Annotated in this window: 48 protein-coding genes (2 of these 48 running past the window's edge); 27 read left to right on the forward strand and 21 right to left on the reverse strand. The window is 70.5% G+C overall.

What is annotated here, in order from left to right; all coding sequences use genetic code 11:
• The 7 genes from ABD793_RS11260 to ABD793_RS11290 all read right to left on the reverse strand — a co-directional run.
• Nucleotides 1-1043: the 5' portion of a serine/threonine-protein kinase gene (locus ABD793_RS11260; protein ID WP_344858472.1), read on the reverse strand. The gene continues 169 nt to the left of window position 1, outside the view; 1043 of the gene's 1212 nt are visible here — the first part of the coding sequence; it begins with the start codon at nt 1041-1043; its stop codon lies off the left edge, out of view.
• A gap of 13 nt (nt 1044-1056) precedes the next feature.
• Nucleotides 1057-2685 (reverse strand): serine/threonine-protein kinase, encoded by a 1629-nt coding sequence (locus ABD793_RS11265; protein WP_344858475.1) that lies wholly within the window; start codon nt 2683-2685, stop codon nt 1057-1059.
• Nucleotides 2686-2873: 188 nt separating this feature from the next.
• Nucleotides 2874-3734 (reverse strand): hypothetical protein, encoded by an 861-nt coding sequence (locus ABD793_RS11270; protein WP_344858477.1) that lies wholly within the window; start codon nt 3732-3734, stop codon nt 2874-2876.
• Nucleotides 3735-4009: 275 nt separating this feature from the next.
• Complete coding sequence (locus tag ABD793_RS11275) at nt 4010-5236, reverse strand: hypothetical protein (protein WP_344858479.1); 1227 nt, start codon at nt 5234-5236, stop codon at nt 4010-4012.
• A gap of 1243 nt (nt 5237-6479) precedes the next feature.
• A complete protein-coding gene (locus tag ABD793_RS11280) occupies nt 6480-6785 on the reverse strand; it encodes a hypothetical protein (RefSeq protein WP_344858481.1) in 306 nt (101 codons plus the stop codon).
• Between the two features lie 63 nt (nt 6786-6848).
• Nucleotides 6849-7145: a chorismate mutase gene (locus ABD793_RS11285; protein WP_344858484.1), complete on the reverse strand. Its 297-nt coding sequence runs from the start codon at nt 7143-7145 to the stop codon at nt 6849-6851.
• A 163-nt stretch (nt 7146-7308) separates the two neighbouring features.
• Nucleotides 7309-7743 (reverse strand): DUF1707 SHOCT-like domain-containing protein, encoded by a 435-nt coding sequence (locus tag ABD793_RS11290; protein WP_344858486.1) that lies wholly within the window; start codon nt 7741-7743, stop codon nt 7309-7311.
• 134 nt (nt 7744-7877) lie between these two features.
• Between ABD793_RS11290 and pcrA the strand changes: the two genes are divergently transcribed.
• Nucleotides 7878-10301: a DNA helicase PcrA gene (gene pcrA, locus ABD793_RS11295; RefSeq protein WP_344858488.1), complete on the forward strand. Its 2424-nt coding sequence runs from the start codon at nt 7878-7880 to the stop codon at nt 10299-10301.
• Between the two features lie 123 nt (nt 10302-10424).
• Nucleotides 10425-10763 (forward strand): hypothetical protein, encoded by a 339-nt coding sequence (locus ABD793_RS11300; protein WP_344858490.1) that lies wholly within the window; start codon nt 10425-10427, stop codon nt 10761-10763.
• A gap of 58 nt (nt 10764-10821) precedes the next feature.
• Here the strand turns inward: ABD793_RS11300 and ABD793_RS11305 are convergent, their stop codons facing one another.
• Together ABD793_RS11305 and ABD793_RS11310 are read right to left on the reverse strand one after the other, a co-directional pair.
• Entirely contained in the window at nt 10822-11568 is a 747-nt protein-coding gene (locus ABD793_RS11305) for a hypothetical protein (RefSeq protein WP_344858493.1), read from the reverse strand.
• Nucleotides 11569-12452: 884 nt separating this feature from the next.
• Nucleotides 12453-13139 carry a M23 family metallopeptidase gene (locus tag ABD793_RS11310; RefSeq protein ID WP_344859189.1) on the reverse strand — a complete coding sequence of 229 codons (687 nt, stop codon included), beginning with the start codon at nt 13137-13139 and terminating at the stop codon, nt 12453-12455.
• A 2015-nt stretch (nt 13140-15154) separates the two neighbouring features.
• Between ABD793_RS11310 and ABD793_RS11315 the strand changes: the two genes are divergently transcribed.
• The 8 genes from ABD793_RS11315 to purH all read left to right on the forward strand — a co-directional run bounded on the left by ABD793_RS11315 (nt 15155) and on the right by purH (nt 24249).
• Nucleotides 15155-16849: a hypothetical protein gene (locus ABD793_RS11315; protein ID WP_344858495.1), complete on the forward strand. Its 1695-nt coding sequence runs from the start codon at nt 15155-15157 to the stop codon at nt 16847-16849.
• Nucleotides 16846-17169, forward strand: coding sequence for a hypothetical protein (locus ABD793_RS11320; protein ID WP_344858498.1), 324 nt, complete (start codon nt 16846-16848; stop codon nt 17167-17169). The genes ABD793_RS11315 and ABD793_RS11320 overlap by 4 nt, the downstream gene beginning before the upstream one ends.
• 117 nt (nt 17170-17286) lie before the next feature.
• Nucleotides 17287-18456, forward strand: coding sequence for an ADP-forming succinate--CoA ligase subunit beta (gene sucC / locus ABD793_RS11325; protein ID WP_344858499.1), 1170 nt, complete (start codon nt 17287-17289; stop codon nt 18454-18456).
• Between the two features lies 1 nt (nt 18457).
• Entirely contained in the window at nt 18458-19348 is an 891-nt protein-coding gene (sucD, locus tag ABD793_RS11330) for a succinate--CoA ligase subunit alpha (RefSeq protein ID WP_344858501.1), read from the forward strand.
• Nucleotides 19349-19551: 203 nt separating this feature from the next.
• Nucleotides 19552-20259, forward strand: a complete 708-nt coding sequence (locus ABD793_RS11335; RefSeq protein ID WP_344858503.1) for a DUF5336 domain-containing protein — start codon at nt 19552-19554, stop codon at nt 20257-20259.
• Between the two features lie 140 nt (nt 20260-20399).
• A complete protein-coding gene (locus ABD793_RS11340) occupies nt 20400-21998 on the forward strand; it encodes a cell division protein PerM (RefSeq protein ID WP_344858505.1) in 1599 nt (532 codons plus the stop codon).
• 74 nt (nt 21999-22072) lie between these two features.
• Nucleotides 22073-22690, forward strand: a complete 618-nt coding sequence (gene purN, locus ABD793_RS11345; RefSeq protein ID WP_344858508.1) for a phosphoribosylglycinamide formyltransferase — start codon at nt 22073-22075, stop codon at nt 22688-22690.
• Entirely contained in the window at nt 22687-24249 is a 1563-nt protein-coding gene (purH, locus tag ABD793_RS11350; RefSeq protein ID WP_344858510.1) for a bifunctional phosphoribosylaminoimidazolecarboxamide formyltransferase/IMP cyclohydrolase, read from the forward strand. Before purN ends, purH begins: the two co-directional genes overlap by 4 nt.
• A gap of 6 nt (nt 24250-24255) precedes the next feature.
• Here purH and ABD793_RS11355 read toward each other — a convergent pair whose 3' ends face one another.
• Both ABD793_RS11355 and ABD793_RS11360 read right to left on the reverse strand, forming a co-directional pair.
• On the reverse strand, nt 24256-24786 hold the full coding sequence (locus ABD793_RS11355; RefSeq protein ID WP_344858512.1) for a GNAT family N-acetyltransferase: 531 nt from the start codon (nt 24784-24786) through the stop codon (nt 24256-24258).
• 101 nt (nt 24787-24887) lie between these two features.
• Entirely contained in the window at nt 24888-26366 is a 1479-nt protein-coding gene (locus ABD793_RS11360) for a hypothetical protein (RefSeq protein WP_344858515.1), read from the reverse strand.
• A gap of 1810 nt (nt 26367-28176) precedes the next feature.
• On the opposite strand from ABD793_RS11360, the gene ABD793_RS11365 reads away from it, so the two are divergent.
• From ABD793_RS11365 to ABD793_RS11380, 4 genes are read left to right on the forward strand one after another with little or no spacing between them, the layout of a single operon-like run.
• On the forward strand, nt 28177-28812 hold the full coding sequence (locus ABD793_RS11365) for a hypothetical protein (RefSeq protein ID WP_344858517.1): 636 nt from the start codon (nt 28177-28179) through the stop codon (nt 28810-28812).
• On the forward strand, nt 28809-30398 hold the full coding sequence (locus tag ABD793_RS11370) for a DNA polymerase Y family protein (protein ID WP_344858520.1): 1590 nt from the start codon (nt 28809-28811) through the stop codon (nt 30396-30398). The genes ABD793_RS11365 and ABD793_RS11370 overlap by 4 nt, the downstream gene beginning before the upstream one ends.
• Before the next feature lie 54 nt (nt 30399-30452).
• Nucleotides 30453-33791: an error-prone DNA polymerase gene (locus ABD793_RS11375; protein ID WP_344858522.1), complete on the forward strand. Its 3339-nt coding sequence runs from the start codon at nt 30453-30455 to the stop codon at nt 33789-33791.
• A gap of 53 nt (nt 33792-33844) precedes the next feature.
• The gene (locus ABD793_RS11380) at nt 33845-34444 is read left to right on the forward strand and encodes a pentapeptide repeat-containing protein (RefSeq protein ID WP_344858524.1); all 600 of its coding nucleotides are present in this window, start codon (nt 33845-33847) and stop codon (nt 34442-34444) included.
• Nucleotides 34445-34989: 545 nt separating this feature from the next.
• Here ABD793_RS11380 and ABD793_RS11385 read toward each other — a convergent pair.
• The gene (locus ABD793_RS11385) at nt 34990-37911 is read right to left on the reverse strand and encodes a TNT domain-containing protein (RefSeq protein ID WP_344858526.1); all 2922 of its coding nucleotides are present in this window, start codon (nt 37909-37911) and stop codon (nt 34990-34992) included.
• 263 nt (nt 37912-38174) lie between these two features.
• Here ABD793_RS11385 and ABD793_RS11390 point away from each other — a divergent pair, with 263 nt between their 5' ends.
• Nucleotides 38175-39029, forward strand: coding sequence for a bifunctional methylenetetrahydrofolate dehydrogenase/methenyltetrahydrofolate cyclohydrolase (locus ABD793_RS11390; protein WP_344858529.1), 855 nt, complete (start codon nt 38175-38177; stop codon nt 39027-39029).
• A complete protein-coding gene (locus tag ABD793_RS11395; RefSeq protein ID WP_344858531.1) occupies nt 39029-39340 on the forward strand; it encodes a DUF3017 domain-containing protein in 312 nt (103 codons plus the stop codon). Before ABD793_RS11390 ends, ABD793_RS11395 begins: the two co-directional genes overlap by 1 nt.
• Nucleotides 39341-39361: 21 nt before the next feature.
• Here ABD793_RS11395 and ABD793_RS11400 read toward each other — a convergent pair whose 3' ends face one another.
• Both ABD793_RS11400 and ABD793_RS11405 read right to left on the reverse strand, forming a co-directional pair.
• Nucleotides 39362-40549, reverse strand: coding sequence for an MFS transporter (locus ABD793_RS11400; protein WP_344858533.1), 1188 nt, complete (start codon nt 40547-40549; stop codon nt 39362-39364).
• 195 nt (nt 40550-40744) lie between these two features.
• The gene (locus ABD793_RS11405; protein ID WP_344858536.1) at nt 40745-41068 is read right to left on the reverse strand and encodes an ArsR/SmtB family transcription factor; all 324 of its coding nucleotides are present in this window, start codon (nt 41066-41068) and stop codon (nt 40745-40747) included.
• 110 nt (nt 41069-41178) lie between these two features.
• Here ABD793_RS11405 and ABD793_RS11410 point away from each other — a divergent pair, with 110 nt between their 5' ends.
• Together ABD793_RS11410 and ABD793_RS11415 are read left to right on the forward strand one after the other, a co-directional pair.
• Nucleotides 41179-42372 (forward strand): MFS transporter, encoded by a 1194-nt coding sequence (locus ABD793_RS11410; RefSeq protein ID WP_344858538.1) that lies wholly within the window; start codon nt 41179-41181, stop codon nt 42370-42372.
• Nucleotides 42373-42385: 13 nt separating this feature from the next.
• Nucleotides 42386-43027 carry a spermine/spermidine synthase domain-containing protein gene (locus tag ABD793_RS11415; RefSeq protein WP_344858540.1) on the forward strand — a complete coding sequence of 214 codons (642 nt, stop codon included), beginning with the start codon at nt 42386-42388 and terminating at the stop codon, nt 43025-43027.
• Here the strand turns inward: ABD793_RS11415 and ABD793_RS11420 are convergent.
• Together ABD793_RS11420 and ABD793_RS11425 are read right to left on the reverse strand one after the other, a co-directional pair.
• The gene (locus tag ABD793_RS11420; protein ID WP_344858542.1) at nt 43024-43602 is read right to left on the reverse strand and encodes an HhH-GPD-type base excision DNA repair protein; all 579 of its coding nucleotides are present in this window, start codon (nt 43600-43602) and stop codon (nt 43024-43026) included. The two genes, ABD793_RS11415 and ABD793_RS11420, sit on opposite strands and share 4 nt — an antisense overlap.
• A gap of 42 nt (nt 43603-43644) precedes the next feature.
• Complete coding sequence (locus tag ABD793_RS11425) at nt 43645-44409, reverse strand: AraC family transcriptional regulator (RefSeq protein WP_344858545.1); 765 nt, start codon at nt 44407-44409, stop codon at nt 43645-43647.
• Nucleotides 44410-44459: 50 nt separating this feature from the next.
• On the opposite strand from ABD793_RS11425, the gene ABD793_RS11430 reads away from it, so the two are divergent.
• Nucleotides 44460-44873, forward strand: coding sequence for a DUF2000 family protein (locus ABD793_RS11430; protein ID WP_344858547.1), 414 nt, complete (start codon nt 44460-44462; stop codon nt 44871-44873).
• Here ABD793_RS11430 and ABD793_RS11435 read toward each other — a convergent pair.
• Nucleotides 44870-45469, reverse strand: coding sequence for a class I SAM-dependent methyltransferase (locus ABD793_RS11435; protein WP_344858549.1), 600 nt, complete (start codon nt 45467-45469; stop codon nt 44870-44872). The two genes, ABD793_RS11430 and ABD793_RS11435, sit on opposite strands and share 4 nt — an antisense overlap.
• Before the next feature lie 32 nt (nt 45470-45501).
• Nucleotides 45502-45864: a DUF2203 domain-containing protein gene (locus tag ABD793_RS11440; RefSeq protein WP_344858551.1), complete on the reverse strand. Its 363-nt coding sequence runs from the start codon at nt 45862-45864 to the stop codon at nt 45502-45504.
• 281 nt (nt 45865-46145) lie between these two features.
• Here ABD793_RS11440 and ABD793_RS11445 point away from each other — a divergent pair, with 281 nt between their 5' ends.
• Nucleotides 46146-47369 (forward strand): NADP-dependent isocitrate dehydrogenase, encoded by a 1224-nt coding sequence (locus ABD793_RS11445; protein WP_344858554.1) that lies wholly within the window; start codon nt 46146-46148, stop codon nt 47367-47369.
• A gap of 205 nt (nt 47370-47574) precedes the next feature.
• Complete coding sequence (locus ABD793_RS11450) at nt 47575-47886, forward strand: SH3 domain-containing protein (protein WP_344858556.1); 312 nt, start codon at nt 47575-47577, stop codon at nt 47884-47886.
• Nucleotides 47887-47893: 7 nt separating this feature from the next.
• Here ABD793_RS11450 and ABD793_RS11455 read toward each other — a convergent pair whose 3' ends face one another.
• A complete protein-coding gene (locus ABD793_RS11455) occupies nt 47894-48622 on the reverse strand; it encodes an MBL fold metallo-hydrolase (RefSeq protein ID WP_344858558.1) in 729 nt (242 codons plus the stop codon).
• Nucleotides 48623-48693: 71 nt separating this feature from the next.
• Between ABD793_RS11455 and ABD793_RS11460 the strand changes: the two genes are divergently transcribed.
• A complete protein-coding gene (locus tag ABD793_RS11460) occupies nt 48694-49509 on the forward strand; it encodes an exodeoxyribonuclease III (RefSeq protein WP_344858561.1) in 816 nt (271 codons plus the stop codon).
• Between the two features lie 67 nt (nt 49510-49576).
• On the opposite strand, the gene ABD793_RS11465 is transcribed toward ABD793_RS11460, so the two are convergent.
• A complete protein-coding gene (locus ABD793_RS11465) occupies nt 49577-50290 on the reverse strand; it encodes a chitinase (RefSeq protein ID WP_344858563.1) in 714 nt (237 codons plus the stop codon).
• A gap of 1493 nt (nt 50291-51783) precedes the next feature.
• Between ABD793_RS11465 and ABD793_RS11470 the strand changes: the two genes are divergently transcribed.
• From ABD793_RS11470 to ABD793_RS11480, 3 genes are all read left to right on the forward strand, one after another.
• Nucleotides 51784-52044, forward strand: coding sequence for a hypothetical protein (locus ABD793_RS11470; RefSeq protein ID WP_425548685.1), 261 nt, complete (start codon nt 51784-51786; stop codon nt 52042-52044).
• 37 nt (nt 52045-52081) lie between these two features.
• Nucleotides 52082-53104 (forward strand): tryptophan--tRNA ligase, encoded by a 1023-nt coding sequence (trpS, locus tag ABD793_RS11475; protein ID WP_344858566.1) that lies wholly within the window; start codon nt 52082-52084, stop codon nt 53102-53104.
• A 545-nt stretch (nt 53105-53649) separates the two neighbouring features.
• Nucleotides 53650-54663: a YhjD/YihY/BrkB family envelope integrity protein gene (locus tag ABD793_RS11480; protein WP_344858568.1), complete on the forward strand. Its 1014-nt coding sequence runs from the start codon at nt 53650-53652 to the stop codon at nt 54661-54663.
• A 6-nt stretch (nt 54664-54669) separates the two neighbouring features.
• Here ABD793_RS11480 and ABD793_RS11485 read toward each other — a convergent pair whose 3' ends face one another.
• A complete protein-coding gene (locus tag ABD793_RS11485) occupies nt 54670-55905 on the reverse strand; it encodes a D-alanyl-D-alanine carboxypeptidase family protein (protein ID WP_344858570.1) in 1236 nt (411 codons plus the stop codon).
• 42 nt (nt 55906-55947) lie between these two features.
• Here ABD793_RS11485 and ABD793_RS11490 point away from each other — a divergent pair, with 42 nt between their 5' ends.
• The gene (locus ABD793_RS11490; RefSeq protein WP_344858572.1) at nt 55948-56208 is read left to right on the forward strand and encodes an SCO4848 family membrane protein; all 261 of its coding nucleotides are present in this window, start codon (nt 55948-55950) and stop codon (nt 56206-56208) included.
• Nucleotides 56209-56285: 77 nt separating this feature from the next.
• Nucleotides 56286-57671, forward strand: the 5' portion of a protein-coding gene (locus ABD793_RS11495) for a S8 family peptidase (RefSeq protein ID WP_344858575.1). It continues 3 nt past the right edge of the window; the window shows 1386 of its 1389 coding nt (coding positions 1-1386); its start codon is at nt 56286-56288; the stop codon falls past the right edge of the window.

The raw sequence follows: 57671 nt of genomic DNA on the forward strand, positions 1-57671 counted from the left end.
GTCCGCATCGGCTGCGGTGGCGCGGGAGCCTGCGGGACCTGCTGGACCGGCAGTTGCATGAGCGGTCCGGCCGGCTGCCCGGCCTGCGGGGGCTGCCCGGTCTGCTGGGGTGGTCCGGCTTGCGGAAACGGCCCGGCCTGCTGGGGCGGCCCGGCCTGCTGGGGCGGCCCGGCTTGCGGGGCCTGTCCGGCCTGCAGGGGCTGTCCGGCCTGCGGGGGCCGGCCTGGCCAGGACACCGGCATGGTCGGCATCGCGGGCGCGGTCGGCGGGACGAACGCGGTCTGCTCGCGTCCCTCGGTGATGGCCTTGAGCGCGCGCACCGTGTCGTTCATGGTCGGCCGGATCGTCGGGTCGGCGCGCAGCATCTTGCGCAGTGCCCCGGTCAGCACCCCGGCGTGCTGCGGTGGCCGTTCCGGGGAGTCGCCGTCCTCACCGAACGGCGGCACTCCTTCCACCGCGGTGTACAGCGTCGCGCCGAGCGAGAACACGTCCGCAGCAGGCGAGGGCGGTCCGCCACGAGTGACCTCCGGCGCCCGGTAGGCCGCATGCGGTCCGCCGCCGGTGATGCCGATGTCGGTGAGCTTGACCCCGCCGTCGTCGGCCAGCAGCACGGTGCCCGGTTCCAGCGTGCGGTGCACGATGCCTGCCGCGTGGATGGTCGCCATCGCGTCGCCGAGCAGGATGCCGAGCGACGCGGCCTGCTCCGCGGTGAGCCGTCCGTACTCGGAGAGGAAGATCGACATGCCACGGGACGGGATGTACTCCATCACCAGCCACACGTCCGGGCCTTCGGGCAGCACGTCGTACACCGTGATCGCGCACGGGTGCTCGATCCGGGCCGCGGCCTTGCCCTCCTCCATCGCCATCGCCCGTGCCTGCTCGGCCCGCTCCGGCGGCAGCCCGACCGGCAGGTACATGCGCTTCATGGCGACCGTGCGGAACAGCCGCGTGTCGAACGCGAGCCACACGATGCCTGCGCGCCCGCGGCCGATCGGCTGGTCGAGCCGGTAACGGCCGCCGACGATGGTGCCTTCTGAACTCAACTCTGTTCCTGGGTCATGGATTCGGTGACGAGGTGTCGGGCGGTGAACTCGCCGACGAAGTGGTCTTCGTCGGCTCGTTCGGCTCGCTCGTGTCGGTATTGGAGGTCTTCGTCGACTTCGTGGAGGTGTCCCGCGTTGTGGTCCGCCGGGAGGTGCGGTGAGTCGACGTCGACTCTTCGTCCGAGGTGTCCCGTACCGAAGACGTCGCAGGGGCGCTGCTGGTTGCCTCCGTCGGAGGAAGCGACTCCGAGGTCGGCACGACCGCCGAAGAGGTCGCGGGCGCCGGCGGCTGGGAAGCGTCCGGCGGGTTGTTCGGGGCGAGCAGCCACACGCCCAGCCCGACCAGCGCGACCGCGACGATGCCGCCGATCAGGGCCGGCTTCTTCCAGGCGCCCGGCTTCCGGTCGTCCTCGTCCTCCGGGCCGGTGTGCGTCCGCGGCGGCGGGTCGTAACGGTCGTAGGGGTCGTCGTCGAACCCCTCCGGGACCGGCACCGACCTGGTGGCGGCCAGACCGCCCCTGCTCTGCTCGGCGTAGCGCGTGTCCTGCTGGTACGGGTCCTGGGAGTACTCGTCCTGCGGGTACTGGTAGCCGTCGTAGTCGGTTTCCGGGTAGCCGCTTCCCGCCGGGTAGTCGTCCTCGTAGTACTGCCGGGTCGGTCCCGGTTCCCCGAGCAGCGTGCCGGAGTGCCCCTCCGGCGCCTGGTCGTCGTAGAAGTCACCGGCGGCGGCACCGGCCAGCCCGCCCGCCGCCGCGGCGCCGAGCGTGCCGGAGGACGGCGCGAGCACGGTTTCACCGTCCGGACCGCCGAGCGGGGTCTCCCCGCGGGCGACCGCAGCCAGCAGCTCCTCGCACTCCTCGGCGGTGGGCCGGTGCTGGGTTTCCGGGTGCAGCAGCACGGCGAGCACGCTGGCCAGCGGACCGGACTGCCGCGGCGGGTTGATCTGCCCGGCCGCGACCGCGTGCAGCAGGCTCAGGGTGTTCTCCGACAGGCCGAACGGCGGCTGTCCCTCGCACGCGGCGTACAACGTGGAGCCGAGCGAGAACACGTCCGACTCCGGGCCGGGGTCGGCGCCGATGGCCACTTCGGGCGCCAGGTAGGCGGGGGTGCCCGCGATCATCCCGGTCTTGGTGACCGTGACGTCGTCCTTGGCCCTGGAGATGCCGAAATCGGTGATCTTCACGGTGCCGTTGTCGGCGAGCAGGATGTTGCCCGGCTTGATGTCGCGGTGCACGATCCCGACCGCGTGCGCCTCGCGCAGCGCGGCGGCCACCTGCGCGCCGATCCTGGCGACCTCCAGCGGCGGCAGGGTGCCGCGTTCCTGCAGCATCTGCGCCAGGCTGGTGGACGCGAGGTACTCCATGATCAGGCACGGCTGGCCGTTGTCGTCGGTGACGACGTCGAACACGGTGATCGCGTTCGGGTGGTGCAGGCGTGCCGCGATCCGGCCCTCGCGCATGGTGCGCTGCCGGGCGTCTTCGGCCTCGTGTTCCTCGAGCCCCGGCTGCAGCAGCAGCTGCTTGATCGCGACCGTACGGCCGAGCACGTCGTCGTGTGCCTGCCAGACGGCTCCCATCGCGCCCGCGCCGATCTTGCCGGCGATGCGGTACCGGCCGGCGACCAGACGACCCTCGTCGCTCACGCGACCTCCCTTTGGGGCTCCGACTTCGCGGGGCGGGATCGGACCCGCCGCGGCACCGGAGCGTAGGCACCTGACACGGGCCGCGTGCGCGGTTTACCGAGACCGACCCGTGACAAGGCTAGGCGTTCACTCTGTGCACACGAATCCGGCACACTCCGACTGCCCGCCCGGCGTCCGGTCGTCGCAGGTCAGGCGTACACCGCGGACAGCAGCACGGCCTGGGAGATCACATCCTGCTCGGCGATGTCGAACAGCTGGGTCACGCGGACCAGCGTCCCGTCCGGCTGGTGCACGAGCACCGCGGCGAACACCGAACCGTCGTCCTGGACGTGCAGATCCTGCACGTCGATCGAGTCCGCCTCGCTCCACGCGCGGACCAGCCTGGCGGTCTCACCTGCCGCGGCCTTGGGCGTGAGCAGCGCCAGTGCGTCGTCCGGGCTCCGGTGGATCGACGAGTAGAACTTGCGCACGGCGGAGAGCTTCATCGGGGCGGACGGGGTGGCCACGTCCGCCTGGTCGGCCGACGGCGTGCTGCTCGGCGTCTGCGGAGCACTGGTTTCGGCCACGGAGGTGCCCGGCGTGGTCGCCGAGGTGTCCGTGGCGGTCGTCGACGGGTTGTCCTTCTGCTGTGCGGAGAACGTGCTGTCGGAGTGGTGCTGCCGCGACGCGGGGACGGGCTGACCGCCGAGCGCGGCGGCACCGTTGAACCCGACCGGCACCGTGGTCTCCTCGGCCGACTTGGTGGGCGCGGGGCCGCCGCTGAGCACCGCGGCGGTGACCACTGCACCGGCGACCAGTGCGCCGGCACCCACGAGGCCGACCAGTTTGGCCCGCCGGGCGAAGCTGCCTTCGGGTTCGTCGGCCGGTTCGGCGGCGCGGGCGTCGGCCGCCCGGCGGGATTTCGGCGGCAGGTACTTCTGCGGCTCGCGGAACACCTGCTCGAGGTACTCGCGGTCGGCCTCGTCGACGTCCTCGAGCAGCTCCGGCGGGATGACGTCCTCGACGCGGACCGCGTCGGGCTCCCGCCGGGTGCGCTGCCGTTCAAGCACGGATGTCCTCGCTAGGGGGTCGGGGCGGGACGCGGCCGTTCGGCCCCGCCCGGTTGGCCCGGATGGTCGATTCGTGGTCGGTTCCGGGCCCGTCGTCGCCAGGTAACCCTGCGCCGCCCGGCAGCCGCCAGATCCAGTCGCCGGAATGCCGCCGTCGTACGACGAGCGGCACCTTATGTCACTCACCCGGCGCAGCGCGAACCGTTCACCGCACCGCACGTGCATCGGCATGAGCAGGTGAAACGTCCGGATGGGGACCGGCGATGTCTCTGGATTCAGCGTCCGTCGTCGGTGATCTTGCCGTCGTCGTCGAACGTGAGAGTCTGCTGTTCGGTGCTCTTGCTGCCGTCCTCGTGGGTGACCTCGACGGTGTTCACCGTGGTGTTGTGGTCCGGGTCGATGGTGACCTTCTTCACTTCGAAGTAGGCGACGTCGGAGTAGCGCTTGCGCAGCCCTTGCGGGCCTTGCTGCTCCAGATCGCCGGAAGTGACCGACGAGGCCGCACCGGGGTCGGTGGTGACGGTGTTGAAGAACGTCTCCGAGTTGTCGCCCATCGTCTTGGTGTCGTGCTTGGCGTAGTACACGGACGGCTTGGTTTCCCGCGCCGCGGCCGTGACCGGCGGTTTCTGCGGCGGCTCGCTGGACGAGGGCGATCCGGTGGTGGTCGGCGAGGAGGCCGAGCCGTCGGTCGCCGGGCCGGACGAGCTGCTTTCCCCGGTGGGGCCGGTACTGGATTCGGTGCCGGTGGTGTTCCTGGCCTGGTCCGCGGGGGTGTCTTCGGGCGTGGTCCCGCTGGTGTGGTGGTCCTGGGTGGCGCCGGCCGGCCCGCCCTGTGGCTTGGTCTCCGGGACCAGCGCGCTGAGGTCGGGGTTGCCGCCGTTCTGCCGTCCTGGCCAGCCTCCGTCGAGTGCGTTCGACGAGGTGGCGGGCCCGCCGACGAGGAACGTGCCGGCGAACAGCAGCCCGACGACCACCGCCCCGGACGCACCGGTGGCGAACCACGCCGCCTTGCGCCACGTCTTGGGCGGGGTGACCGACGCGGGCACCGAGCCGAGGTCGAACTTCCCCAGCCCGTCGAGCACCGGCGCGGCGTACACCCGCACTTCTTGCTGTTTGGCCGGTGCCGGTTCGCCCCCGCGCAGCGTGACCCGCTGCCGTTTCGGCGGTTCGCCGTCGGGCGCACTCGAGCTGAGGTCGACGCTGTGCCTGGACTCCTCCGGTGTGCCGGGTACCTGGCTCGCCAGCGTGGCCGCGGTCGCCTCGACGCGCTCACGCCGGGTTCGCCGCGCCTGCCCGGTCGGCTGCGGAAGCCCCTGGCCCGACCGCGCGTCCGGCGGTGCGAAGGCGCGGTGCTCCTCCGGGATCGGCAGGGCACCGAAGACCTGCCCGTCCTGCGGCGGGACGGACGCCCGCGGGCTCCCGCCCTCCCGAGACGGTTGCGGCAGTCCGGCGCCGGGCAACGTCCCCCGCGCGGCGGGAAACGACGACCGCGCCTCGCGCACGTGCTGACGGCTGGGCTGGGGCAGCGATCCGGCGAACCGCGAATCGTCCGGCGAATCGTCCGCGGGCCGGACCGGCGCCCCCGGTTGCGCCCCGGTGACCTGCGGGTCGGCCGGAACACGCGGCTCATCAGCCGGTGCCGGGCCAAGCCGCGATGCACCAGCGGCGGCAGAGAACTGTGCATCGGCCGACGCCGAGCGGCGGGCGTCTGCCGACGTGGAGGCGGAGTGCGCGGCCGGTGCTGGGCCACGTCGGGTATCTGCCGACCCGGGGGTGAACTGCGCCGGTGCCGGGCCAAGCCGCGACGCGGGAGCCACTGGGCGGCGCGGTGCCGCGCCCGGCGCCGGGGCGAACCGTGCGTCGGCCGGTACCGGGCCGAGCCGTGACTCCGCTGACGCCGCAGCAAAGCGCGTCTCGGACGTCGCCGGACGGCGGGGCGCGTCTGCCTGCGCAGGAGTGAACCGTGCGTCGGCTGGCGCCGGACCGCGACGTGTGTCGGCCGGAGCGGCATCGGTGGGCGCCGGGCCACGGCGTGCGTCTGCCGGCGCCGGGGCGAACCGCGCGTTGCCCGGTGTCGGACCGCGACGGGCGTCTGCCTGCGCGGGGGTGAACTGTGCGTCGGCGGGCGTCCGGGCAAACTGTGGCTCGCCCGGCGGACCGGCGAACGGGGAACGACCCGGCGTTACTGCCGGCTGCGACGGGTCCGGGCGGCCGGCGGGCGGCGGGCCGCCCGGCACTCCGGTGCGGTGCCGGTGGTGCCCGGTCCTGCGCGCCGGCACCACGGGCGTCCACGTCCCGTCCCCCCGGACCCGATGCCTGCCGGGGACCGTGACCTCGGCGTCCGACACCGTGTCCGGACGATCCGCGCGTCGCGAACCGCCCATCGTGTTTCCCGTCATGCCCGTCCGACCCCTCCCCGGTGTGGGCGTGACGGCGCCGCCGTCCCGGTCAACCCGAACGGAGCAGGCCAACAAGCGGTGTCTCTTGCGTCCACACGAGCGAACTCCCGAGCATCTGCACGCGCATACGGGGACAAACACGCGGCGCCGCAGCTCCCGCGCGTCCTCCGGGCATGGCCCGGCGCAGCCGCCAGGGTCCTCACCAGCACCACACTAGGAAACGGGCACGCGAAAGTCTTCACCCATCCTGCAACTTGCATTGGTTTCACTCGGTCGGGTTTGACCACCCGAGTGTCACGTTACGCAGCGCAGCGCTACCTCAAGCGTTTTCCCAGGTCGCCGAACTTCATCCGCCGCTGCGGTACTTCGCCTGCGTCGACTGGAGGGCCTTGGTCGCCACTGCGCCGCTACCCACCGCAATGATGATGGCGATGATGTCCAGCGTCGGTCCCCCGGCCGTGCACAGCCACGCCAGCAGCGACGCCGCGGTGGTACCACCGGCAATCGCCCAGCGGCTGCGCACGTACTGGGCGATCGGTGCCCCGCCGGCGCGTTTGCCCGCCGCGTTGCCGAGCATCGCCAGATAGCCGGCGTGCCCGAGGGCAGCCAGCACGCTCGCGATCGCGATGATGACGGCGATGACGTTAATCATGTGTCCAGTCTGCCCTGTTCTGCCTGCGGGTGAATCCGGGATGCCCCCGATGTCCGGCGGCGTTCACCGGCCCAGCCTGCCGCGGCCGAGGTTCAGCAGCGCCATCGCCAGCTGGCGGCCGTCCGGCCCCAGTTCGCGGTAGCGCGCGAGCACGTCCATCTCGCGGTTGTAGACGATCCGGGTGCCCCCGGCGGCCATTCGCGCGGCGCCGACCGTCTTGGACACCTCCACGCGGCGTTTCACCAGCCGGAGGATTTCGGCGTCGAGCCAGTCGATCTCCTTGCGGAGCGCGGAGATGTCCTCGCCCGCCGCGGTGTGTTCGGCAGGCTGTCCGTCGGCGTTCTGCGTCTGCGCGTTCATCGGGACCTCTCTGAAGTCCGGATACCCAGCGGGCCCCTGGCGGCGAAAGCCCCGGGTCCGTGGACTCCGGGGCTGCGGGTGATGGCGGGTGGGGCACTACGCAATCACGGGAGCCGGAGTCCGGGTCCCGTAGAAAAATCGCTCACTGCTGTGCCGCACACCCTCAGTATGGCACAGGTGCGCCCGGTCGCGGCCGGAATGCCCGCACGCGCGCGTGCGCCACGAGACTGATGAACAGCCAGAACATCGGCACCGCCGGCCAGAAAAATCCGGCTCCGCCCACCGTCCACCGCACGATCAGCAGTACCGCAAGTACGGCGACCACGCCAAGGTGCACGCGCAGTGCCGGGTGCTCGCGCAGTGCGGCGCGGGTGAGCGGCCAGCCGGGACGGGACGGCCGGGGCCGCTCCGCCGGCGGGAGGTCGGCGGTGAGCGTGCCGAGTTCGTCGACGTAACGGATGGCGTAGACGGTGCTGAGCCGGTCCTCCACTTCGTCGAGCGTGAGCCGTCCTTCGGAACCGGCGGCCTGGATGGTCGCGGCGACGCGTTCACGGTCGCCGTCGGAAGCCCTCAACCGGGCGGGAATCTTGTCGTCCATGCCGTCTCATGCTCCGCGTGCGAAGCGGTCCGCGCGTCGGGCGCCAGGCGACAACCTTGCGTACGTCGGAAAGCGCAGCACGCCGCCGCGCCAGTCGAATACCTGTCGTACCCCGGGGGTAGCGTGGTCAGGCGATGGACACCCTCTTCGATCTCCCCGCAGACCAGCCCGCGCACGCCCGTGGCGCGCGGCCGGGTACCGCCGACCTGCTCGAGGATCTCAACGCCGCGCAACGTGAGGCGGTGGCGCACGCCGGCGGTCCGTTGCTGGTCGTCGCCGGCGCCGGATCGGGTAAGACCCGCGTGCTCACGCGCCGGATCGCGTACCTGCTCGGGCAGCGGGGCGTGCACCCCGGCGAGATCATGGCGATCACGTTCACCAACAAGGCCGCCGCGGAGATGCGCGAGCGCGTCGCTTCGCTGGTCGGCCGTCGTGCCAACGCCATGTGGGTGTCCACGTTCCACTCGATGTGCGTGCGGATCCTGCGCCGTGAGGCGAAGACGCTCGACATGTCGTCGAACTTCTCCATCTACGACTCCGACGACACGAAGCGGCTCATCACGCTCGTCGCGCGCGACCTCGACGTCGACCCGAAGAAGTACGCCGCGCGGATGCTCGCGGTGCAGATCTCGAACCTCAAGAACGAGCTGGTCGTTCCGGAGACGGCAGCGTCGAACGCGGGGAACGATCTGGAGCGCCGCGTCGCCGAGGTCTACGCCGAGTACCAACGCAGGCTCGAGGCTGCCAACGCATTCGACTTCGACGACCTGATCATGCGTACGGTCTCGCTGCTGCAGGCGTTCCCCGATGTCGCGGAGTACTACCGGCGCCGGTTCCGGCACATCCTGGTCGACGAGTACCAGGACACCAACCATGCGCAGTACACGCTGGTGCGCGAGCTGGCGGGCACGGAAGCCACGGACACCGGCGTCGGCCCGGCGGAGCTGTGCGTGGTGGGCGACGCGGACCAGTCCATTTACGCTTTCCGCGGCGCCACCATTCGCAACATCGAGGAATTCGAGCGCGATTTCCCTGACGCGCACACGATTCTGCTGGAGCAGAACTACCGGTCCACGCAGACGATCCTGTCCGCGGCCAACGCGGTGATCGCGCGCAACCCCAATCGGCGGGCGAAGCGGCTGTGGACCGATTCGGGCGACGGCGAGAAGATCGTCGGCTACGTGTCGGACAACGACCACGACGAGGCCGCCTTCGTCGCGGGGGAGATCGACGCGCTGGCGGAGCAGGGTGAGGCGGACTACTCCGACGTCGCGGTGTTCTACCGCACCAACAACCAGTCGCGGGTGTTCGAGGAGATCTTCATCCGGCTCGGTCTGCCGTACAAGGTCGTCGGCGGGGTGCGGTTCTACGAACGGCGCGAGGTGCGTGACATGGTCGCGTACCTGCGAGTGCTGGCCAACGCCGAGGACACGGTGAGCCTGCGGCGGATTCTCAACGTGCCCAAGCGCGGGATCGGTGACCGCGCGGAAGCTGTGGTGGCGACGCACGCGGAGCGGGAGCGGATCTCGTTCTGGGCCGCGCTTCGGGACGCTGTCGACGGCAAGGTGGCGCTGCTGAACCCGCGGTCGGCGAAGGCGATCACCGGCTTCGTCACGCTGCTCGACGATCTGCGTGAGACGGCGTCGTCCGGCGCCGAGGTGCACGACCTGCTCGAGGCGGTGCTGGAACGCACGGGTTACCGCGCGGAGCTGGAGGAGTCGGACGATCCGCAGGACGCTTCGCGGGTCGAGAACCTCACCGAACTGGTCACGGTGGCGCGCGAGTTCGCCGAGTTCACCGCAGAGGTCACCCAGGACGAGAGCGCAGAGCTGGTCCTCGACGATGGCGTGCCCGCGCCCGGTTCGCTGCCTGCCTTCCTGGAGCGGGTTTCGCTCGTCGCGGACGCCGATTCCATCCCGTCGCCAGATGGTGGCGAGGAGGGCGACGGTGGTGCCGGCGTGGTCACGTTGATGACCGTGCACACCGCGAAGGGCCTCGAGTACCCGGTGGTGTTCTGCACCGGATGGGAAGACGGCGTTTTCCCGCACCTGCGTGCGCTCGGTGATCCGGCCGAGCTGGCGGAGGAGCGGCGGTTGGCGTACGTGGCGATCACGCGGGCGAGGAAACGGCTGTACGTGTCGCGCGCACTCGTGCGTTCGGCATGGGGACAGCCGCAGATGAACCCGGCTTCGCGGTTCCTCGACGAGCTGCCGCCGGATCTGGTCGACTGGCGCCGCCTCGAGCCGTCGTCGTCGGGCTTCGGCAACTTCGGCTCGTCATCGGGCGGGCCTTCGTCCGGCCCCCGAGCGGCGACCACCTGGGGAGGACGGCGGTCGTCCTCGTCCACGTCGTCGAGTTCGCCGTTCGGCAAGGCGTGGAAGGACACCGTGGCGCTGAAGCTGGACGTCGGTGACCGGGTCAGCCACGACAAGTACGGCCTCGGCACGGTGGTTTCCTGCGATGGCGTCGGCCCCCGGGCCACCGCCACGATCGACTTCGGTGCGTCCGGCAAGGTCCGTCTGATGCTGATCGGCAGTGTGCCGATGGTGAAGCTCTGACCTGACCCGGCTGTCCCGTCGTTCGCTGGAACGGGTGATCGCGGCCGTTTTTGTCGGTCCTCCGCAGTAGAGTTTCGAACATGAGTTCGACTCGATCTGCTATGCTGACGGAGGAGCGAGGGGATGGACGCGGTTCTGTTTGGGATTTTCTCGACCGGGGTACAGGAGTACTTGCAGGGCGTCGTGGGGACGGCGAATGCATCGGGGACGGCATCGGCGACGATGCCGGTATCGGTTCGGGGAGCACCAGGGGAAGTCGCGCGGCTGGCCGCGGCTTGGCGTGCGCTGCTGAAGCAGCACGCTCTGGCGGCGGATGGCCGTTGCGTGGTGTGCGGCCGGTCCGGCGCCGGAGGACTGGCGGGGATCAGACGATGGCCGATCCGCCGACGGCCGGGCATGTGCACGGTATGGCAGGTGGCAGTCGCCTACTTCATCCGCCGGCTACCGACCGCAGATCCGTGAGACCCAGCGATCCTGCCCGGCGCAGTCGGACCTGTGCATGCGCGGTCGGCAGGCAGGCTCAGCGACCCCCGATGCACCCTTGGCCGCCCCGAGACCCATCGGCGAGACCATCGGCGAGGCCAGCGCATCCGAGGCCACCGAAGCGGCTGGCGCATCCGTGGCCGCCGGAGAGCTCAGTGCGCCCGAGGTTACCGGAGCGGCTGGCGCGTTTGAGGTTACTGGTGAGGTCGGCGCTCCCACGGCTGCCGGAGAGGTCGGTGTGCCCGCGGCCGCCGGAGAGGTTGGCGCGTCTGAGGTCGCCGGTGAGGTTGGTGTGCCCGAGGTCGCTGGAGTGGCTGGCGCATCCGAGGCTGCCGGAGAGGTTGGTGTGCCCGCGGCCGCCGGAGTGGCTGGCGCATCCGAGGCTGCCGGAGAGGTTGGTGTGCCCGCGGCCGCCGGAGAGGTTGGCGCATCCGAGGTCGCCGGAGAGGTTGGTGTGCCCGCGGCCGCCGGAGAGGTTGGCGCGTTTGAGGTTACTGGTGAAGGCGCCCCCACGGCTGCCGGAGCAATTGGCACGCCCGAGGTCATCGCAGAAGTCGGGCCACCCGCGGCCGCCGGAGAGGCCCCGGGGGCGACCCTCATCGCCGGATTGCATGGTCGGCGCTCCCATTCGCAGCTCATCTACGAAGATCCGGTGCGGACCCGTGAGCGCTTTCATCCGCCGCGACGGGCCGCACGTGATCCAGCTGAGCTGCTCGGACCGTCCGCGGAGTCGTGCGGCGGTTTCGAACGCACGCTCCGCGGACAAGACGACTGTCGCGACCATGCGTGAGCCTCGGATCGTCTGCAGAGGCTTGCACGGGCAGCGTGTCCCGGGGCCGGTTGCGCTTGGCCCTGCCGCGAGCCGTGGGTTGGTTGCGGCGGTCCATAGTCGGGGCTCGGCCCGGTTGCGGCGGGTTTGCGTGGACCGGTGAGCCGTGGAGCGGTCCCGGCCCGGCGCGCGGCTCGGTTGTCGGCGGGCCGTGGGTGAGATTCGGGCTGGCTGCAGTGGGTCTGCGTGGGCCGGCGCGAAATCTCGGGCTGGCTGCGCGAGCCTGACGTGGGCTTCGGGGCGGGCTGGTTGCGGTGAGGCGTCGGCTCCCGGCCGCCTGGCGCGATGGGATCGCTGCGGGCGGTTCTTTGGCTGCCCGTGGTGATGCTGTCGTCGAGTCAACCGAATCGGCGGGAGGTTCTGACATCGTCGCCGTGGATGCGGAGCGGCGAATGCCGGCGGGCGAACCCAGGCAGGTGCTGGCCCATGACTGCGAGCATCCCGCATCGATTGCGAGAACCGGGTAAACCCAAAGGCAAGGGGAGGTCTGGTCAAACGACGCGAGAGACACGGAGGAGGCAAGAGGTACTGCACGCTCCGCGTACAAGAGCCAACGCAAGAGGTTCGGTGGAACGCGAGGGGACACCGAGAACGCGAGGGGACGCCGAGAACGCGACAGGCACGGAGAGCGGGAGGGACACCGAGAGCGGGAGGGACACCGAGAATCGGGCAGATATCTCGAAAAACCTGGCGCAGGGTCTGGGAACCCAGCGCACATATGCCCGGGAATCGCGTGCAGATAGCCGAGAATCCCGCCGAGGGCTCCAGCGTAGGTATCTGGGGATCCGGCGTAGACAGCCGGGAACCCAGCGCAGATCAGGTTGGGCCGGTTGGGCGGATCAGACGTCCACGCCGCGCTCGGCGAGCCACGGGCGCGGGTCGATCTTCTTGCTGCCGTTCTGCCACACCTCGAAGTGCAGGTGCGGGCCGGTGCTCTCACCGCGCTGGCCGATTTCCGCGATTTGCTCGCCGCACTTGACCTTCTGGCCCTCGCTCACCGAGAAGCTGTTCATGTGGCCGTAGACCTGGATCGTGCCGTCGTCGAGCTGGATGCGGACCCACAGGCCGAACCCGTGGGCGGGGCCGGCGTCGATCACGGTGCCGTCGGAGGCGGCGTAGATCGGCGTGCCGATGGAGTTGGCGATGTCGATGCCGAGGTGGCTGGTGCCCCAACGGGCACCGAAGCCGGACGTGAACGTGCCGTGTGCGGGCATGCAGGTCTTCGGACGGGCAGCCTCTTCGGCGGCCTTGCGCGCGGCCTCGGCGTCGGCCTTCTCGCGGGCCTCGGTGATCTTGGCGCTGTCGGCCATCTTCGCGGCCTCGTCGGCGGCGTTCATCGAGTGACCGGCGGGCAGCAGCTCGGGAGCTCCCCCGGAGCCCGCGCTACCGAGGGCGAACGAGGCGCTCGCGTCCTGTGCGTTGGCGAGCGGCGTGACCGCGGCGTCCGAATCGTTGCTGCCTGTGGCCTTGAGGGTCTGGCCGGCGGCGGCTGCGGCGAACGCGCCTGCCGCGACGGCGGCGACCACGACCCGCCCACGCAGGGCGGAAGAGGGCGGAGCGATGCGGTGCTGTCCCCGCACGCGGATGACCGCACCGTCCAGTGCGTCCTTCAGCGCCGGGGAAGGTGCTTGGCCGCCGGGGGAGCGGTGTGAAGCCAAGACAGGGCCTTCCATCGTCGGGGAGCCGGGTGGAAGTGAACTCGGGTCGGGGGAACCCGTGGGCCAACCTCGGGGGGTGGTTTGCCCGGCGTAGCACTTCGTGACCTGACTGTAATGGGGACCGGGCGACAGTAACGAAGCGGCACCGCAGTCGGCAAGGTGCCTCCCTGGTTTCGGCCGAACGAGTGGCCGCCGCTCGCCGTCTAGCTGTGGAAACTACCCAAAGTTAATCAGGAACTACGGCAGTATCTGTGACCTTCCTTACATACCTTCGGATGGCCTAGCCGGGTGATACATCCGTTTTGCCGGTTGAGTGGGCCTTCGTGGGCGAAATATCTGCCGACACTCGAGCGTTGAAGCCGTTTCAGACTCCCGCCTGTGACTCGGCTCACTTGGACGGTGTCGGCAGTCGGCCCCGGCTCTGGGGCACGGTTCGAATCCAAGTCCGCTTCGCCGCAGGTTCACCGCTGGTCAACGCACCGCTAGCCAGGCCGGGCGTGGCCAACATCAGCCCGCGCCAAGTGCCCGGCGATCCGCCTGCGGACGCCGAGCTCCGCGGTATCCATCAGGCCTGCCACCAAGCCAATGGCGGGCGAATTGCGGGTCGCCGCCCGATGACTTGAGCCCACGCGACAACCGGGTGGCTCGAGCTCGTGTGGCGACCGGGTGGCTCGAACCCGTGTGGTGACCGGTGCCTTAAGCCTGTGTGGTGACTGGTGCCCTCGGTGCGTGGGGCGATCTGCTGCCGAGTCGATGTGGTGGCCTGTGGCTTGAACCTATGGGTGATTGGTGCCTGGGCGCGTGTCGCGACCTCTGGTCAAGTCGATGCGGTGGCTTGCAGTCCAAGCCCCAAGCCCCAAGCCCCAAGCCCCAAGCCCCACGCCGTCAGGGGTGGGCCGGTCGTGTCCGGTCCGGCGAGTTCGGCGCGTCGGACCGGTGGGATCGAAGTTGGGTCGGTTTGTCCCGGTCGCTCGTGTTTCCGATCGTTCCGGGTCGGCGATCGGTTCTGGACCGGCGGTGCGTCGTTGTGGTGGTGGGCTCGGTAAGCGTGTCGGTTGGGCTTGGTGGGTCCGTCGGTCTTGGTGTCGAGCCGGGCCCCGTGCTGGTTCGACGTGATCGGTGTGGTCGCGGCTGACTCATGCGGCTTCGGTCGGGTGCCGCGTGGTCGGCCGGCCGGACGGTGCCGGTCCGCCCCGTGGACCGGCACCGTCCGGTTTGTTCCCCTGTGTCCCCGGTCGTGCCTTTTCAGTTGTGCCCCGGTTCGTCCCCACGCCCGGCTTCTGGCTTCGAGACGTCCGGGTGTGGCGGCCCTTACGCGGTTCGCCCGAAAAACTTCTTCGTGCGTCCCTCCCCACAAGGCAAGACGCTCGGGGTGGCCTTCTGGTTCATCCGCGGCGAGACGAATTCCGGCGGCGTCCGGCTCGTCCGTCTCACCTGGGCTGTTCTTGCTAGCGTCGCGAGCGATGACTCCGCCGACCCATGAGCCTTCTGACGGCGACTCCGCCCAGCACCGTCCCGGAGCGCGGCGGCCCAGCCTGGCCGAGCGCAAAGCCGCCGCCCGCGCACGAGCCCGCCGCGAGGCCGGCCGCTCCGCCGCGGAACTACCCGACCGATCTGACGCCGCGGCGGGCCGCAACGACCAGAACCGCGCCACTGAACCCGCCGCCGGTGACCGGTCGGGTCCACAACAGCCAGCCATCGCACGGCAGCCAGCCGACCCGACGCGGCCGACCGCCGCACAGCGATCGACCGACCCGCACGAGCCAGCCGATCCGAAGCAGTCGACCGACCCCCACGAGCCAGCCGATCCGACTCAGCCGTCCGACGCACCGCAGTCGAGCAATCCCCGACAGTTCTCCCGCGTTCCCCGCGGCGAAGACTCGGTGCTCTTCGAGCTCGGTCGTTCGGAGGCTTCTCCGGCGTTGCGGGTCGCGGTCGGGCTGGTGGTGGCCGGAGCCGTTGCCCTTTCCGCGGGGGTCCTGGTGGGGGTTTCGCCGGACGCCGGGGCCGGGTTCCTTTCCTGGCCGCTTCTCGTGGTGCTCGCCGTGGTTCCGGCCGGGGTGATCGTCGCGGCGGCGGGCAGCAGGCGGCACGGGCTGGCGGCGGGCCTGGTCGCCGGGCTCGCCGCGTGCGCGCCGGGGCGGCTCGTGCTCGACGCGCAGTTCCTCGTCAACGGGTCGAAAACCATCCGTCCCGAGCTGTACCTGCCCGATCGGCTGCTGGATCGCAGTGCCGTCGGTGCCGGGTTCTGGCTGCTCATCGCCGGGCATCTGCTGACGCTGGCTGCCGGGATCGTGGCCGCGCGGGTCGCCCGCGAGCTCAACGAAGTCACCGGCAGCGATCCGGGGCGGCGGCGCTGGCGGCTCGTGGTCCCGTTGCTCGCCGTGGTCGCCGCGGTCGGGCTGCTGATGACCCCGGTCCTCTCCGACGACCCGTTCTTACTCGCGCGTTCCGCCTTCGAAGGGCCCGGCGTCGCCCTCGCCGGTTACGTTCTGCTGGCCGGTGCGCTGCCGATCGCCGTCGTGCTCGGATTGTCCGCTGCATCCGACGGAGTGGCCAGGGGGACGCTCGGCGGGGTGGCTGCCGCGGTCTTCGCCATCGCGTTGCCGGGGTTGGTCGCCGGGCTCGCCGTCAACGGTCTGCATGCGTCGACCGGGGCGTACCTGGCTTTGGCGCCAACGGTTCTGGTTCTCGTTCTCGCTCCACTCACGACTCCACAGGAAGCACAGACCGAGCGCACCGATTTCGCCGGTGAAGCGCGCATCCCCGGTCTGACGTTGTGGCGCAGCTTGACCGCGCTGCTCGCGCTGCTCACCGCCGTGGCCGCGGCCGTCGGCGCGCTCGCTCCGCAGCTCGGCATGACCACCGAAAGCCCGTCGCGCTGGCACTTGCTCGCCGCGGCGATCGTCGTGGTCCTGCCCGCCCCGTTCCTGTTTGCGCGGCGCACCGCGGCGGCGGCACGCGGGTTGCTCGCCGTGCTGTGGGCGGGGGTGGTGCTCGCCGGGACGGCTGTGCTCAGCACGGCCATCACCGCGTCGGAAGCGACCGGGCTGGGCGGGCTCGGCGGCGCGATCAGCTACCACCTCGGTGCCGGTGCCGTGTTCACCGCGGTCGCGCTCGGACTTGCCGGGCTCACCGCGCTGGCCGCGGTGATCACCGGAGTCGTGGAGCGCGACGACACCGGCACCGAAGGTCCGCGTTCCCCGGTGCTCGTCCCGGTCGTGGCTGCCGCAATGCTCGCCGTCGGGTCGTTCGGCACGCCGGTCTTCACCGCACCCGACTACCCGTCGCCCGGGTTGTGGTCCGATTTCGACACTCCGTCGTGGGGACTGCTGGTCGCATTGCTCGTGGTTCTCGGCGTGCTCGCGCTCGGCGTCCGCTCGCGGCCCGGCCCGGCGGCGGCTGCGTATGCAGGGGTCACGCTGCTGCTTGCCCTGCACGTCGCCGAACTGCCTTTCGTCGGCTCCGCGATCGACGGCGCACGGCCTGGGCTCGGCTTCTGGCTCGGCCTTGCCGCGGTGGTGGCCACCGTCGTCGCCACGGCGTTCGCGACGGCCGGTGCGAAGCGGGCCGGATGAGCCCGCGCCGCGTCGTGCTCGTGGAGCTCGCCGAAAACCCCGACGCCGTCCGGCTCGCGCGACTCCTGCGCGACGACGGGTTCGAAGTAGTCCACGTGGGACTCCTCACTACGGCTGAGCAGATTCTGCTTACTGTCGAACAAGAAGACCCGGACGCGCTCGGGGTGGTCGGCGCGCAGCCGCCGTCCGGGCTCGCCGACGCGCTCGGCGAAGTCCACCTGTTCGTGCTCGGTGCCGGCGAAACGCCCGAAGAGGCGGCAAAAGCGCTCCTCGGTGGGCGGTCTCACACCCTCGGCACACCGTCTGACCGCGCACGGTGACCGACTTCACCAGGTGCGGCGTCCCCTGCGTCTGCGCTGGTCGCTAACCTCGACTGGTCCGACAGCGCGGTCCGGCAACGGACCACCACAGTGGCGTGTCGTCAGGAGACTGGAGTAGTGGACCTCTACGAGTACCAGGCGAGGGATCTCTTCGCCGCCCACGGAGTACCGGTTCTGCCGGGTGCCGTGGCAAACACCCCGGAAGAAGCCAAGGCCGCCGCGGAGCAGATCGGCACCCAGGTCGTCGTCAAGGCGCAGGTGAAGGTCGGCGGCCGGGGCAAGGCGGGCGGCGTCAAGCTGGCCCAGACGCCCGACGAGGCGAAGGAGAAGGCGGAAGCCATCCTCGGCCTCGACATCAAGGGCCACGTCACGCGCCGCGTGCTGGTGGCCGAAGCCTCGGACATCTCGTCCGAGTACTACTTCTCCTTCCTGCTCGACCGCGCCAACCGCACCTTCCTCGCGATGGCGTCGTCCGAAGGCGGGATGGAGATCGAGCAGCTCGCGGTCGAGCGCCCGGACGCGCTCGCGCGGATCCCGGTCGACGCGATCGCCGGGGTGGACAAGGCGAAGGCGCTCGAGATCCTGAAGGCGGGCAACTTCCCCGCCGAGATCGTCGACGAGGCCGCCGACGTCGTGGTGAAGCTGTGGGAGACCTTCGTCTCCGAGGACGCCACCCTGGTCGAGGTCAACCCGCTGGTCCGTGACCCGCAGGACAAGATCATCGCCCTCGACGGCAAGGTCACCCTCGACGAGAACGCCTCGTTCCGGCACCCGGCGCACGAGGAGCTCGTCGACAAGCAGGCCGAGAACCCGCTCGAGGCGAAGGCCAAGGAGAAGGACCTCAACTACGTCAAGCTCGACGGTGAGGTCGGCATCATCGGCAACGGCGCGGGGCTCGTGATGTCCACTTTGGACGTCGTGGCGTACGCGGGCGAGAAGCACGGCGGCGTGAAGCCCGCCAACTTCCTCGACATCGGCGGCGGCGCCTCGGCCGAGGTGATGGCGGCAGGGCTGGACGTCATCCTCGGCGACACCGACGTGAAGAGCGTGTTCGTCAACGTCTTCGGCGGCATCACCGCATGCGACGCGGTCGCCAACGGCATCGTCGAGGCGCTGAAGATCCTCGGCGACGAGGCCACCAAGCCGCTGGTCGTTCGGCTGGACGGCAACAACGTCGTGGAGGGTCGCAAGATCCTGGCCGACGCGAACCACCCGCTGGTCACCGTGGTGGACACAATGGACAACGCGGCCGACAAGGCCGCCGAGCTCGCCGCGGCGGTGAAGTGAAATGTCGATCTTCCTCAACGAGAACAGCAAGGTCATCGTCCAGGGCCTCACCGGCTCCGAGGGCACGAAGCACGCGACCAAGATGCTGAAGTCCGGCACGAACATCGTGGGCGGCGTCAACGCCCGCAAGGCGGGCCAGACGGTCACCATCGAGGGCACCGACCTCACCGTGTTCGGCACGGTCGAGGAGGCCATCAAGGAGACCGGCGCGGACGTCTCGGTCATCTTCGTGCCGCCGAAGTTCGCCAAGGACGCGGTCGTCGAGGCCATCGACGCGGAGATCCCGCTCGCCGTGGTGATCACCGAGGGCATCCCGGTGCACGACTCGGCCTACTTCTGGGCGCACGCGGTCGCGAAGGGCGGCAAGACCCGCATCATCGGGCCGAACTGCCCCGGCGTGATCAGCCCCGGCAAGTCCAACGCGGGCATCATCCCCGCCGACATCACCGACGCCGGTGGCATCGGCCTCGTGTCGAAGTCCGGCACGCTGACGTACCAGATGATGTACGAGCTGCGGGACATCGGCTTCTCCACCGCCGTCGGCATCGGCGGTGACCCGGTCATCGGCACCACCCACATCGACGCGCTCGAGGCGTTCGAGAAGGACGCCGACACCAAGGTCATCGTGATGATCGGCGAGATCGGTGGCGACGCGGAGGAGCGTGCGGCCGCCTACATCAAGGAGAACGTGACCAAGCCGGTCGTCGGCTACGTCGCGGGCTTCACTGCCCCGGAGGGCAAGACGATGGGCCACGCGGGCGCCATCGTGTCCGGTTCGTCCGGCACGGCCGCCGCGAAGAAGGAGGCCCTCGAGGCCGCCGGCGTGAAGGTCGGCAAGACTCCGAGCGAGACCGCCGTGCTCGCGCGTGAGCTGTACAACAACCTCGGCTGACCTGCGGCGACGCCGCTGACGAGGGCCGGGTACCGAGAGGTGCCCGGCCCTCGTCGTATCTTCCGGCAACCCACCGGGGCGTCCACGCGTCCAACGGCGGACGTGGAACGGCGGATGCGCTAGCGTTCGGCTTCAGCGGCCGGTGCACAGCGTCCGGGTGCCGCACTTCCCCAGTTGCCGGTCGAACGACAGGAGAGCTTCCGATGACCTTCCCCAGCGGCGGGCCAGGCTACCCCCAGCAGGGTGGCGGGCAGCCGCCCCAGGGACCGCCCCCGTCGGGCGGGTTCCCGCAGCCCCCGCCGCCCGCGCAGGCCTCGCCGACTCCGGCGCTGCCGGAGAACCTCCCGGTGCTGCTGTCACTCGGGGTAGCCGTGCTCGGGCTGGTGCAGTACTTCATCGGCTTCTCCGACGAGGCCGGCGACGTCGGACAGGAGATCGTCTTCCTGCTCGTCGGCGGTCTGCTGTCCGGGCTCGCCGTGCTGCCCAAGGCGCCGAAGGTGCTGCCGTTCGCCGCGCTGTTCAGCGTGCTCGGCGCACTCGGCGCGCTCGACACGGTGATCGGTGAGCAGACCACGCCGGGCATCGTGGTCGTGATCCTCGTGCTCGGCTTCGTGCAGATGCTGGTGTCGCTAGCCGCGTTGCTGCTGGAGTACGGCGTGCTCAAGCCGCCGGCACCGAAGCCTGTCGTGCCGAATGTGCCGCAGTACCAGCAGGCTTACGGTCAGCCGTACCAGCAGCTGGGGCAGTACCAGCCTCCGCAGCAGGCCCCGCAGCAGCCGCCTGCCCCGCAGCCCCCGCAGGGCCCGCAGGCCACCACGTACGCACCGCAGCAGGGCCAGTTCTTCCAGCAGCCGCCTGCCGAGCCGGGCAAGCCGGGTACGCCGCCCGGTGGGTTCGGTCAGCAGGGCTGACGTTTCGACCCTCGACACCCGCTGTGACTCTCCGTGTCACAGCGGGTGTTTTTCATGCTCTGGTGCCACGACCGGGTGGGGTTGTCCAGGCCACGTCCGCCGGACGGCGTGCCTCATCGGTACGGACGTGCGCGGATGTCATGGTCGAGATCATGCAGGTGCTCACCAGACCCGATCGCCCGGAGGGCGACGAGCCGGTGGACGACGCCTCCGGCGCGGCGGTCACGCCTGCGATGCGGTTGCGGGTGGTGCTCACCGCGGCCCTCGGCCCACTCGTCACCGGTTACGCGGCGCTCGCGACCCTGCTCGCGCTCGTCTCGCTGACTGCGGAACGCACCGCGTTCTCCGCGGGCGGTGTACTGCTCTCGGCCGGTCCCGGCTGGCTGGCCGCCTACCAGGTTCAGCTCGGTATCGGTGGTCATCCGCTGGGGATGCTGCCGCTGTTGCCCACACTCGCGGTGGTGCTGCTCGTGGCGCGGGCCGCGTCCGGTGCGGCGCAACGGCTCGGCTGTTCCGGGCTACGGCAGGCAGTGCCGCTGATCGCCACGATCACTGCGGCGCACATGCTGTTCGGACTGCTGATCGGCCTGCTCTCGCTCGGTGCGCCGGTGCAGGTGAACCCGGCGTTGGCGGCGGTGGTACCGGGTGTGTTCGGGGCGCTCGCGTCGACCGGCGGTGTGGTGCGTCGCTGCGGTCTGCCCGTCGCGTTCGCCGAACGGCTCGATCCGCTCGCCGTCCGTGGACTGCGCGCGGGCCTGCTCGGGCTGTCCGCGCTGGTGCTGACCGGAGCGCTGGTCCTTGCCGGTGCCACAGCGTTTTCCGCGCACACAGTGGCCGACGAGTTCGGACCGTCGATCGGTGCCGGCTTCGGCCTGTTCCTGCTCTCCCTGCTCTACCTGCCGAACGCCGTGGTGGCCGCGATGTCGTTCGTCAGCGGGCCCGGGTTCACGATCGGCGAGCTGAACGTGAACCTCGTCGGGTACCGGGGTGGTCCGGTGCCCGCGGTCCCGCTGCTCGGTGGTCTCCCGGAGCACGCTGCGGCCTGGTGGCCGGTGCTGCTGGTGCTGCCGCTGGCGGTCGGGCTGCTGGTCGGCTGGTCGGTGCGGCACGTGGACGACGACCCGGCCGCGCGGATCCGGATCGTCGTGGTCGCAGGCGCCGTGGTCGGGTTCGGCTGCGTGGTGCTGGGCACGCTCGCCGGCGGGCGACTCGGTGACGGCCCGTTCGACCCGGTCAGCGTGCCGGTCGGGGTGGCCTCGATCGTGGCGTTCTGCTGGATCGTGATCCCGGCCGGTTTCGTGGCCTTCTTCTCCGGGGCGCACGCTCCGCCGAAGGCGCGTGTCCGGTCGACGGCCGAGGAGGACACCGGCGTCCCGGACGCTGCTGGTCCGGCGGAAGCCGACTCCGGCGAGGACGCCGAGTCCGAAGAAGACACCGATCCCGACGAGGAGCCTGATCCCGACGAGGACGCTGACTCCGACGAGGACGCTGCCGGGTCCGAGGCTCCCGAGGACGCCGACCCGGACGAGCCCGGCGACTCAGCCGACGTCGAAGAGCCTTCCGCCGACGATCCCGATGACCACGGCGAGCTCGACGAGTTCGACGCCGAAGCGGACGCCGAACTGGGTCTCGAGCTGCCGGAGGACGCGCCGCTCGACGATCAGGAAGAGGAGCCTTCGGCTGTGACCGAATCCACCGAGGACTCCGGTGACGAGCAGCGTCCGGACGCCGACCGTTAGGGTTGGGGCGACCTGGTGAAGTGCCGTGCGCCCGAGGCGTGCTGCCGTGCAAGGAGCCCGTTCTGGCCAGCCGCTTGGACCTGCCCACTCCGGTGAAGATCGTCGTGCTCGCGTCCGGTTCCGGGACGCTGCTGCAGGCAGTGCTCGACGCCTCGGGCCGGCCGGGGTTTCCGGCCGACGTCATCGCGGTGGGTGCCGACCGTGCCGGGATCGAAGCGCTGACGCGGGCGGAGCGGGCCGGGGTGCCGTCGTTCACCGTGCGCGTCGCCGACCATCCCGACCGCGCGTCCTGGGACCTGGCGCTCGCCGCGGCGGTTGCCGCGTACGAGCCGGACCTGGTGGTGTCCGCGGGATTCATGAAGATCCTCGGCCCGCAGTTCCTTGCCCGCTTCGCCAACCGGGTGATCAACACGCATCCCGCGCTGTTGCCCTCGTTCCCGGGGATGCACGCGGTCGCGGACGCGCTGACGGCAGGCGTCCGGGTCACCGGGTCCACGGTGCACTTCGTCGACGCGGGCGTGGACACCGGACCGGTCATCGCACAGGAGGCGGTGGCCATTGAGGACGAGGACACCGAAGACGTCCTGCACGAGCGGATCAAGGCCGTGGAACGCAGGCTCCTGGTGGAAACGATCGAGCGACTCGGCCGTGGTGGATGCACCGTGGACGGACGAAAGGTGAGGTTTTCGTGAGCACAGCACAGGGGCGACGCCCGGTCCGGCGTGCGCTGATCGGCGTCTCGGACAAGGCCGGTCTGCTCGAGCTCGCCACCGGTCTGCACGCGGCCGGGGTGGAGATCGTGTCGACCGGCGGCACCGCGAAAGTGATCGCGAACGCGGGGGTCCCGGTCACGCCGGTCGAGCAGGTCACCGGGTTCCCGGAGTCGCTCGACGGGCGGGTGAAGACGCTGCACCCGCGGGTGCACGCCGGTCTGCTCGCCGACCAGGGCAACGACGATCACGTCGCACAGCTCAAGCAGCTGGAGATCGCGCCGTTCGACCTGCTCGTGGTGAACCTGTACCCGTTCACGCAGACGGTCGCTTCGGGGGCGAGTCCGGAAGACTGCGTGGAGAACATCGACATCGGTGGTCCGGCGATGGTGCGCGCGGCCGCGAAGAACCACGGCAGCGTCGCAGTGGTCGTGGACCCGGCGCGCTACGCGTGGGTGCTGGAGCAGGTCGGCGCGGGCGGTTTCGAGCTCGCGGACCGCAAGCGGCTTGCGGCGCAGGCGTACGCGCACACGGCTGCGTACGACACGGCTGTCGCTTCGTGGTTCGCCAACGACTACGCGCCGGCCGACGACACCGGCTTCGCGGACTTCACCGGCGCGACGTGGGAGCGTGCGGACGTACTGCGCTACGGCGAGAACCCGCACCAGAAGGCTGCGCTGTACAAGAGCGCGCAGCCGGGGCTCGCGCACGCGGAGCAGCTGCACGGCAAGGCGATGTCGTACAACAACTACGTCGACACTGATGCCGCTCGACGGGCCGCTTTCGACTTCACCGAGCCCGCTGTCGCGATCATCAAGCACGCGAACCCGTGCGGTATCGCAGTGGGCACGGACATCGCCGAAGCGCACCGCAAGGCGCACGCGTGCGACCCGGTTTCCGCGTACGGCGGCGTGATCGCCACGAACCGGCCGGTCAGCGTCGAGGCCGCAGAGCAGATCGCCGAGGTGTTCACCGAGGTCGTGCTCGCCCCCGACTTCGAGCCGGAGGCGCTGGAAGTCTTGCAGCGCAAGAAGAACGTGCGGCTGCTGAAGCTGCCGGTGCTCGAGACGCCGTCGCCGGTGGAGATCCGGCCGATTTCCGGTGGGGTGCTCGTGCAGACCGCCGACCGGATCGACGCACCCGGCGACGACCCGGCGAACTGGCAGCTGGCCACCGGCTCACCCGCCGACGAGCAGACCCTGGCCGATCTGGAGTTCGCGTGGCGGTCGCTGCGTGCGGTGAAGTCGAACGCGATCCTGCTGGCGCACGACCGGGCGACCGTCGGCGTCGGCATGGGCCAAGTCAACCGGGTCGACTCGTCCCGGCTGGCCGTCACGCGGGCAGGGGACCGGGCCAAGGGCTCGGTCGGCGCGTCGGACGCGTTCTTCCCGTTCCCGGACGGGCTCGAGGTGCTGATCGAGGCGGGTGTGCGGGCCGTCGTGCAGCCCGGCGGGTCGATCCGGGACGCCGAGGTGGTCGCGGCCGCCGAAGCCGCCGGGATCACGCTGTACCTCACCGGTACGCGGCATTTCGCGCACTGACGCCCGTCACGCCTCGCGCAGCAGACCGTAGACGACCTCGTCGTGGTAGGCCCCGTCGCGCCAGAGCACCTGGCACATCAGGCCTTCCCGGTGGAAGCCGGTCTTCTCCAGCACGCGCTGCTCGGCGAGGTTGTCGACGTCGGTGAACGCCTCGATGCGGTGTGCCCGGGTGAACCGGAAGAGGTGCTCGACGAGCAGCTGGTGCGCCTGGGTGCCGGCACCGCGCCCGCGGTGGTCGGGCAGGAGCGTGACACCGATTTCGTAACAGCCGCCGGCCGGTCCACCCCGGTCGGCGGCTTTCCAGGTCGCCATCCCGGCAACTGTGTCGTCCACCGTCACCGCGACCGCGCTCGAGGCGTCGCCGAGCAACCCGTCCACGGCGAACCGGCGCCGGTGGACCTGCGGATCGGCGAATCCGGACCACTGGAACGCGCCGGCCACCTCCGGATCCGTGGCGAAGCGATCGAGCACCGGCAGGTCGGCCTCGACGAATCCGCGCAGTGCGACGTGCTGTTTGTGACTCCCACCAGCTTTCATCGGGCTCCAGTGTATGGCGGGTGGTGTCGGCGTCGCGCACTCGGTTTCGGTTCGGTGGCACCGTTTCCGGCCCTTGATCCGGTATCGGTGCCTCGATCAGCCTAACGGGCGATATGTCGAGGCCGGGGCGGGAAGGTCTTCCGCGGAGCCGGGTTCATCGGCCTGTGCCGGTGTGTGTCGGTGGTGTCTGTTCGGGTTCTTGACCTGCTGTTTTGGGTTCTCGTGCGCTTCGGTTGTGACAGTGGCGGCTTTGCTTCGGCTCTGCTTGACAGGGGGTGGGGGATGGGGTTAACTGAGGTCAGTCGAACGTTTGTTCGAGACTGTGGTTGTCGGAGCCGCCTTCCCCGCGGCATGCCGGTGCCCGTTCCGTAGCTGGTCTGCCGGCGTGGACCTCCCCGGAGCGGGTACCGATCGGTACGCGAGGGGAGGTTGTCCACGGTGTCGACTGATCCGGCGGGGTCATGGAGGGAGGGCTCGTCCGTACCCGCCCGGCCACTGCCGCCGGGAACGCCGGAACCGCAACGGCCGGGGGCGCCGGGGGCGGGGTTTCCGACGGCGCCGGGGTTCGGGACGCCTGGGCGGCTGGGATTTCCGGAGCGGTCGGGGACGCCTGGACGGTCGGGCTTGCTGGGGCGTCCGGGGAGTGCGTTGTCGGCGGAGCCGATGTTGGCGGGGGAATCGGTGCTGTCGGGGACAGCTGCGCCGCTGAAGCCAGCGTCGGCAGGGGAGCCGGTGCTGGCGGAGACGTCAGCGCTGTCGGGGGAGTTGGCGTCGGCAGGGGAGCTGGTGCTGGCGGAGAAGTCGGTGTCAGCAGAGAGATTGGCGTCGGCGGAGAAGTCGGTGCCGTCGGGGAATCCGGTGTTGGCGGAGACGTCAGCGCTGTCGGGGGAGTTGGCGTCGGCAGGGGAGCTGGTGCTGGCGGAGAAGTCGGTGTCAGCAGAGAGATTGGCGTCGGCGGAGAAGTCGGTGCCGTCGGGGAATCCGGTGTTGGCGGAGACGTCAGCGCTGTCGGGGGAGTTGGCGTCGGCAGGGGAGCTGGTGCTGGCGGAGAAGTCGGTGTCAGCAGAGAGGTCGGCGTCGGCGGAGAGATCGGTGCCGTCGGGGGAGCTGGCGTCGGCGGGGCGGCTGGTGCGGATGTCGGCGATGGGGAAATCGGCGTCGGTGTTGTGGGAGAGACCGGCGCTCCCGGGCGGTTCGGTGGCGCGACCGGCCGGGATCGGGCCGACCGGCCGAAAGCCGGTGCGGCCCGCGCGCGTCGCGGCGTCGGGAAGGGTGCTCCCGGCGCCGCGGACGTCGCGTGCGTTCTCCCGGACGTCGGCGTCGCAAGTGCTCTCCCCGCCATCGACGGCAGCGACACGGGCGGAACCGATGTCTTCGAGCGTGCCGGTGGCGCGGCCGGCGCGCTCGATCCTCCCGGCCACATCGATTGCGCAGCCGGTTCCCCTTGCGGTGCCGGTATCCCCGAATCTCTCCACGCCCCCAACAGAAACCCCAGCGGGACCGGCCCCGAACCCACCGGCCAAACCGACGCCACCAGCCAAAGACACGACCCAATCGATCAACTCGAAAAGCCCGATCAAGCGAACCCCCCAGCCCAAACCCGACAGATCAGCCGAGCCCACCAACCCGACTAAGCCGGCTGGCCTGGTCGAGCTGGCTGACCCGACCGAGTCGGCTGATCCGGCTAAGTCGGCTAATCCGACCGGGCCCACCGATCCGACCGAACCAGCCGGACCGGCCGAATCCAGGCAGGCCGAGCCCGCCGGACTCGCCAAGCCGGTTGATTCCGCCCGGCCGATCGAGCCTGCCGGGTCCGCTAAGTCGGTTGGCTCTGCCAGGCCGATCGAGCCTGCCGGACTCGCCAAGCTGGCTGGCTCAGCCAGAGCTGCCGGGCCCGCCGAGCAGGCCGAGTTGGTCAAGTCCGCTGCGCGGGCTGAGTTCGTCGGGTGGGTCGGGGCTGGTGGGTTGGCCGAGTTCATCGGGCCGGTCGAGTCCGCCGGATCAGCGGGGTTCGTCGGATCGGTCGAATTCGTGGAACGGGCCGGGCTTGCCGGACTGGTCAAACCTGTCAGCTCGGTCAAACCCGCGAGGTGGGGTGGGTCGGCCGGATCGGTCGAGTCCGCTGGGTTCGTCGGGCAGGTCGGTTTCACCGGTCGGGGTGGGTTGGCTGGATCGGTCGAGTCCACCGGGCGGGCCGGGTTCGCTGGCCGGGGTGGGTTGGTTGGAACAGTCGAGTCTGCTGGATGGGTTGAGCCCGCGAGGCGGGGTGGGTTGGTTGGATTGGCCGGGTTCGCTGGGCGGGCCGGGTTCGCGAGGCGGGGTGGGTTGGTTGGATTGGCCGGGTTCGTCGGGCGGGCCGGGTTCGCGGGGCGGGGCGAGGTGGCCAAGCTCGCTGGGCGGGCTGGGTTTGGTGGGCAGGTCGGGGCCGCTGGGCGGGGCGGGGTTGCCGGATTCGTTGGGGTGGGTGGGGCGGTTACGTGGGGCAGGGTTGTTGTTTCGGGAGGGGCATCCAGGTCACCTGCTGTTTCGGGCGCGGCGGTTGTGGTGGCCGGGTTGGGTGGATTCGTTGAGTCGGTCGGTTCGGTTGAGCTGGGGGCCTCGGCTAGGCTCGACGAGTCGCGTGAGACGGCTGGGCTGGCCGCGGTAACCGAGCTGATCCGGTCGGTGGGGGCAAGCGTTTCGGCTGATCCGGCGCCGTCGGGAGTTCCGGTGTCGTCGGCTGGTCCGGCTTTGGCAGCCGATTCGACGCCGACGGAAGGTTTCGCACCGCCAGCTGTCCCGGTTCGGCCGGTCGTCCCGGCCTCGCCGGACGTTTCGGTCCGGTCTGCTGGTCCGGTCTCGCCAGCGGATCCCGTCGCGTCGTCGCTGCCTGGGGATCCGGTTCCGTCGTCGCTGTTTGGGGATCTGGTTCCGTCGGCTCTGTCCGGGGATCCCGTTGCGTCGGCTCCGCTTGGGGATTCGGTTCCGTCACTTGTTCTGGCCTTGGCACCTGTTCCGACGCCGTCGCCTGCGTTGGCTCTGTCAGATGCTTCGGCCTCGCCAACTGGCTCGGTTCCGCCGACTGCTCCGGCCCGGCCTGCCACCTCGGTCCGGTGTGCCGAGGTGATCCCTTTCCCCGGTCCGAATGGCCCCAGCCCCGCCAGCCCCGGTCCGGCCAACCCCAATCCCGGCCCGACCAACCCCAGCCCCAGCCCGGGTCCGGCCGGTCCCAACCCCAGTCCCGCCAGCCCCACCAACCCCAGCCCGGGTCCGGCCGGTCCCAACCCCACCAACCCCATCCCCACCAACCCCGCCGGTCCCGGTGGTGGGCGGGTGTTCCCGGCTGGGGGTGGGTCGGTTCCGCCGGTTGCTCGGCTGGCTGCGTTGCCCGGGGTCAGTACTGCCAGCCGGGTGGCGAAGCGGGCTGTTCGGGAGGACGGGCGGGAGGACGGACGGCTGTTGCCGGTCGTTCCGGCGTTGGCTGATCTGTTGCCGGGGGGCGGGCTTCGGCGGGGGAGCACCGTGGTGGTGCACAGTTCGACCTCCCTGTTGTTCGGGTTGCTTGCCGAGGTCACCGTTGCCGGGGGGTGGGTGGCGGTGGCCGGGGTGCCGGCACTGGGGGTTGCCGCGGCGGCGGAACACGGGGTCGTGACGTCGCGGATGGCGTTGGTGCCTCGGCCGGGGGCGGAGTACCCGGCCGTGCTGGCCGCGTTGCTCGACGGGGTCGATCTCGTGGTCACCGAACCCCGTTCGGTGAAGGCGGACGTCGCGCGGCGGCTTTCCGCGCGGGCCCGGCATCGGGGGGCCGTGCTGTTCTCGCTCGGGCACTGGCCGGGGGCCGACCTCGAACTGCACTGCACCCCCGGCCCGTGGACCGGATTGCACGGGCACGGGGCCGGGCATCTGCGCACCCGGCCGGTCGAGGTGCACGTCCGCGGTCGTGGTGCCGCGGCACGTCCGCGTTCTGCCGAGGTGCTTCTCCCCGGACCGGGCGGTCACGTCGCCAGGGCCGGGAAGTCCGCCGGACGGGAAGAGGCCGCCGGATGAACGCGGTGCGGATGCTTGTGTTGTGGTGCCCCGACTGGCCTGCGGTGGCTGCCGTCGCCGCGGCCGGGGAGGTGCTGACGCGGCCGGCCGCGGTGTTCTCGGCGAACCGGGTGGTCGCTTGCACGGAAGTGGCAAGGGCAGGCGGCGTGCGCCGCGGAATGCGGCGGCGGGAGGCGGAATCGCGGTGTCCGGGGCTGGCCGTTTTCGGCGCGGACGCCGGGCGTGACGCACGGCTGTTCGAGACCGTCGCACAGGCGGCGGAAGACCTGGTCGTCGGTCTGGAAGTGGTACGGCCGGGGCTGATCGCGGTTCCCGTCGCGGGTGCGGCCGGGTACTACGGCGGGGAACCCCGGCTCGCGGAGGAACTGCTCGACCAGGTCGCGGCAGCAGCCGGGGTCGAATGTCAGATCGGGGTGTCCGAAGGCCTGTTCGCGGCGACTCTCGCCGCCCGGCGCGGGGAACTCGTCGAACCGGGACGGGCGGCGGAGTTCCTCGCCCCGCTGCCCATCACCGAACTGGACCAGCCCGACGCCGACCGGGCGGAGCTGGTCGACCTGCTCGTCCGGCTCGGCCTGCGCACGCTCGGCGCGTTCGCCGCACTCGGCGAACGGGACGTCACGGCCCGGTTCGGCCGCGCCGGGGTGCTCGCGCACCGGCTGGCCCGCGGACTGTCCGACCGGCCGCCGCTGCGGCGCCGTCCGCCGCCGGAGCTGTCGCTCACCGAAACGTTCGACCCGGTGCTCGCGCGGGTGGACGTGGCCGCGTTCCTCGCCAAGAACCTCGGCACCCGGTTCCACGCCGCCCTCGCCGACCACGGGCTCGCCTGCACCCGGCTGGGCATCTACGCCACCACCGAGAACGGCGAGCAGCTCGGCCGGGTCTGGCGGTGCGCGGAACCCCTTACCCCGCAAGGGGTCGCCGAACGGGTGCGGTGGCAGTTCGAGGGCTGGCTGCGAGCCGCGCCCGGCGAACGGCCTACCTCCGGCGTCGCCCGGTTGCGGCTGGAACCGGAGGAGACCGTCGAGGGCCGGTCGTTGCAGCTCGGGCTGTGGCGGGGCAGCGGTCCCGGAACGGGCGAGGACGAGGCCGCCGAACGGGCAGGCCGCGTCTTCACCCGGGTGCAGAGCCTGCTCGGCCCGGAAGGCGTGCTCACCCCGCTGCTCGACGGTGGCAGGGACCCCGCCGGCCGTGTCCGGCTCGTCCCGTGGGGCGATCCGCGGGAACCGGGCACACCGCCGGACGCCACCTGGCCTGCCCGGCTGCCCGCCCCCTCCCCCGCGACGGTGTTCGACCGGCCGCTGCCGGTCCAGATCGTGGACGAGCAGGGCCGCCCGGTCGGGTGCACCGCCCGCAAACGGCTCACCGCCCCGCCCCGCCTGCTCCGCGTCGCTGGCGGGCCACCACGGCAGATCACCGGATGGGCCGGTCCGTGGCCGGTCACCTCCGGCCGCCGTTCGACCGGTCCGCAGCAGGCCCGGCTGCAGCTGCTGCTCGATGGCGACGGCGACGAGCCCGGACAAGCCGTGCTCGTCCTCTGCTCCGGCACGGAGAATCCGAAGTGGACAGTGGAAGGGAGCTATGACTGATGGCCGAAGGAATCCCGCACCCCCGCCGGTCTCCCGAGAACCAGGACGACTGAGGTGAGCTGGAACAACCCGCCGGTCCCGTGGAAGGACCTCGCGCGGGCGCTGTCGGGCGGGCTGCCGCCAGGCGACCACGGGGACAGCCCCGCGTGGAGCCGCAAACGCGAGGGCTACCGACGTCCCACCGACGTTCCGCCGCCACGCAGTGATTTCGAATCCGCCCCCCGGACGGCCTACGCGGAGCTGCACTGCCACTCCAACTTCAGCTTCCTCGACGGCGTGAGCCATCCCGAGGAACTCGTGGAGGAGGCCGCCCGGCTGCGGCTCGACGCCATCGCGCTCACCGATCACGACGGCATGTACGGCGTGGTCCGGTTCGCCGAGGCGGCAAAGGAACTCGGCGTCGCCACGGCGTTCGGCACGGAGCTGAGCTTCGGGCTCTCCGGTCCGCAGAACGGCGCCGCCGATCCCGAGGGCGAGCACCTCCTGCTGCTGGCCCGCGGACAGGACGGTTACCGGAGCCTGTGCCGGGCGATCACCGCAGGCCAGCTTCGGGGTTACGACGAGGAAGTGCCTGCCCAGGACCGTGCCGAGAAGGGCCGTCCGGTCTACGACCTGCACGCCGTCGCGGAGGAGGTCGCGGACAGCTGTGCGGTGCTCACCGGCTGCCGCAAGGGATCCGTGCGTTCGGCGCTGGTGCGGGAGGGACCGGATGCGGCAGCCGTCCAGCTGCGCCGGCTCGTGGACCTCTTCGGCCGTGACCACGTGTACGTCGAGCTGATCGACCACGGCCAGCCGCTCGACAGCACGCACAACGACCTGCTCGCCGAGATGGCCCGTGAACTCGACCTGCCCACTGTCGCCACCACTGCCGCGCACTACGCCCGCCCTGAACGCGGCAGGCTAGCCGACGCCGTCGCCGCCATCCGGGCCCGGCGCAGCATCGACGACCTGGAGGGGTGGCTCCCCGGCGACGGTACCGCGTTCCTGCGCTCCGGCACCGAGATGGCGGAGATCTTCCGGCGGTACCCGGGCGCGGTGCAGCGGTCTGCGTTGCTGGGCATCGAATGCGCGTTCCGGCTGGAACTTCTCGCGCCGGAACTGCCGCCGTTCACCGTGCCCGAAGGACAGACCGAGACCACCCACCTGCGGGAGCTGGTGTGGGCGGGGTTCCGGAAACGCTACCTCGGCAAGGAAAAGGAGCACGAGGCGCGCAGGCAGATCCAGCACGAGCTCGAGGTCATCGAGGAACTCGAATTCCCCGGGTACTTCCTGATCGTGTGGGACATCGCGCGGTTCTGCCGCGGCAGCGGCATCCTCTGCCAGGGCCGGGGGTCCGCGGCGAATTCGGCGGTCTGCTACGCACTCGACATCACCAACGTGGATCCGGTGCAGTACAACCTGCTCTTCGAAAGGTTCCTCGCGCCCGACCGGGACGGCTACCCGGACATCGACCTGGACATCGAGTCCGACCGGCGGGAAGAGGCGATCCAGTACGTCTACACCCAGCACGGCAGGCTCAACGCCGCGCAGGTGGCCAACGTGATCACCTACCGCGCCCGCTCCGCGATCCGCGACGCCGCCCGCGCACTCGGCTACTCGCCAGGCCAGCAGGACGCGTGGAGCAAGCAGATCGACCGCTGGGGTGCCTTGCGCAGCACCGAAAAGGACCACGATCACGACATCCCCGGCGACGTCGTGCAGCTCGCCTTCGCGCTCGAGGACTTCCCACGTCACCTCGGCATCCACTCCGGCGGCATGGTGATGTGCCGCGAGCCGGTGAGCCAGGTGTGCCCGGTCGAATGGGCACGGATGGAGAACCGCAGCGTGCTGCAGTGGGAAAAGGAGGACTGCGCCGCGGTGGGGCTGGTGAAGTTCGACCTGCTCGGCCTCGGCATGCTCTCCGCACTGCACTACATGCTCGAGCTGGTCGAGCACCACAAGGGCAAGCGCATCGACCTCGCCGAACTGGATCTCACGGATGCGAACATCTACGAAATGCTGTGCCGCGCCGACGCCATCGGCGTGTTCCAGGTGGAAAGCCGGGCCCAGCTCGCCACGCTGCCCCGGCTGGCGCCGAGGAACTTCTACGACCTGGCGGTGGAGGTCGCGCTGATCCGGCCCGGCCCGATCCAGGGCGGGTCCGTGCACCCCTACATCCGCCGCAAACAAGGACGAGAGGAATGGGACTACGACCATCCGCTGCTGAAGAACGCGCTCGGCAAAACGCTGGGAGTGCCGCTGTTTCAGGAGCAGATGATGCAGATCGCCCTCGACGTCGCGAACTTCACCCCCGCGGAGGCCGACCAGCTGCGGCACGCCATGGGTTCGAAACGGTCCGAGCGGAAGATGGAACGGCTCCGGCTGCGGTTCCTCGAGGGTGCCGTGGCGAAGGGGGTGCGCCCGGAGCTGGCGGCGAAGATCTTCCACAAGCTCAAGGCTTTCGCGAACTTCGGCTTCCCGGAGAGCCACGCGCTGAGCTTCGCGCACCTGGTGTTCACCAGCGCGTACTTCAAGTACTACCACCCGGATGCGTTCTGCGCCGGACTGTTGCGGGCGCAGCCGATGGGCTTCTATTCACCGCAGTCCCTGGTGTCCGATGCCCGGCGGCACGGCGTCACCGTGTACGGCCCCGACATCAACCTGAGCCTGGCGTACGCCACGTTGGAACCGTTGCCGGGCAACGAGGAGCTGCGCGCGATTCGGAACGGGCTCGGCACCGTCCGCACGATCGGCAGTACGCTCGCGGAGGAGATCGTGGCGGAGCGGAAGGCACACGGGCGCTACGCCGGCATGTCCGACCTCGGCCGCCGGGTCCGGCTCACCACGCCGCAGCTGGAGGCACTGGCCACGGCGGGCGCGTTCGGCGGATTCGGTCCCGACCGGCGGCAGGCGCTGTGGTCCGCGGGTGCGGTCGCGCAGGACCGGCCGGAGAAACTGCCCGGCACCGGTACCGGCGTCGACGCCCCGATGCTGCCGGGCATGGACGGGCTCGACCTCGCCGCGGCCGACGTGTGGGCCACCGGCATCTCGCCGGACCGCTTCCCGACCGAGTTCATCCGAGACCGGCTCGACCGGCTCGGAGTGTGCACCGCCGACCGGCTGCTGGACCTGTCCGACGGCACGCGGGTGCTCGTCGGGGGTGCGGTCACGCACCGCCAGCGCCCGGCGACGGCGGGCGGTGTCACGTTCCTCAACCTCGAGGACGAGACCGGTATGGTCAACGTGATCTGCACACTCGGCCTGTGGCAACGATTCCACCGGATCGCGCGGGCCAGCCCGGCCCTGCTGGTGCGGGGAACGCTCGAGAAAGCCGACGGGGTGGCGAGCGTGCGGGCGGAGAAACTGGAGCCGCTGCCGCTGCGGATCACCACGAAATCCCGGGACTTCCGGTGACCGGGCCGACCCCGTCGGAGGAGTGCCTGCGGGCCGGATGACATCCTGTCCGAGTGAACGAAACCGGCGAGGAGTACCGCGAGGACTACCGTGAGGCGCGGCTTTCCCAGCAGTGGTGGGAAAAACGGCAGTTCACCGACTGCAATTTCACCGAGGCGGACCTGCGCGGCCTGCGCACCCGCGGCTGCACGTTCGACGGCTGCGACTTCACCAACGTCGATCTGGAGGGTTCCCGGCACGACGCGTCGGCGTTCCGGTCGTGCACCTTCGACCGGGCGATACTGGCGGACAGCAGGTGGTCGTCGTGCTCCCTGCTCGGTTCGTCCTTTGTGGACTGCAGGTTCACCAGGATCGCGCTGACCGAATGTGATCTGTCGCTGGCGTCGTTCGCCCGCGGACGGCTGCGAAAACTGGACTTGTCGAAGCTGCGGTTGCGGGAAGTGAACCTGACCGAGGCGGATCTGACGGATTCCGACCTGCGCGGCGCCGACCTGACCGGCGCACGGCTGATCGGCGCGAAACTACCCGGTGCCGACCTGCGCGGCACGATCATCGACGCCAACGGCCTGCTCCAGGCCGACCTGCGCGGCGCACTGGTGGACATCGACCTGGCCGCCGGTTTCGCCGCCGCGCACGGTCTGGTGGTGAAGTAACCCACCCACCCCGCCGATGGATGGCGGTTCGGCGACGGGCAGGCACACCGCACGCACCCGGCTCGACGGTGCGGTGCAGGCTTGGCGGCGGGGAGGCTTTTGGCGGGGCAGTGCTGGGGTTTGCGGCACGTGCCCGGTTCGGTGGGGCCGTGCCCCGGGTTCACCGGCGGTGTGCCGCGCTTGGCGGAGAAGTGCCTGGATTGCGGGCGGGGCAGCGACTGGAGCACGCCTGATTTGGCGGGGCAGCGCAGAGAGCGCACTCGGTTCGACATCGCCGCGCGGCTTGGTGGCACGGCGGGCCGGGGGAGTGCACGCGTCGCGTCTGGGTTGGCGGGGGCGCTCGGCTTGGCGGGGGTGGTGCACGGTTTGGCGGGGTGATGCTCGGCTTGGCGGGGTGGCGCCCGGTTTGGTGGGGCGGTGCCCGGCTTGGCGGGGCGGTGCACGGTTTGGCGGGGCGGCGCTCGGCTTGGCGCGGATGACGAACGGTTTGGCGGGGTGGCGCACGAAAAAGGGGGCGAGGCCGGTTGCCTCGCCCCCTGGCTTGATCAGTCGATCGGGGGTTCGCCTGGGTCCAGTTCGATCAGGTCGCCTTCTGCGACCAGTTCCTCGATGCTTGCGGGCAGCAGGTAGGCCGCGCCGCCGCCGGGTTGGTTGAACCACGGGATCGCCACGCCTGCCAGTGTCTCCAGCGGACGTTGCACCCGGTACACGTGATAGGGCCGGTTGACCCATTCCGGCACGAGTGAGCGTTCCTCGAACGGCGTGCCCGCGGCGTAGGTCAGGTTGCCGTTCGGGCCGCCGAACCGGTCCAGCTCACTGCCTGCCGGCAGCTCTCGCAGTTCCTTGCCGCGGAACAGCGTGAGCGGCGGTTCCCCGGAGAGCGGGGTGATGGGCCACTGGTTCGCACCGCCGCCACCACGGGTGCCGTTCGCCCGTGCCGGTTCCTCCCGCTGCACCGGCGGGACCGGGGCAGCCGCCGGCGGAACCGGTGCGGCAGGCGGCTCGCGGTGCGGTAACGCGGCGACCGCGGGCGTCACCTGCGTGGGCGGGGCAGGCGGGGCCTGCTGGGCGGGCGGTTCGTCGTCGGCGAGCAACTGTTCGGCCGGGGTGAACGCGGTCTGCTCCTGCGGGGGCACGTTCTCGCGCGGACGTACCGGGAACGAGCCCGTGGCCACTTCCGGCGACAGGGTCGCCATCACCGGCGGCTTCGGTGCATCGGCGACCGGATCGGCTACCGGTTCCGGCTCCGGTGCTGGTTCCGGCTCCGCGGGCACGTGCCCTTCCGGGTGCAGCAGGACCTTGCCGAGCATGAACGCGGCGGCGTCCTCGGCGTCGCCGAACACCGCGGGGTTGACCAGCTCCCCGTCGTACCAGCCGACGCGCCAGCCCTCGTCGACCTGCTCCACACTCCAGCCACGGTCGGTGGCCGCGCCGAGCCGGTAGGAGTCCGCCGGCACGTTCAGCTCGGCGAGCTTGGTCTGCAGGTCGTCCAGCGCAGGCTCGGCAGGCTGCTCTCGCAAAGCCCGGCGGCCGCCGGACGGCTGCTGCGGCGGTGCGCTCGGTTCCGGCCGCTCCGCACCGCGCGCCGGGAAAGACGCATCCACGGGCAGCGCACCCGGCACGTCCGCACCGGGCATGATCATCGCGGTCGGCGGTCCCGCGTCGAAGTCCGGCTCGTCGTGGTGCCCTTCGACGGCGTAGTCGTCCGGTTCGGGAGCCCGGTCCGAATGCGTGTACAGCGCGTCGCGCTGCTCTTCGTCGTGCAGCTCCGGCTCGTTGCCGTGGGTGAAGAGCACCGGCTCCTCGCCGTGTTCCAGTTCTTCGGCAGGTTCGTAGGAAGCCGCCGGGGCTTCGTCGACCGGCGAGTACAGCGCGGTCTGCTCGACATCCGGAACCGGCGCCGTGCCGTTGCGGCCGGACTGCGCGAAGGCGGCGTGCGGCTCGTCGTCGTAGGGCTCTTCGACGGCGAAACGGTCCTCGAACTCGTCTCCGTACACCTCTTGCTCGTGGTACTGCGCACCCTGTCCGCGGTACTGCTCGCCGTTCGTTTCGTACTGGGCGAAGTCCTGCTCGAACGGCGGCTCGGCGGAGCGGTGCTCGTCCACCTCGTGCTCGTCGGCGTAGTCGTCGTGGTGCGCGCCGTAGTCGGCGTGCTGGTCCGGACTGCGGTCAAGGGCCGCCGGGTCGACCAGCTGGGTGCCGTGGGCGTCGTACTCGTGGTCCGGTTCGTGCTCGGCTCCCGCGGGGGCGCCACCGCTGAGCACGGTGTCGATACCGCCGGTGGCCTCGTCGTCCGGCTCAGCGACGGGCTCGGCCTCCGCAGCGCCGGATCGGCCGTCCGCACTCGCGGCGGCCACCCCGCCGGCCACTCCCGCGGCGGCCAGGCCACCCACCGCAGCGGCTGCACCCAGCCGCGGACCGGGGCCGCCCGAACCGCCGGACCCGGGCGCACCGGGACCGTTCGGACCGGCACCACCGGCACCTGCCGGGACGCCAGGAGCACCGGGCCCGGCGTTACCCGGCCCACCGGCACCTGCCGGAGCACCGGGTCCACCCGCCTGTCCGGGGGCCCCACCGGGCCCGGCCGGAGCAGGACCGCCGGGTCCCGCCTGCCGGGGCGGGGCGGGGCGCTGCTGCGGCGGCTGGTTGCCCCGGGTCAGGTAGCCGGCCGCGCCCTGCAGGGTGAGGTCGTCGATCTGGGGGAGCTGGAAGCCCGCGGCACGGATGTGCTCGACCAGGTCGGCCTCCGGTGAGACGCCGTAGGTGCGCAGGTAGAAGTTCACCGCGGCGGGCCAGATCCACTGGCCGTCGCTGTGGAAGGCGACCGGGACGGTGGCCTCCGGGGCCGGTGCCAGCCGGTCGATGTCGTAGCCGCGGTCCTGCACCACCACGGGCGCGTGGTCGAGGTAGTCGAGCAGCCGGTCCTGCTCGTCGACGTCGAGATCCGGCCGGTTGATCACCGGACGGCCGGCCGGGCCGATCGAGTCGAAGATGCGGGCGATGCGGAAGTGCGGGCCGGGCTGTTCCGGGCCGAGGCCGGACAGCCTGCGGATCAGCCACTCCGGCACGTTCTCCTCGGTGCGCGGGAACATGCGCAGCTCGTCGGAGTACGCCTGCGGCGGCGGCGCGAGATGCCACTGCGGCTCGTCGCGGTTGTACTCGAGGTTGTAGCTGGACGGGTGGTCGAGCTGGTAACGCGCGTTGAACCAGGTGCCACGGCCGTCGCGGTACATCCCGGCCCGCAGCCTGCCGAACAGGGTCGCGATGTCGTGCGTGGCCACCCATTCCTGGGTGGTCCCGTCCTCCGTCCGGATTTCACCGGTCAGCTCGTGGTACCTGCCGACGGCGCGGTACTCCGCGGTGACCTTGCGCCAGTCTCGCGGGGCGGCGCGCAGCAGGGCCAGCCCGATCTGCTTGACCAGTGTGTCCTGCTCGGTCGCGTTCAGCTGCGTCGTCGGTTGTGCCACACGAACATTTTGACTGCTCGCGCGCGCGAACGCACCCCGCATAGGCCTTTTGCCACCCACGGGCACGCCTACGTGCCCGCTGACCTGGCCGGACGCGATATGGCGGAGGTCACACGCCCGGGTGGGTGATGCGGTTGAGTGCACTCCAGTTTAAGCCCGGGGGTGCCCCGGGAAGGGGAAGACGCGCGGGCCGATCGGGTGGCGACTGGGCACGCAGCGTGCCGGACGGCGGCCCCGGGCGGCGCTTTGCGAGAATGGCCGCCGTGACGGCGAAGATTCTGGACGGCAAGGCCACGAAGGACGCCATTTTCGCGGAGCTGCGCCCGCGGGTGGCCGCGCTCGCCGAGCAGGGGGTGACCCCCGGGCTGGGCACGGTGCTGGTCGGCGACGACCCCGGTTCGCATTCGTACGTGAAGATGAAGCACGCCGACAGTGCGAAGATCGGCGTCAACTCGATCCGCCGCGACCTGCCTGCGGACATCTCGCAGGAGAAGCTCGAAGCGGTCGTCGACGAGCTGAACGCCGACCCGGCCTGCCACGGCTACATCGTCCAGCTGCCGCTGCCGAAGCACCTCGACACCAACCGCGTGCTCGAGCGCATCTCTCCGGACAAGGACGCCGACGGTCTCGCACCGGTCAGCCTCGGCAGGCTCGTGCTCGGCCAGCAGGGTGCGCTGCCGTGCACGCCGTACGGGATCATCGAGCTGCTCAGGCGGCACGATGTGGAGCTGAACGGTGCCCAGGTGACCGTGGTCGGCCGCGGAATCACGGTCGGGCGGACGCTGGGTCTGCTGCTCACCCGGCGTAGCGAAAACGCCACGGTGACGCTCTGCCACACCGGCACCCGCGACCTCGCCGCCGAGACGCGCCGGGCGGACATCGTGATCGCCGCCGCGGGTGTCCCGGGGATCCTCAAGCCGGAGATGGTGCGCCCCGGCGCGGCCGTACTCGACGTCGGGGTTTCGCACGTCGAGGGCAAGCTCACCGGCGACATCGACCCGGCGGTGGCCGAGGTCGCGGGCTGGCTCTCGCCGAACCCCGGCGGGGTCGGCCCGATGACGCGGGCGATGCTCGTCAGCAACGTGGTCGAGGCCGCGGAACGCGCGGTCGCGCGCTGATGGCGATGCCCGGCGAACGGCAGCGTGGCGGTCGCGCGTGGACCGTCCACGTGCCGTTCGCGGTGGTGGCTCTCCTGCTGGTCGCCGCCGTGGTGCGGGCTTCGCAGTACCACTGGCGGGAGGGGGCGGTGCTCGTCGGCGTTGCCCTGCTCGTGGCAGGTGTGCTCCGGGCGGTGCTGCCGGTCGAGAAGGCGGGGCTGCTCGCGATTCGCGGCAAGGTCGTCGATGTCGTCACCTTCGGCGTGCTGTGCGCCGCGGTGCTCTACATCGCGCTCACCATCACCGGCGGCCCCTTCGCCCCGTCCTCCTGAATCAGCGGGAATCAGCAGGAATCAAGAGGCCAGCGCCAGTTCCTTCCGGTCCCGGACGCGGGTTGCCTCGCGCCGGTCGAGCAGACCGGACACCGCGGCGATGGACACCCCGACCACGGCCAGCGTCGCGCCGACCCAGTTGGGCGCCAGCAGTCCGAGGCCGCCCGCGATGACCAGGCCGCCGAGGTAGGCGCCGATCGAGTTGGCGATGTTGAACGCCGACTGCACCGCGGCCGACACGAGCGACGGCGTGCCGCCTGCCTTTTCCATGATCCGCGCCTGCATCATCGGGCCGATCATGAAGCCGGCGACGCCGACGAAGAAGATCGTGATCGCGGCGCCGACCTTGCCCTGCGCGGTGACCGTGAAGACCGCGAGCACGGCGGCCAGTGAGAGCAACGCGGCGTACAGGCCCGGCATCAGCGCCTTGTCGGCCAGCCGTCCGCCGAGGAAGTTGCCGATCGTCATGCCCACGCCGGCGAGCGAGAGCAGCAGCGTGACGTTCGACGGCGAGTACCCGGCGACGTCGGTGAGCATCGGTGCGATGTAGGACATGCAGGCGAACACCCCGCCGAGGCCGAAGGTGACGATGGCCAGCGCCAGCCACACCTGCGGACGGCGGAACGCGCCGAGTTCACCGCGCAGCGACGGTTCGTCCGGGCGGCCCTGGTGCGGCACCAGCTTCGCGATGGTCGCCATGGCGACCAGCCCGATCACCGCGACCACGCCGAACGTGGCACGCCAGCCGACCTGCTGGCCCAGCAGTGTGCCGAGCGGTACGCCGACGACGTTCGCCAGCGTCAGGCCCATGAACATCATCGACACCGACTTCGCCCGCTCACCGGGCCGGGCGAGGCTCGAGGCGACCACCGCGCCTGCGCCGAAGAACGCACCGTGCGGCAGCCCGGCGAGGAACCGGAACACGATGCCGAATTCCTGGTTCGGCGACAGTGCGAACAGGCCGTTGCCGAGGGTGAACAGGCCCATCATGGCCAGCAGCATGGTCTTGCGCGGCAGCCGCACGGCCAGCGCGGTCAGTAGCGGTGCGCCGATCACCACGCCGAGTGCGTAGGCGGAGATGAAGTAGCCGGCGGACGGGATGTCGATCTGGAAGTCAGCGGCGGCCTGGGGCAGCACACCCATCATCACGAACTCGGTGGTGCCGATGCCGAAGGCACCGACGGCGAGCGCGAGCAACGCGACGGGCACGGCTCTCCCTTCCTGGGGAAATCAGGTGCTCAGCCCGGGAACGACCCGGTTCTGAAGCGCTTTAGTAAACGGCCAAAAAACAAGACAGCCGCTGGCGGCGCCGACGCCGTGGTGCTGTCTGCGATCCAGTTCAACCGAAGAGGGGTGCCGTTGTCATCCCGGTATCCGGGTGAGGCTGTTCACGTAACGCGACGTTCAGCGCGGCGCGGCGAGCACGCCGTCCAGCAGTCCGGGGAACAGTGCGTCGAGATCGTTGCGGCGCAACGAGTTGAACCGGGTGGTGCCGTCCTGTCTGCCGGTCACCACGCCGGCCTGGCGAAGGATCGAGAGGTGGTGGGTCAGTGTGGACTTCGTCACCGGCACGTCGAGCGCTCCGCAGGCGATCTCGCTGCCGGTGGCGGCCAGCTGCCGCACGATCGCCAGCCGCACCGGATCGGCCAGCGCCCGCAGCACGGCCTCGACGGTCATCTCGCCGCGCTCGGGATGGACGAGCGGGGAGAGCGGCACGGTCCCGGACATGGTTCCCATAGTACGACTTCCCTCGAAATTGTCGGCGCCACTGTGTACGGTATTCATCGAACTACGACGTTCGTCGAACTAATCCATCCGTTCTTCTTGGGGGGACGTCCATGTCCACCGCTTCGTCCTCGGCCGCGGCGCGGAACCTCGTGCTCGCGTTCGGTGCTTTCGGCGTCGGCACCAGCGGTTACATCGTGGCCGGGCTGCTGCCGTCGCTCACCGCCGAGCTGGCTGTCTCGGCGACCGCCGCGGCACAGCTGGTCACCGCGTTCGCGATCGCCTACGCGGTGGGTTCGCCACTGTTCGCCGCGGCCACCGGGCGGTGGGAGCGGCGGAAGCTGCTCGTGGCCGCACTCGTCGTGGCCGGTGCCGGAAACCTGCTCGCGGCGATCGCGCCGGGGTATGTGACCCTGCTGCTCGCCCGGATCGTCACCGCGGTCGGCGCCGCGGTGTTCACCCCGGCGGCCAGTGCGGTGGCCGCGGAGCTCACCACGCCGGATCGTCGCGGCCGGGCGGTCGCGGTGGTGTTCGGCGGGCTGACCGTCGCGTTGATCTTCGGGGTGCCGCTCGGCAGCCTGATCTCCCAGCAACTGGACTACGAGGCGGCGTTCCTGCTCGTCGGGGTCCTGCTGCTGGCGAGTGCGGTCGCCGTGCGGCTCGTGCTGCCGCAGGTCGCGGCGCCGCCCGCGGTGCGGCTGGCCGAGCGGTTCGCCGTGGCGCGGGACCGGCGGGTGATCGCGCTGCTGGTCACCACGGTGCTCGCCTGTCTGGCCGCGTTCATGGTCTACACGCTGATCTCCCCGTTGCTCACGGCGATCACCGGGGTGTCCGGCGGGACCGTCACGGCGCTGCTGTTCTGCTACGGGATCGGCGGCGCGGTGGGCAACTTCGCCGGCGGCCGCGCGGCCGACCGGTGGGGTGCGCGGCGACCGGTGCTGTTCGTGCTGGTCTTGGTCACCGTGGTGCTGGTGCTGCTGCCGATCGCGACCAGGACCGTCGCGGGGGCGGCCGTCGCACTGTTCCTGTGGGGACTGGGGACCTGGGCGTTCAGCCCGCCGGTGCAGCATCGGCTGATCGAGCTCTCCCCGGGGCACGCCGGGCTCACGCTGTCGCTGAACGCGTCCGCGATCTACCTCGGGGTCGGGCTGTCCGGGGTGGCCGGCGGCGCGGTGCTGACCACGGCCGGGCCTGCCGTGCTGCCGGAGGTGGCCGCGGTGCTGCCCGCGGTGGCCGTCGTGGTGCTCCTGCTCTTCTGGGGGACGCGCACCCCGGCCCGGCCCGCGCAGGAGGAAGTGCCGGCGTGAGAAGCTGCCCGGCGTGGTCGAGGTGCTGAAAGTCGTCTCCGGGCACGGCGGGGAGCTGGTGCTGCGCACCGACGGTGCGGCGTTCGAGGTGATCGAGAACGGCGTGTTCCTGATGGACACCCGCAACGGCGAATCGGAACGGCTGCTGGCGACCGGTGCGGCGGACCGGCTCGGGTCCGGTGCGCGGATGCTGATCGGCGGGCTGGGTGTCGGGTTCTCGTTGCGTGCCGCGCTGGATCACGGTGGGGTCGGCGAAGTCGTGGTGCTCGAGCGTGAACCGGCCGTGATCGAGTGGAACCGCACCGGCCCGTTGCGTGCGGTGCACGGTGCGGCGCTGGCCGATCCACGGGTGCGCGTGGTCGAGGCGGATCTGCTCCGCTGGCTGGATATCACGGAGGAGACGTTCGACGCGCTGTGCCTCGACATCGACAACGGTCCGGAGTGGACAGTCACGGAAGGCAATGCGCAGCTCTACGCGGAGAGCGGACTGGACCGGTTGATCCGGCTGCTGCGCCCGGGTGGCGTGCTGGCGGTGTGGAGCGCGGGGGCGGCGCCGGAGTTCACCGAACGGCTGCGGGGCCGGTTCGCTTCGGTGGAGGTAGTGCCGGTTCCGGTGCCGCGCGGCGAGCCGGACGTGCTCTGGTTCGCGCGTTAGCCTTTTGCCGCTGCCTTCGCGGCTTTCTTGAACGCGCGGACCTCGGCGAGCGTGGTCGCGTCCGTGACGTCGGCGATGGACCGGCGGGAGCCGCGATCGCCGTACGCACCGGCGGTTTCCCGCCAGCCCTTCGGCTGCACGCCGCGCTGTTTCCCGAGCAGGGCGAGGAAGATCTTCGCCTTCTGCTCGCCGAAACCGGGCAGCGCCTTGAGCCGCTTGAGGACTTCCGGTCCGTCCGGCTTGGGGCGCCCGGACAACCAGATGCCTTCGGTACTGCCGTCGTAGTGCTCGATGATGTGCTGCGCGAGCGCGTGCACCCGGCGGGCCATCGAACCGCCGTAGCGGTGGATGGCAGGCGGGGTGACGCAGAGTTCGACGAAGGTGTCGAGTTCGGTGGCCGCGATCCTGCCGAGGTCGAAGCCGTCCATCCGGTCGGCGATCTTGCGCGGCCCGGAGAACGCGTGCTCCATCGGGTACTGCTGGTCGAGCAGCATGCCGACGAGCAGCGCGAACGGATCGTCGTTCAGCAGCTCGTCCGCCGCCGGATTGCCGGTCAGGTGCAGTTCACGCAGCATGCGGACCAGGATCGCACGTCGGCCGCAGGCGCTCCACCTCGCTCATCCTCGTGCGTACCGGCCGGGGGTGATACCGAGGTAACGACGGAAATGCCGCGTCAGATGGGCCTGGTCGGTGAATCCGGCGGCGGTTGCCACGGCAGCGGACGGGGCACCGTCGAGGAGCAGCTTGCGAGCGTGGTCGACGCGGCGGCCGGTCACGTACCGGTGTGGTGGCAGGCCGAACCGGCGGCCGAACGCGCGGACGAGGTGTACCGGATGCGCGCCGAGCACCTCCGCGGCTTCGGCGAGGGTCGGCGAGAACGGCAGCCGTTCGTCGAGGAGTTCGCGCAGGTCGTCGGCCAGGGTGCGGTCCGGGGCCCCGGAGCCGGGTGGCCGGCCGAGGTGCGTGCGCAGCCGTTCGGCCACCAGCGCGAGCCTGCTTTCCGCCTCGAACGGGTCGGCAAGTGCTTCGTGCAGCTGGTGGATCCGCTTGCGCAGCAACGGATCGGGCAGGCTGGGCCGGTCGACGGCGGCACCGATCAGCGCTGCTTCGAGCAGGTCTGCGTCCAGGTAGAGCACGCGTTTGCGGAAACCGTGCCGGGTGGCGGCGCGGCCGTCGTGCGCGACCTCCGGGGGCAGCAGCGTGACGGCGGTGCCGAGCGCGCCGTGCTGGTGCCGGTCGAGGTCGTAGCTGATCGCACCGTCGTCGACGATCAGCAGGGTCCACGTGTCGTGGGTGTGCACGGGGTACGCGTGCTCGGTGAACCGGGCGTGGAATGCCTCCGCGATCCCGGGCACCGGTGGACGCCATGCCGACACGGTCATGTTCAGAACGTACAAGACCTGATGCACCCGGCCGTCCGACGCTTGACCCCGTGACCCGATTCGATACGAAGATCGCCGTGCTGCTGCGGGACGACCTGGCCTCCTGGCAACGGCTGAACGTGACCGCATTCCTGGTGAGCGGGCTGGCCCACGCGACCCCCGAACTGATCGGCGAGCCCTACGCGGACGCCGACCACACCGAATACCTGCCGATGCTCGGCCAGCCGGTGCTCGTCTTCTCCGGCACTGCGGAGGTGCTCACCGCGGCCCACACCCGTGCACTGAACCGCGGTCTGCGCTTCCCGATCTTCACCGACGAGCTGTTCCACACCGGCAACGACGCCGACAACCGGGCCGCCATCCGCGCCGTCCCGACGGAGAAGCTGGCGCTGGCCGGTCTCGCCGTGCACGGGCCGAAGAATGCGGTGGACAAGATTCTCAAAGGTGCGCAGCTGCACCGTTAAGCCTCGGCGAACACCGCGAACACCTGCCGTATCCGGTCGCCTCGGTCCGAGGTCACCACGCGGGCCGTCGCCCGGTGGAAGCCGGCGTCGGTGGCCAGCGCGGCGGCCTCCTCGACGGTGGCCGGGATACGCAGGTCTTTCGGCATCAGCTCACCCATCGCGCCTTCCCGGCGCAGTCGCGACGCCAACGAGATGCTGAACGCCAGCCTGCCGCCGGGGCGCAGCACGCGGCGCCACTCTGCCAGCGCCGTCGCACCGAGGAAGTGCAACGCGGACGCACACACCACGGCGTCGGCCTCCCCGTCGCCGACCGGGAGCGGTACCGCGGTGGCGACCTGCCAGCGGATCCGTCCTTCGGGATCGAGCTGTGCGGCCTTCTCCCTGGCTCGCTCGATCATCGCGGGGGAGAAGTCCACCGCGAGCACCGACGCCGGTGCCAGCCGCAGTGCCGCGAACGCCGCGGCGCCGGTCCCGGTTGCGACGTCGACGAGCAACGCGGGCTCCGGGGACAGGCCGTCGATGAGGGTGCCGGCCACGAGCGGGTGGAAGAGGTCTTCGTCGTAACCGGGGGCCTGTGCGTCGAAAAGGTCGCTCACCAGCTCACCGTAGTGCTGATGACCAGCGAATTTCACGGCAACCGGCGGCGACCGGCGAAGCCGAGGTCGACCCGGTGGTACCAGGACAGCTCCTCGTCACCCTCGAGCCAGCACAGCAGCACCTCGTCGCCGTCGAGCGTGGCGGGGAAGTCCACCAGCAGCGGCGCGAACCCCTTCAGCTCGGCACCGGTCTCCTGCACCGCGGTCATCAGGTCGTCGAGCCGGGCCTGCGCGGCCTTCCATTCGGGCAGACCGCCGAGTTCGGTGTCCCGTCCGCCCGGCCGCAGCGACGCGACGAGCTCCGCGGCGTCCGCGCGGACCCGGACGAGCTCGTCGAGCACCGGGCGCAGCCGGCTGAGTTCGGCGCGGGCCTCCGGCACGGTGAACAATCCCATGTGCAAATAGTCCCACCGGCCCGGTGTCGCGCAGCACCCCCACCGGCCCGCTCGGTACCCGCGTGATCACCTGGGGTGTTCGTTTCCGGGGCGGGGATGCCCGCCCGGTTCACCGGGTTCGGCGAACCGGCCCGTCCCGTCCCCGGTCGTCGCGGTGGACGGCAGTGGAGGAGACTTGATGCCGACCACTTCTGGAACCATCCAGCTCTGTCAAGCAGTACGCTTGTACCGCTACCGAAGAGAGCGAACGCGCAAGATCCGCGGAAGGAGCACCGCTGCTCATGGCCAAGATCAAGGTCCAGGGCACCGTCGTCGAGCTCGACGGCGATGAGATGACCCGCATCATCTGGCAGTTCATCAAGGACAAGCTGATCCACCCGTATCTGGACGTCAACCTGGACTACTACGACCTGGGCATCGAGGAGCGGGACCGCACCGACGACCAGATCACGGTCGACTCCGCCAACGCCATCAAGCAGCACGGCGTCGGCGTCAAGTGCGCGACGATCACCCCGGACGAGGCCCGCGTCGAGGAATTCGGCCTGAAGAAGATGTGGCGGAGCCCGAACGGCACCATCCGCAACATCCTCGGCGGCGTCGTGTTCCGCGAGCCGATCATCATGTCGAACGTCCCGCGGCTGGTACCCGGCTGGACCAAGCCGATCATCATCGGCCGGCACGCGCACGGCGACCAGTACAAGGCCACCGACTTCAAGGTCCCCGGCCCCGGCACGGTCACCATCACCTACACGCCGGACGACGGCTCCGCGCCGATGGAGTTCGAGGTCGCGAAGTACCCGGAGGGCGGCGGCGTCGCCATGGGTATGTACAACTACCGCAAGTCGATCGAGGACTTCGCGCGCGCGTCGCTGCAGTACGGCCTCGACCGCGGCTACCCGGTCTACCTCTCCACCAAGAACACCATCCTCAAGGCCTACGACGGCATGTTCAAGGACGTGTTCCAGGAGATCTACGAGGCCGAGTACAAGGCGGACTTCGACGCCAAGGGCCTCACCTACGAGCACCGCCTGATCGACGACATGGTCGCCGCGGCGCTCAAGTGGGAGGGCGGCTACGTCTGGGCCACCAAGAACTACGACGGCGACGTCCAGTCCGACACTGTCGCGCAGGGCTTCGGCTCGCTCGGACTGATGACCTCGGTGCTGCGCACGCCGGACGGCAAGACCGTCGAGGCGGAGGCCGCGCACGGCACGGTGACCCGGCACTACCGCCAGCACCAGCAGGGCAAGCCGACCTCCACGAACCCGATCGCCTCGATCTACGCGTGGACCCGTGGCCTCGAGCACCGCGGCAAGCTCGACTCCAACTCGGAGCTGATCGGTTTCGCGAACAAGCTGGAGCAGGTCGTCGTCGACACCGTCGAGGGCGGCAAGATGACCAAGGACCTCGCGTTGCTGGTCGGCAAGGACCAGCAGTGGCAGACGACAGAGGACTTCCTCGCGACGCTGGACGAGAACCTGGCCAAGAAGATCGCGCAGGGCTGATCTTCGGCCGAAGCAGTCGATGGGCACCTCGGAGGAGTCTTCCGAGGTGCCCATCGTCGTGCACCAGGCCCCTGCAGCGGTCGTCGCTCTTGGTGATCAGGGGGTGACAGACGTTGCCGCCACCGGGTGGTCTGCGTGCGCAGGCCTGGTCCGGCCGGTCCTGCGGTCTCTACTCTGGTCATCGTTTCGCGACTGAGGAGCGGCTGTGATCCTGGGTTTGCCGAAGAAGACGCTGATCATCATCGGGGCCGTCGTTGCGGTCTTCGTCATCTACGTGCTGAGCCAGAAGGGCCAGGCCGACGCGCAGGGCTCTTCGACCGGGTGCAAGGTGGCGGTGACCGCGGACGTGCTCAACGCGCGGGAGACGCCGGCGGGCGACGGGAACATCGTCGGGAAGTACTTGAACGGCGCTGAATTCGACGCGCAGCCGGTGGTGCAGAACGGTTTCCGCAAGGTCGCCGAGGACAAGTGGGTGTCCGAGGGGTTCCTGCAGCCGGTCGAGGGCTCGAAGTGCTGAGGGTGTTTCACCGCAGCGTCCGACCCTCGTCCGCGGCCTGTACCTCGCCGTCGAACTCCGCGCGGGCTTCCGCCACCGAGATCGCCCGGTCGCTGCCCGGCCAGAAGTGCGTGAGCAGCAACGTCCCTACGTTCGCCGTGGCGGCAAGACGGCCTGCTTCGGTGGCGGTCATCAGCCAACGGGGTTCGTCGCGTGGTGGCGGTCCCTGCAGAGTTGCTTCGCAGATCAGCACATCCGCGTCCTGCGCCAGTTCGGCGAGCCGCGGCGACGGGCCGGTGTCACCGGTGTAGGCGAGCGTGTAGCCGGACGTGGTGAGGCGTACTCCCCGGTTGACGACGTGGTGGGGCAGGGCCGCGGTGGTGCGCCGGAACGGGCCGATCTCGGTTTCGCCGTCGAGCTCGTGGACGTCGAAGATCTCGGTCGGGTGCGGGCGGGGTTCCATCGCGGCGAGCCGGTGCAGGGTGCCCGGCGTGCAGTGCAGGGGCAGCCGACGGTCGGTGGCGTGCTGCCACGCCCGGCCGAGAGCACTGACGTCCGCCAGATGGTCCGGGTGTTCGTGCGTGACGATCACCGCGTCGATCCGGTCTGCCGCGACGTGCTGGAACAGCCTGCTCGCGGCGCCGTAGCCGAGATCGAGCACGACGTGGAAACCGTGGTGGGACAGCAGGAAGCCGGCGCATGCGCGGCCCGCTTCCGGCCAGGCGCCGCAGCTGCCGAGGACGGTCAGGCGTGGCATCCGCCCAGTCTGTCCGAAGGCGGTCCCGGCGGCATCGCCTCGCGCGGGAATTGTCGGACCCGGCGGGTAGCGTGCGCGGGGTGCTGACCGTCTCCACTGTCAATGTCAACGGCCTTCGGGCCGCCGTGAAAAAGGGCTTCGTCGAGTGGCTCGCCACCACGAAGGCCGATGTCGTCGCGTGCCAGGAGGTGCGGGCCGAGGCTGCGCAGCTGCCCGCGTCGGTTGTCGAACCCGAGGGCTGGTTCGCCGCGCACGCGGCGTCGGCGGCCAAGGGGCGCAGCGGCGTGTCGCTGTACAGCCGCGTCGAGCCGGACGAAGTGCGTACCGGTTTCGGCGAGCCGGAGTTCGAGGACAGCGGGCGCTACCTCGAAATGCACCTGCCGGGCGTGGTCGTGGCGAGCCTGTACCTGCCGAGCGGCGATGTCGGTACCCCGCGGCAGGAGGAGAAGGAGCGCTTCATGGCCGCGTTCCTGCCTTACCTCGTGGAGCTGCGCGCGAAATCCGCCGCGGCCGGCCGGGAGGTCGTGGTGGTCGGCGACTGGAACATCGCCTACGACACGGTCGATCTGAAAAACTGGCGCGGCAACCAGAAGAACTCCGGTTTCCTGCCGGAGGAGCGGGCGTGGCTCGGCCGGGTCCACGAGGCCGGTTACGCCGATGTGCAGCGCAGGCTCGACCCGGCGGGGCCCGGTCCTTACACCTGGTGGTCCTACCGCGGCAAGGCGTTCGACAACGACGCGGGCTGGCGGATCGACTGCCAGCTGGCCACCCCGGGGCTGGCGGAGAAGGTCACGTCGGTGGTCGTCGAGCGGGCCGCGTCCTACGACCTGCGGTGGTCCGACCACGCCCCGGTCACCGCGTCCTACGACGTGCCGTTCCCCCGCTGATCCGGCTGCCGGACAACGGAAACGTCCCCCCGGCCGGAGCCGGGGGGACGGTGTGGGGACGGGGCGTTCAGCAGCTGAGGTTGGCGCCGGGGTCGACGCCGAGGATGCCGGCGAAGTTCGTGTAGAGATCGACCCGGCTCTGCACCTGTTCGGGGTTGCCACCGTCGCATTCGATGGAACCGTTGATGCTGCGGATCGTCTCGCCGAAGCCTGCGCCGTTCACGATGGCGTCGTGCGGGGTCATCGTGCCCGGTCCGGTCTGGGTGTTCCAGTACCAGAGCCCGGTCTTCCACGACACGGCCGCGTCCTGCTCCACCAGCGACGGGTTGTTCAGCAGATCGATGCCGAGCGCGTCACCCGCGCTCTTGTAGTTGAAGTTCCAGCTCAGCTGGATCGGGCCGCGCCCGTAGTAGGAGGCGGTGCCTGCCGGACAGCCGTAGGGCTGGGCGTCGTCGCAGTAGTTCGGGTAGTTGTCGGTGTTCTGCTCCACGACGTACACGAGGCCGCCGGTCTCGTGACTCACGTTCGCCAGGAACGCCGCAGCTTCCTGCTTCTTCACCGTGTCGTCGCCGCTGTTGGCGAACTCGGGGTAAGCGCTGAGCGCGTCGGTCAGCCCGGAGTAGGTGTAGAAGGCGTTCTTTTGGGGGAACATCTGGTTGAACTGGTCTTCGCTCACGGGGAACCCGTCAGCGGGTGCGGCGTGGGCGACGGCCGGCGTGAGCACCGCGACCGCAGCCGCGGCAGCGGTCGCGAAGGTGGTGAGGATCCTGCGCAGAGACATCGGGGCTCGCTCTCTTGGTCGCGCGGTCTGGTGGTCTACACCACAGAGGTATAGACCAATCCGGCGGAGGTGAACAGACTTCGCGGCCCCTTCCCGACCAAGACGACGCGAACAGACCAGCGAAGTTGGTGAATAACTGTCGGAGCGTGAGTCGCGGCGGCTGAATGGGTGAGGTTTTACGCATTTCGCTCAGTCGTGGACACACCCCGTGATGCACGCTGCCCGAGCGGCGACTCAGCGGAGTGGATCGGGCTGGTCGGCGACATCGGCAAGCGGGCTGATGTGCACGGCGGTGGTCCGGGGTTGTGAAGGAGGAAGACCGCGCCCACTGCGGTGCGCTCGCGCTCGACAACGCGGTGATGGGCACAACGCCGTGGCGATGCCTCAGACCACACGCGATGCCGGGCAAGGCGCCCTGGCGATGCCCGAGACCACGCATAGGGGCGCGTGAGACGCCGCGGTGGTGCAAGGGGCACTCGAGATGCCGCGGCGGCGCGCGAGACCGCGCGGAGGTGCATAAGACGCCCGTCGCGGCGGGCGCATGGGACGCCGTGGCGGCGGGCGCATGGGACGCCGTGGCGGCGCCGGGGTACATGAGACGCCGTGTGGCGAATCCGCGTCTCGGCGCGTGAGGCGGTGGTCGCGTTGCGGTGCACAAGGTTGCGTGCAGTGGTCCTGCGGTGTGCGGGGTCGTGGCTTCTGTGGTGTGCGCGGTTGTGCGTTCGGTTTTGCTGGGTCGGGACGAACGGTCCCGTCCCGGCGCAAGACCCGGGTTCCGGCTGAGGGCGGTGCCGGGACCGCTGGCCTCGTCCAGGTTGGAACGGGACGGATGGTCCCGACCGAGGGGCGGGACGGAACCGCTGGCCCCGACGGAACCGCTGGCCCCGGCAGGGCCGGTAGTTCCGAGCGGGGCTGGGCCAGGGCGGATGGTCCGACCAGGAGGGTTGGGTCGGGGCTGGCGGTTCCGTTCGTGAGTTGGGTTGGGGTGGTGCGGTGGTGCGGTGGTGCGGTGGTGCCCGCGGCGTTTGGCGGGGTTGGTGCGCCGCGGGGAGGGGGCGTGGATCAGGGGGCGTTTCGTCGCGCCGCGCTGACCACCGGTGATGTACCGAGTGTGGGGGTGCCCACTTGGGCTCCCCGTGTGGGCGCTAGTCTCGGCGCCCGAGTTGATCAGATCCGACCGGTCTTGACACGCTCGGTAGTTTTTTCACCAGTAGCACGCGGGGAGCTCATCCTTACGGGTGAGACGCCCGTAGGGAACCAGTCACTTCTCGGGAGGCACCCCGGTGCGCAACCCAGGCCATCTCCTGATCCGGTCCACGCTGTTCGCCGGCGGTTCGGCCGGGACGCCGCCAGGGGTCGCTGACGCATCGCGGCCCGCGCGTCCGGCTGTTGTTTCGCCGGACGCCTCGGTACGCGGCGCTCAGCCGGTCTCGGAGGCGCTCTCCGCGGTTCGTCCGGGGGCGTTTGCCCGTCGGGCGTTTGCCGTGTTCTCTGTGGCTTCCGTGCTGGTGTTCGCCGGTGGGGTGCCGGCTTTCGCGGACGACGGGGTTGCTCGCGCGGAGACCGGTTCGGCCGGGTTCGGCATGCTGGGGCCGGTCGGGCTGGTGGCGGTTGCGCTCGGCATCGTCGGGATGACGCTCGGTGTCCTGCGGCAGCGGCGCAAGGCGCGTGCCGCCGCGCTGGCCGAATCCGCCCGTGCGCACACCGGCTCCGACGAGCCCACCCGGCCGCTCACGGCGTTGCGCCAGCCCTGATCCCCGGCGCGAATCCGGCCCCTGGAAGAATCCAGCCGTGTCCGACGAACAGAACGGGCGCCTGCGGGTGCTTTCCGGGATTCAGCCGACCGCCGACTCGTTCCACCTCGGCAACTACCTCGGCGCACTGCGCCAGTGGGTGCGGCTGCAGGACACGCACGAGACCTTCTACTGCGTCGTCGACCTGCATGCGATCACCGTGGAGCAGGATCCGAAGGTACTGCTGGAGCGCACGCGCCGGTCGGCGGCCCAGCTGCTCGCGATCGGGGTCGATCCGCAGCGGAGCGCGTTGTTCGTGCAGAGTCAGGTGCCCGAACACGCACAGCTGAGCTGGGTGCTCGAATGCCAGACCGGGTTCGGCGAGGCGGGCCGGATGACCCAGTTCAAGGACAAGTCCGCCAAACAGGGCACCGACCGGGCCAGCGTCGGGCTGTTCACCTACCCGATCCTGCAGGCCGCGGACATCCTGCTCTACCAGGCGAACGCGGTGCCGGTCGGTGAGGACCAGCGCCAGCACCTCGAGCTCACCCGCAACCTGGCACAGCGGTTCAACAACCGCTACGGCAAGACGTTCACCGTGCCGGAGCCGCACATCGTCAAGGACACCGCCAAGATCTACGACCTGCAGGACCCGACGGCCAAGATGAGCAAGTCGGCATCCGCGGCGAACGGGCTCGTCGAGCTGCTCGAGGACCCGAAGCGTTCGGCGAAGAAGATCCGCTCCGCGGTCACCGACACCGGCCGCGAGGTCCGGTTCGACCCGGAGGAGAAGGCCGGCGTCTCGAACCTGCTCAGCATCTACTCCGCACTCACCGAGCGCACCGTGGCCGACCTCGAGACGGCCTACGAGGGCAAGGGCTACGGCGACCTCAAGAAGGACCTCGCCGAGGTGCTCGTGGAATGGCTGATCCCGCTGCAGGAGCGCGTGCAGTCCTACCTGGACGACGTGGCGGAGCTGGACCGGGTCCTCGCCGCCGGAGCGCACCGGGCGCGGGAGGTCGCGGCCGCCACGCTCGCGGCGACCTACGAGCGGATCGGATTCCTGCCGCCCGCGCACTGAGGACTCAGCACCGTTCCCTTGCCGGACAGGGCAACAGAGGAAACTGAAAACCGGAATCCGGCTGATCGCGACCGTCGTGGTGGAAATCCCGGGATGCGGATCCCGCGCCGATCAAGGAAAAGCCGAACCCGCAGGCGGGGCACTACGCGGGGATCCGGTGATCCAGGCGTGCCACCTGCGGTCGGTCGGGGATCTCACCGCGCTCGGCATGAAGGCCGGATCGAGGTCTGATCCGAACGTGGTCGACTTCGACCGCTCGTACTTGGCAGGCGACGGTTCTCCGGCCGCTGAAGTCGAGCAGCAGCCTGTCCGTGGCACAGAACCTCGCGACCAGGACCAGCAAGCCCACACCCGTGGACTACGCCCGCGAAGCCGTGCCCGATGCACACCGCGGACGTGGCCGGCCGACGCTTCCCCGCCGGTCCGGCACCGGAGCCGGCTGCTGGTGCCTGCCACGCAGAAGGTACTGGCGAAGCTCCACCAGCAGTAACCACCCCGGGCACGTTCGAGTGGCGGGCGGCGGCGGGCGTCGTTAGCGTTTCACGGTGGCGAACGAGACCGGTGACAAGGAAAAGCTGCTGCCCCGGCTGCGGCGGAAGTACCCGTGGCTGGATCACCTGATCCGCGCCAACGACTCCTTCGGCGAGCACTACGGCAACCACTACGCGGCCGCCATCACGTACTTCAGCGTGCTGTCGGTGTTCCCGATCTTCATGGTCGCGTTCGCGATCGTGGGCATCGTGCTCGGGAAGAACCAGGCGGTGATCGACCAGATCAAACAGGGCATCGACAGCTCCGTACCGGAGGGCCTGCAGGGCCTGGTGCAGCAGATCACCGACAGCGCGCTCAGTTCCGGCAGCGGGATCGGGATCTTCGGCCTGCTGCTGGCGCTCTACTCCGGCGTCGGCTGGATGGCGAACCTGCGTGACGCGCTCACCGCGCAGTGGGGGCAGGAGAAGAAGCAGCAGCCGTTCGTCACCACCACGATCAAGGACCTGCTGTCACTGGTCGGGCTCGGGTTGGCGCTGGTCGTCTCGTTCGCGCTGACCGCGGCGGGCAGCGGCATCGGCAACCTGCTGCTGGAGCTGGTCGGCCTGGAGAACGAGAGCTGGGCGGTGTTCCTGCTGCACGTCGCGACCATCGTGCTCGGGCTGATCGCGAACACCCTGGTGTTCCTCTGGGTGATCGCGCGGCTGCCGCGCGAGCACGTGGCGCTGCGCAGCGCCGTGAAGGGCGCGATCATCGCCGCCGTGGGATTCGTGATCCTGCAACAGGTCGCTTCGGTCTACCTCGCCAGCGTGACGAAGTCCCCGTCGGCCGCGATCTTCGGCCCGGTGATCGGGTTGCTGGTGTTCGCGAACCTGGTGTCCCGGTTCCTGCTCATGGTGACCGCGTGGACGGCCACCGCACGCGAGAACCAGCGCCGCGTGGTGCGGCCGCCTGCCCCGGTCTTGCTGGAGCCGCGCGTCACCGTGCAACGCGGCTTCGGCGTGGGTGCGGCAGCGGGGGTGTTCAGCGCGGGCGCCCTGCTCGGCTGGCTCGGCCGGCGCAAGGGCTGACGCGGCTCAGCGCTGTGGCCGCTTCTTCCGCTGGTTCCCTAGCACGAACCCGGCCACGATGATCACCGCGACCACCAGGGTCAGCACCCAGCCGGTGGTGCCGAACGGGTCCGGTTTCGCGGGTGCCGCCGACGAGGTGCCGCCGGCGGCGGCCACGTTCCCGTTTGCCTGCGGCGCCGACGGTGCGGTCGCGGACGGTTCGTAGACGATCCGGCCCACCGGCGCCGCGTGGTCGTTCTCCAGCGAGAAGCCGTAGTCGAGCAGCTTCGCGGCCTGGTCGACCACCCTGCTCGGCTGCTGCTCGGCACGCATCATCACCACGGCGAGCCTGCGCCCCTCGTGCTGGGCGGCGCCGACGTAGGTGTGCCGCGCGTCGTCGGTGAACCCGGTTTTGCCGCCGAGGAAACCGGGGTAGACGCCGAGCAGCTTGTTGTCGTTGTAGACCGGAATCGCCGGTTTCCCGCCGATCGCCGGGATGGTGTACGCCTTCGTACCCACCGCCTGCGCGAACTCCGGCTGCTTCATCGCGTAGTGGAAGATCGTGCTCAGGTCGTAGGCCGAGGTCGACATGCCCGGCCCGTCCAGCCCGGACGGCGTGGCCGCACGGGTGTCCGTGGCGCCGATCCGCGCGGCAAGCTGGTTCATCTTGGCCACGGCCACGTCCACGCCGCCGAGCGCGGTGGCGAACGCGTGCGCGACGTCGTTGCCCGAATGCATCAGCAGTCCGTGCATCAGCTGGTCCACCGTGTACTGCGCGCCCGCGGTGATCCCGACGCAGGTGCACTCCTGCTCGGCGTCCTCCTTGGTCGGCACCACGACCTGGTCCGGGTGCATCTCGGTGACGACCACGAGCGCCAGCAGGGTCTTGATCAGCGACGCCGGCCGCTCGCGCGCGTGCGGGTCCTTGGCGGCAAGCACGTCGCCGCTGTCGAGGTCCTGCAGCACCCAGGACGCCGCAGTGTCGCCGTCCGGCGGGTTCAGCGCGCCGACGGGCAGAACCACGCCGCAGCCGCCGAGCCGCTGGCCGCCGACCGGCTGTGCGGGGACCGGCAACGGCGCCGGCGCGGCCTGGCCGGGCTTCGGCTGCTCCGAGGTGTCCACCGGAGCAGGCGGCGCGGCGCGGTCGGCGCACTGCTGGGCCTGCGCCGGTACCGCGAAGACGGCCGGCGCGGCGACGGCAAGGAGACCGGCGGTGAGGGCCGAGGCGAGGACCCGCCGCGACCGAGGGAACGCGTTGTGCACCCACGCAGGCTAGCGCCGTCGCGGCGGCGGCATACTCGGGACATGCGTATTTCGCGAGGTGCCGCGATGTTCCTGCTCGCCTTCGGGGTGTGGTCGTGGATCATCTGGATCACGTTCGCCAAGAACCTCTGGGCGAGCGATCAGTCCTGGGCCGCGGACGGTTCGCCCACCGCGTACTTCATCGTGCACGCCGTGCTCACCGTCGTTTCCTTCGTGCTCGGCACGGCCATCGGCGTGCTCGGCTGGCGCGGAGTGCGGGCCACCGCCCGCGAGCGGGCTTCCGCGGGGGATTCCGCCACCTGATGCAGTGACCGTCCTTTGGTCGGTGGCGGGCAGTCGGCAGGCTGCCTAACGTTGCGCCCACCGACCATGGAGGTGGAATGTCCCGTATCCGTCGCTTGCTCATTCCCGTCACGCTTGCCGGGATCGCGGCCGGCGCGGTGACCGCGCCTGCTTCCGCCGCGCCCGCGCCGTCGTGTGACACCACGAGCACGCCGTACAGCTACGTAGTGCTCTACCAGCCGGGAGCGTCGCAACGCTCGGTGGACGACGAGCTCGGCGCCAAGTGCGGTACGCGAGTGGCGTACTACCCGGAGATCGGCGTGGCCGTCGCCAGCTCACGCAACGCGGACTTCGCCGAACGGATCGGCGTGCTGCGGGCGTACTCGGGAGGCAAGGACGTGGCCGCGCAAGCCGCCGCCCGTTCCGGTCAGCGTTCGGCGGTCGGCGCGCTGGAGCAGACGCAGAGCCGCGCTGCCGGAGACGACTTGTCGGCACAGCAGTGGGACATGCGGGCCATCCACGCGCCGGAGGCGAACAAGATCACCGAGGGTTCGTCGCGGGTCACCGTCGGCGTACTGGACTCCGGGATCGACGCCAAGCACCCGGCACTGACGCACGCGGTGGACGCGCGTTCGTCGGCCGGCTGCGTCACCGGCGCCGCGGACACCTCCGCGGCGGCTTGGGCACCGACCAACTCCGAACACGGCACACACGTCGCAGGCACCATCGCGGGCAAGGACCCGGCACGCGGGTTCACCGGTATCGCGCCGGGCGTCCGGCTGGCCTCGGTGAAGGTGGTGAACGACGACGGTTACATCTTCCCGGAGGCCGCCGTCTGCGGTTTCGTGTGGGCCGGTCAGCACGGCTTCGCGGTGACGAACAACAGCTACTACATCGACCCCGGGATGTTCTACTGCAGCAACGAGCCGGGTGACGCGGCCGCGTACGAAGCCGTCCGCCGTGCCGTGACCTACTCGAAGCAGCACGGCACGCTGAACGTCGCCGCGGCAGGCAACTCCGGTTTCGACGTCACGAAGCAGACCACCGACCCCAACCGTCCGCATCCGATCGACGCTTCGTGCGGCATCCTGCCGAAGGCCATCGACGGCGTGGTCACGGTGTCGTCGGTCGGCTACGCGGGCACGAAGTCGTCGTTCTCCAACTACGGCGCGGTCAGCGTGACCGCCCCCGGCGGTGATTTCGCCCAGCTACCGCCGGAAGGACAGGGCCAGGGCTGCCCGCTGTCCACGGTGTTCGACGGCGGCTACGGCACGATGTGCGGCACCTCGATGGCGTCCCCGCACGCGGCCGGGGTCGCGGCGTTGCTGGCGTCGAAGTTCCCGTTCGCCCCGCCGCAGCTGCTCAGCACGTTGCTCGGTGCGGAGGCCGATCCGGTGGCGTGCGAGGTGCAGGAATGCACCGGCCCGGCGCGGAACAACTCCTACTACGGCCACGGCTTGGTGAACGCGCTGGACGCGGTGCAC

Source organism: Amycolatopsis ultiminotia, assembly GCF_039536925.1.
Classification (GTDB): Bacteria; Actinomycetota; Actinomycetes; order Mycobacteriales; family Pseudonocardiaceae; genus Amycolatopsis; species Amycolatopsis ultiminotia.

Coding starts and splice junctions, on each gene's coding strand:
- ABD793_RS11280 (WP_344858481.1), bottom strand. CDS start 6,785: ATGATTAACGTCATCGCCGTCATCATCGCGATCGCGAGCGTGCTGGCT.
- ABD793_RS11285 (WP_344858484.1), bottom strand. CDS start 7,145: ATGAACGCGCAGACGCAGAACGCCGACGGACAGCCTGCCGAACACACC.
- ABD793_RS11290 (WP_344858486.1), bottom strand. CDS start 7,743: ATGGACGACAAGATTCCCGCCCGGTTGAGGGCTTCCGACGGCGACCGT.
- pcrA (WP_344858488.1), top strand. CDS start 7,878: ATGGACACCCTCTTCGATCTCCCCGCAGACCAGCCCGCGCACGCCCGT.
- ABD793_RS11300 (WP_344858490.1), top strand. CDS start 10,425: ATGGACGCGGTTCTGTTTGGGATTTTCTCGACCGGGGTACAGGAGTAC.
- ABD793_RS11305 (WP_344858493.1), bottom strand. CDS start 11,568: ATGGTCGCGACAGTCGTCTTGTCCGCGGAGCGTGCGTTCGAAACCGCC.
- ABD793_RS11320 (WP_344858498.1), top strand. CDS start 16,846: ATGAGCCCGCGCCGCGTCGTGCTCGTGGAGCTCGCCGAAAACCCCGAC.
- sucD (WP_344858501.1), top strand. CDS start 18,458: ATGTCGATCTTCCTCAACGAGAACAGCAAGGTCATCGTCCAGGGCCTC.
- ABD793_RS11335 (WP_344858503.1), top strand. CDS start 19,552: ATGACCTTCCCCAGCGGCGGGCCAGGCTACCCCCAGCAGGGTGGCGGG.
- ABD793_RS11340 (WP_344858505.1), top strand. CDS start 20,400: ATGGTCGAGATCATGCAGGTGCTCACCAGACCCGATCGCCCGGAGGGC.
- ABD793_RS11355 (WP_344858512.1), bottom strand. CDS start 24,786: ATGAAAGCTGGTGGGAGTCACAAACAGCACGTCGCACTGCGCGGATTC.
- ABD793_RS11370 (WP_344858520.1), top strand. CDS start 28,809: ATGAACGCGGTGCGGATGCTTGTGTTGTGGTGCCCCGACTGGCCTGCG.
- ABD793_RS11395 (WP_344858531.1), top strand. CDS start 39,029: ATGGCGATGCCCGGCGAACGGCAGCGTGGCGGTCGCGCGTGGACCGTC.
- ABD793_RS11405 (WP_344858536.1), bottom strand. CDS start 41,068: ATGTCCGGGACCGTGCCGCTCTCCCCGCTCGTCCATCCCGAGCGCGGC.
- ABD793_RS11410 (WP_344858538.1), top strand. CDS start 41,179: ATGTCCACCGCTTCGTCCTCGGCCGCGGCGCGGAACCTCGTGCTCGCG.
- ABD793_RS11420 (WP_344858542.1), bottom strand. CDS start 43,602: ATGCTGCGTGAACTGCACCTGACCGGCAATCCGGCGGCGGACGAGCTG.
- ABD793_RS11425 (WP_344858545.1), bottom strand. CDS start 44,409: ATGACCGTGTCGGCATGGCGTCCACCGGTGCCCGGGATCGCGGAGGCA.
- ABD793_RS11440 (WP_344858551.1), bottom strand. CDS start 45,864: ATGGGATTGTTCACCGTGCCGGAGGCCCGCGCCGAACTCAGCCGGCTG.
- ABD793_RS11445 (WP_344858554.1), top strand. CDS start 46,146: ATGGCCAAGATCAAGGTCCAGGGCACCGTCGTCGAGCTCGACGGCGAT.
- ABD793_RS11455 (WP_344858558.1), bottom strand. CDS start 48,622: ATGCCACGCCTGACCGTCCTCGGCAGCTGCGGCGCCTGGCCGGAAGCG.
- ABD793_RS11465 (WP_344858563.1), bottom strand. CDS start 50,290: ATGTCTCTGCGCAGGATCCTCACCACCTTCGCGACCGCTGCCGCGGCT.
- ABD793_RS11490 (WP_344858572.1), top strand. CDS start 55,948: ATGCGTATTTCGCGAGGTGCCGCGATGTTCCTGCTCGCCTTCGGGGTG.